Source organism: Photobacterium sp. 53610 (genome assembly GCF_036409375.1).
Lineage (GTDB): Bacteria > Pseudomonadota > Gammaproteobacteria > Enterobacterales > Vibrionaceae > Photobacterium.
Genome location: NZ_JAXOFS010000001.1, coordinates 689144 through 746814 on the forward strand (window position 1 = coordinate 689144; position 57671 = coordinate 746814).

A 57671-nucleotide genomic window follows, 5' to 3' on the forward strand; every position below is an offset into this window, starting at 1 on the left:
AGCTTCATAACCACTCCCGACACGTTCTGAGCATTACTGTGAATGCAATACATTGAAAACAAGACATGAAATGTGCTCGTGAATGCTCAGGCAGGAAGCATGCCAAAAAATGATGGTTTGTCAGGGCAGGGATACAAATGCCTGATGGCTGCTGTGTCCCGCAATCAAACGAGAAGGCAGGATATAATGGGAAAGACGAGGTTTGCATTTTGCGAATCAAGTTGCATTTCGAATCCAGATCAGCAACTTAATATCCGCAGTGGAAAAGAGGGCTGGCTGATTACAGCCTGAATGGCCCGAACGATGACAGAAAACGGTTCATTGGTTCTGTTCGTGCATGATCTGAATCGCTGTGCGGATCAGTGCGGGTGTCAGGTCTGTCACCGTCATTTTCATCTGGCCTGAAAAGCCGTAAAGTGTCGAAATAATTTTGGCTTTGTTTTCAGCGCTGAGCGCTTCACCGGATTCAGCAAGGCACTGTTCAAGCAGTGCCATGAGTACCTTTAACAAAATCGTGTCTGCTTGATCTTTTGCTTCGTGCTTGTCCGGAAAATGCAGGGAGTCAGGTAGGGCAACATGACACTCGGTTTTTAAAGTGACGCCATTTCGCATCAAGCCGTAGGTGCCCAGCTGGCCGTTGGCAATGGATTTTTTCTCGGTCGCACTGAAATGCGGGACAAGGACTTGTCCTTTTTCTGCCGACGGACGAAGTGCTTCGGCCAGTGCCAGACTGCCCGGACCGACATGAATCTCAAGCTGCTGATAATCGACCGTCTTGCCCTTGTATTCAACCTGAGCAGGATGGGTGAGGATCAGCATTGTGTGCTCGGCCAGTGAACACAAATACACCTGCCAGGGTTTGTATTCTAATTTCGCCTGAATCGTACCCGAAAACGCTTCTCCCGAGAGGTGATGGTTGACGAAAAAAGGTTCGCCATCATGCGTCAGTAACCAGTTCAGATTTGCGTTTTCAACCCGTCGAAGCAGTTGAAGGGACGCTGTATCAGGAAACGGGCCGGTAAACAGGGCTGTAAACTCGCGCTCAGACATGCCTAAGCTTTCTGCCCAGTTAGACTGAGCCCGGTCTTGCTGAATAAAACGAAGGCGATGTTCAAAGGTTCTCACTGGATACCATCCCATCTGTGGTTGTCTGAAAGCTATTGCGCTAAGTCTGGTACACATTTCACTCAGAATCATATTTGATTGTGGTGGGGAGTTTATAGTCTGTGATCGTCAAATGGTATGATGCAGCGGAGACGAAAACGTTGTGGGGTAGGCGACAGTAAGAGCTAAGTCAAACAGCTCAATACGCTATACTCGGATGAAGTTAGTGCTGGAGCGGCAGCAGAATCGGCTTAATACGTGTCTCAGCAAGCAGAATACAAACTCGAAATCAGCGGAAGCCCCCTTTAATTCCCGGTCTTCAGGCCGAACGGAACATCTTTCTCAGCGGTCACTTGCGCCCACAATTCAACGGCGAGTGGATGTGCGAAAGTGTCACCGAAACACTGGATCAGGACGGCCATGTGCAGAGTGCAAGCTGTGTGGTGCCGAAGGGGATAGTATATATGTTGCTATCAATGCGGATAGTAACGTAGTTCAGAGGGGAAATATTGCTATTATAGGTGATTAGCAGTAGGGAGTAGATTAGCAGATAGTACTTGTATCTGCTCAAAAATGATTTACCCAGTTCTAGTTGTTAATTTCTCATAACCTATTTGTTGGGAAATTGGAGTGTAATTAATTTTAGCTATTTCGCATATTTTCTTTACATGTTTATCTTTGACTTCAAACATGTACAAGTAATTTAACACCATTGATTTTAAAAGCATGGTTGAAATGCTACTATTTTCAACTTGAGAATATATTTTTTTCAGTTCAGTTATACTTCTATGAGAACCTAGATCAAGTTTTGTTGAATATTCTATAAGTAATAGCGAATTGGTAGGGTTATCTTTGGATATCTTTTCAATAACAGGTATTAAGTTTTTGCTTCCAATTGATGTAGATATTTTTTTTATTACGTTATATGAAATAGCGGTGGTTAAATTGAACAAAAGCTGACGAGCAAGATTGTTAATTTCTCTTTTAGTATAAGATTCCCCAGTTAACTTTTCTTTTAACTTAGCTTCAATCATATCTAAAGATCTATCTGGGTTGTTTAGTAATTTATTGAAGATGTATTCTAATGAACGAAGTGGGGCATTAATTGCTTCTTTCAGTAACAGCTCCTTTTGGCTCATTTTTAGTGATCCATAATAGTTTCTTGTTAATTGACCAAGTAGGTCTAATGATTTAAATACTAAATTAATACTTTTAATGAAGTTTTCAGATTCACCATTATCCATCTCAGTATTTTTACTATTAATTTCATCATCAATTGATTCATCTGAATGATGACTGTCACTATTTATATCTTTTCGTTCTTCTATTTCTTGTCTAAATTGATGAGGGTTAACTTTTTCATATGTATGTTCGGGTAAATTATCAACTATTCTATCAATAAATGATGATTTGACGCCTAGATCGCTTGGGGTGAGTTCATTAAATAGTTTTTCGGTATGAGTTATTATTCTATCGAGGATCGTCTTGTCTTTTGAATGATGAGTAAGAAACATTAATATGTCCATGCTTCTTCTTTTATCTAGAGTGGAAATTAATGTGTCGATTATTTCTTCTGTTTTATCTTCACCAATTGAATTGGATAGATACTTTGCTATGAAAAAATAATATATGTATGGATATTTGAATTTGATGTGATCTTCATTTTTTTGAAGTATTTTCGCCCTTGATAGTAGGTCTAATCTATCCTTGCAATCAATCTGTAAAGCATACTCATGGCAAAAATAATTATTAAAATCCCATAGAGATTCATTGCTTATTTCATTTGTATTATGATTGAAGAAATAAAATGACAACTCTGTAATATAGTTAAATATCTCGTCTAGATTTTCTTTTCTTACTGAGGCTGAACCTAGGCTACTAGTTATTAAATATTGGTAATAATATCCATAAGAGCTAGTGTTCATGTCTGAGGCTTGATTACTGTCCATTGACTGAAGCATTGTTAGCAAGAAAAACGGTGTTGAAGGTATGTAATTTTTCCCAATGATTCTATTTATTTTTTTTGATGCTACATCATTAGTCAGAATTAACTGTTTGTTATTGTCTACACAATGAGGTTTAGCTTGGTTCCACTTATGGATAATCTCATATCTTAACCTATATCCAAGTTTAAGAATTTCATATTTAACAAAATCGTTTGAAAAAACCTTTTCTCCTTTAAGATTCATTTCTTCGATGTCATATGTATCTGAAACCGTAATTAATATTTGATCGAAAAACTTATTAAGAAATTCAATGAGCTTTTTACAAGATAGGTTGTCACCTTTAATTAAATCAAAGTTGTCTATAAATAATGTTTTCTTGTTGTTTAGTTTTGATAATTCTTCCAAGTCTAAGTTGTCATATTGATCTATTATTTCATCGTTCAATTTATTATGATCAAAACGATTTGCTTTTTTTATCTTATTTCCATCTAAAAACAATGCAATATCATTGCTGTTGATTACATCTAAATATAGTTTTTTTAGAAGAGTTGTTTTTCCACAGCACTCATCTCCTATCAAAATCACTCTAGTTAAATCACTTTTAGATATTAACTGCTTTGAACTTTCCCTTTTTATATTAGCGTCGCTGGGAACTCTTCTTAAGTTTGGATAAACAAAAAGGTCATCAATTTTTATACTTTCAATATCTGGGTGTGAATACCCTGCGCCAATATCATTTAAAAACTCAAAGTTTTTTGAAGATAGATAATAACCTTGACTTGAAACAGTAGATGATTTTATTACTTCAGATTTTTTTGTGGTTTGAGATTCTTTAAATTCACCTTGTGACCACAAGTATTGAGTTATTGAGACATCTTCACCGATGAATTGAAAAGTAATAAATCCATTTTCGTCTAAGTTATGGTCATGAAAAGCACATGATTCAATCATCAAGCATGAAGACTGATCTGTTTCAATTTTGAAGCTATCTTTGGAATGTTCATGACCAGTTATTATGATATCATTGTTGGCCCTTAGTAAGTTTCTTAATTCCTTAGAATTGTTAGGCTCAAACCAAGAAAGAGGGTGGTGGAAAAATGTTATCTTAACAGATTTGGTATCTTTTGGCTTAATTAGTTCAGATGGAGGGAAGCTTATTTGACCACCTATTTCTTTTAAATTTGAACACCAGGCGGTATTTAATGACTGTATTAAAAATTTACTATCACCATTAATTTCGTACAGCTTGCTTAATTTTTTCTCTTCTACTTTGTTTACGTTAGTAAATTCATTTTCAAACTTGTAATACTCTGCTTGGCCTTCTGTTACATTATCAATGATAACAGGATCAATTTTATCCATTGGTAACTTCAGAAGTGTTTCTCTCATTGCTGCACTGTAGGTACTAAAATCATGGTCATGGTTACCAGGCGCAAGTATAAGATTGAAATTATTTTTTAGTATTAAAAATTGTTCTCTTAGGCTTTCGTATTCAGAGTCTTTCCCGCTAAATGCAATATCACCTGAGACTAATATATTTATTCTCTCTAACTGGCGTGATTTTTTAATAAAATTAAGCTTGCCATTAAATTTTTTTAGTCGGCTTTCTATAGTACTTATGTTCTTACTATTTGCATGAATGTCACTCAATACAACAAAAAGGTCTTTATCCATAATATCCTCAACCATATGTGAGTAGACTATTTAAAAATAATTCTTTCATGTCTAATGTTATCAAAAGGATTAAACGTTTGGCTAAAGTTTGAGAGGCAGATATCAAAATTGTGATAGAGTAGGCTTTCTTTAAGCTTTGATGAAATTCTTGGTTCCATAAATCTAAGTAACTATCAACTTTCTAGTTTATCGGTTTTATAGAGATTATTGGATTGGTCTGTTCTTAAACCTTCATCACCCTCAACACCGCATCTTGCAGCTCTTTCGTTAGTTCTGAGAACAGGGCTAACAGTTCCTGTTCTTGGGCTTCGGTTTTCACAGGTCGCATCGGGCCTTCGTCCGCTAAATACCACTCAACACGAATATTCGACAACGAACACAGCCTTTTGACTTCTCGTATGGTTCGCGGTTTGCGCTCGGTCGTTTCCCTAGCTTTCACCGTGTAGGGGGATTTGTACATTGCCTTGACGACTTTTGCTCTTGAGAACCCCCAGGCCTTCCCGGCCTGTTTTAAACGATCTTCCACCATTTTGCGGCGCATCATTGGGATATGGATTGAAAACAAAGGTCTGTTTATCAATAGGGTAATAAGATAAAAGAAATCGTCAGAGGGTAGGGAGAGTGCACTTGCGTTTCAGGTACTGGAAGAGATAGCGGAGAAGGAAATTAAAAGTGTTCAGATGACTGAAAAACAAAGAAGCCCGCTCTTTCGAACGGGCTTCTTTGTTTGGTACGACCGAGTGGACTCGAACCACCGACCCCCACCATGTCAAGGTGGTGCTCTAACCAGCTGAGCTACGGTCGTATTGTCTGTTGCAAACTGCCTGAAAGGGGAGGCAATTGCGAAATATGGTGCGTCTGAGTGGACTCGAACCACCGACCCCTACCATGTCAAGGTAGTACTCTAACCAGCTGAGCTACAGACGCAGATTTTCTAAATTTTGGTACGACCGAGTGGACTCGAACCACCGACCCCCACCATGTCAAGGTGGTGCTCTAACCAGCTGAGCTACGGTCGTATTGTCTGTTGCAAACTGCCTGAAAGGGGAGGCAATTGCGAAATATGGTGCGTCTGAGTGGACTCGAACCACCGACCCCTACCATGTCAAGGTAGTACTCTAACCAGCTGAGCTACAGACGCGAAATCTCAATTTTATGGTTGCTTTACAGCAACGTTATTCTAATGCGAAATTTGGTACGACCGAGTGGACTCGAACCACCGACCCCCACCATGTCAAGGTGGTGCTCTAACCAGCTGAGCTACGGTCGTATCATGGAAGTGCTCTACATCAGAACGGGGTGAATATTAGCGATTCACTCCCTCCGGTGCAAGTGTTTGAGTTGGCTTTTTTATTTTTCGTGACTGTTTGGTTGCAACTTGTACTGCCTGGTGCGCTTTCAGTCAGTGAGTGATTGTTTTTCGGGAAGAATTATTGCAGTAACTCATGATCCGGCGGCAACAGCCGGGAAATCCAGATGGCCAGTTTGTGACGCATGTTGGGGCCGTCTTCCTGATCCGGGGCGAGGGGGGTGATTTGTTTGACGTCGACCAGCAGGCGATAGATACATTCGACTTTGTCTTTTTCAGAGATGCCTTTGCCAAAATCTTCGTATCCCTGCTTTCGGGCAAAGGCGATGCCGAGTTCCATGGCTTTTTTCAGCAACTTTTGCTCATTTTTTATTTTTTTCATTGCGTCACTCCATCGCGATTTCTGTTCATCAAGCATAGCGAAGGCTATCCGGTCTGTCCGACCTTTATCCCACAGCGTTTGAAGAGTGTCTGCCAGTAATGCACATGGTTGAGCGTGGCTTCACGAAACTGACTGTGTAATGCACCGTCAATGTAATAACTCTGGTAGTCAGCCAGTGCAGCGGGGCGTGCTGGCGTTGTAAATAAGGCTTGCAGATCGGGCGAAATTTCCTGGTATTGACTGTCGAGTTTTGCCAGATAGGGCTGAATCTCGCCGACATAAAACTTATAAAACACGTTCTGCAGGTAATCGGCTTGTTGCTGGTTACGGTTTGGACCGCACATCACCTGCGAATCCTGGCTGTTCAGCAACCGGGTGGTTGTATTGAGCCAGTCCCGGGCGCGGGCCATGGCGTAAAACAACTGGCCGAGATAACGGAAGGTATGAATGTCTGCCTGATAGGTCAGCAAGTTGTCTGCGGCTTGGGATGTCACCGTCTGTCCTGCGCTGATTTGTCGGGCGATCTCGGCGATTCCGCGGAAAATATGCTGACTTTCAGAAGCGCCGGGCATAGCGTTTAACGGGAAAGCGATATGGGTCGGCTTGAATTGCTTCTGCCATTCTTCACCGGTGAGCAGCATGTTCCAGAAATATTTGGGTAAATCCTGCTGTTTGATGCGCTGGACCTGAATGAGCTGTGCCTGTAGTTTGCTGTTCTGTGGCAGCATGGCAAGGCAGTGACCGATACCGTCCAGTAACAGTAATTCGTAACGCAGTTGCCTTGTTCGGTCCTGAACTTTACCCAGCACGGAATTTCGCTCCGCAATCAGCTGAAACAGGCCGCATGCTCTTAACTCGTAAGCATCCAGCAGGCCCATTCGGACATCTTCTGTCTGTTGCAGTAGTTCACTGACTTCCGGCAGCGGGGGGATTGCAGTCTTGGGTGCTTCGGGTTCACTGCTGTCCAGAACCGAGGCCAGTCGATCGGTATAATTTGCGAAACTGCTTTCGGACGACGGTGTGTCGCAGCCACTCAGCAGCATAAGGCAGAGCGACAGCAGGAAGACTTTCAGATCAGCAATAAAATGACGGAGAACAAAAAGCATGGGCGATACTTCAGACGGTTTTTTCAAAGTATACGCTAACATGCTGACTTTTCAGGTAAAGAAAAGGCAGCTTTCGCTGCCTTCTATGTGCTGTTGCCAGATTTCAGAGCCTGGATTAGCGGACTGACAGGGCCAGCTGGAAGTCGTGATCCTGACGTTGCAGCCACAGTAAGCGTGTTGTCAGCATGATGGCAGCGGCCGTCAAACCAACCACGTTACCAATCCAGAATCCGTGCGGGCCCATCGGCTCGGTGACCAGATGCGTCATTCCCAGGGTGTAACCGGTCGGCAGGCCGAAGATCCAGTAGGCAATGAAAGTCCGGACGAAAATTGCCTGCATGTCTTTATACCCGCGGAGTGCACCGGCAGCGACCACCTGGATGGCATCACTGCATTGGTAAACCGCTGCAAGGAACAATAACTGGGCGGCAAGACTGACCACTTCCGGGTTATCGGTATAGAGCAATCCGATGGGTTCACGGAAAATGACCGTGAGTACCGCGGTGGTCAGAGAGACTGCGACGCCCAGCCAGATACCGCAATGGCTGGAAATTCTGGCGCCGTCGAAGTTTTTCTCACCCAGCTGATGTCCAACCCGGATACTGGTCGCTGCGCTCAGGCTCATTGGGAGCATAAAGACCAGCGAGGAAAAGTTAATCGCAATCTGGTGAGCGGCCACTACAATGGAGCCAAGTGGCGCAATCAACAGGGCAATGGCGGCAAAGAGCGAGACTTCAAAAAACAGTGCGGCCGCAATCGGAAAACCCAGTTTGAACTGGCGGGTGACGGTACTCATTTCAGGCTGATACAGGGTGTTGAACAGCCCAATCCGGTTGAGTTTTTTGTTCACCAGGACGTAAATCAGCATGGCAAAGAACATCAGCCAGTAGACAATGGCGGTTGCGACGCCGCAGCCTACACCGCCCAGAGCCGGTGCGCCAAATTTACCGTAGACAAAGACCCAGTTCAGAGGAATGTTGGCAAGCAGGCCGATGAAACCAATCACCATGCCCGGTACCGTCAGGGATAATCCTTCAGAGAAGCTGCGTAAAGCCTGAAACAGAAACAGGGCCGGAACGGCATAAAGAACCGCGTGCAGATAACCGATGGTTTTTTCAGACAGGACGCTTTCGAGCGCCATATAATCGATCAGGACGCCAGCGTTATACAGCACCAGAATCACAGGGACAGACAGTAGCAGCGCTAAGAGAAAACTGTGCTGAACCTGAAACGGGATTTTTTCTTTCTGTCCGGAACCATTCAGCTGAGCGACGATGGGTACCATGGCGAGCAGTACACCAATTCCAAACAGAATTGCAGGCATCCAGATGCTGGAAGCCACGGAGACCGCAGCCATATCAGTTGCGCTGACACTACCGGCCATCACAGTATCAATAAAACTCATCGCAGTCTGGGCAACAGAAGCGATCAGAACGGGAATAGCGAGTTTAAGCAATCGCTTAGTTTCAAGACGATAAAAATGCACAAATTGCTCCAGCGGGCAGGGATATCTTGTTGGAAGATTATTCAGTAGTGATTATATCGGCTTCCCTCCGGCAGACAACGATTTATTCAATCAGTCTCACTAAGCTAGCCGCGCTCTTGCAGATTCATCATCAGCGCTTTGTTTTTACCCGATTGTTTCGCCTGATAAAGCAATCCGTCTGCAATGCCAAAACAGCCTTTACTGCCGGGTTCACACTGGGTGATCCCCATACTGACGGTGATGGTGATCAACGTGTCTCCCAGTGAAACCGGGATTGAAGCAATGCGCTTCAACAGATTATCTGCAATCCGGCGAATGGTGCTTTCATCCGGAGCGAGAGAGCAGATTGCAAACTCCTCGCCACCGATTCGTCCAATAAAGTCAGGTTCGTCAAAGGTGTCATTACAGATATTGACCAGATGCTGAAGGGCCTGATCGCCAACCTGGTGTCCGTAGGTGTCATTCAGTTTTTTGAAATTATCCACGTCCAGTAACATCAGCCAGCACCCTTGCCGATCCCGCATTTCATTGAACCGCTGCCAGAAATAACGGCGGTTTGGTGCGTTGGTCAGGGGATCATAAAAAGCCAGTTTTTCCAGACGGCTGTTGGCTTCCTTCAGGGCAAGAGTGCGGGCTGCGACTCTGGCCTCCAGTTCCTGATTCTGTTTTTCCAGTAACAGGTTGAGTCTGGCCGTTTCTTCGCGCTCCTGATCCAGGTGGGTAATGGTTTGTTCCAGATGCCGGCTCATATCATCGAATGCATCCGCCAGCTGGCCCACTTCGTCATTCCGTTTCAGGTTCAGGGTCTGCCCCCAATGACCCTTGCTGATATTGTTAATCGCGTGTGTCAGGCGCTGAATGGGCGTCAGAATGTAACGGTTTCCGTAGTACCCGTAGATGGCAGCGATGATCATGAGTACCAGAGTCAGGATGATGGCCGTATCTTTGGCTGTCATGAAGACAGAAGTGAAGTCGCTTAACGGCGACAGCATGACGATGGTGACCCGGTCATCCCCGTCCAGAGTGTAATAGCCGGTATAGCTCAGCCAGTCCTGTCCCTGACAGTGAAAACGGTAGACCGGGCTGACTTCGGTTGTGTGCCCGTATCTGTATTTCCAGACTTTATAGAGAAGCGGCGTCTGCTGAGGATCAATCGTTTTCAGTTCCCCGTAGGCAGCCACATGATCCGGCCGGGTACTGGTCAGTATTGTTCCCTGTCGGCCCAGAATGGTGATGACGCTGTTCGGACTGATTTTGATACTTTCCAGCTCATCAATCAGCGGCGTTAAATCAATATCCATGCCCCAGACACCCAGCAGTTCGCCGGCCTGGTCGTATTCTGCTTTTGATAACGTAACCCCCAGCTCACCTTGCTGTTCCTCACGCTTGATCAGCTCACTCCATACGGCCTGGTCATGAGTCAGCGCCTGAAAAAACCAGGGTTGTTTGCGGGCGTCATAGTATTCCTTGGTATTCAGCAGGATGTTCTGTTTTTCCGGATGAATAATGTAGCGGTGCAGCGCACTTGCTTCCGGGCGCTCAGTTTCGATAAATTCCAGATAATTTGCATAGCTTTCAGGCAGTTTGAACCGGACAATATCCGGGTCGCGGCCAATCAGCCTGAATCCGCCTTCCGGAGTAGCAAAGTAAAAGTGCTCTATGTTAGGGTGCTGAACGAGAGAATCGGTCAGGTACTGCTGCATTTTTGTTCTGTCCTGAACGATCGCATCCAGTTCGTCAGACATCAGTTCCTGTTGTTTGTAGATCAGCCGGACATTGTTAAAAAATTCATCCAGGTGATCTTTCACGACGTCATTGCTCTGGCGGTAAAATCCTTCAATCGCCTGGGTGATGGCGCGTTCAGAACTGTTGTACCAAATCATGCCGACACCAATGGCACTCAGAAGAATGACTGTCGTTAAAGTAAGTTGGATTCGGAAGCCCAGGTGATTGGTGTGCGATTTAAACATGGTCAGGAAATTAAGCGTAATACCGCTGCGAAACATTACGGTGAGTAAGGATAAGTATTTGCCTGACCCAATACAATCGAGTCACAAAATTTTGGGACAGTTGTTCTAACTTTGTGGTCAAATTGTGAGTTAAAGCTTGTTTTTGCTTTTAAATGCGGAGGACAGATGTTTACAGGAATTGTTCAGGGAACTTTTTAAGTTGTTGAAATTAAAAAGAAAAAAGATTTCCAGACACACGTGCTTCGTTTGCCGGATGAGCTCATTCATGGCTTAGAGCTTGGGTCATCCGTCGCACATAACGGTTGCTGTCTGACGGTTACCCGAATCGATGGCAATCTTGTGTCGTTTGATTTGATGCAGGAGACCCTGCGTGTGACCAATCTTGGTTTGCTCCGTGAAGGGGACCGGGTGAACATCGAGCGTGCGGCGAAATTCGGGGATGAAATCGGGGGTCACAATATGTCGGGACATATCATGACAACCGCAACGGTGGATGAGGTGATTGAATCTGAAAACAATTACCAGATTTGGTTCTCGATGCCGTCGTCTTTGATGAAATATGTGTTCACGAAAGGTTATATCGGCATTGATGGTGCCAGTCTGACGATTGGTGATGTGGAAGCACAACGCTTCAATGTCAATCTGATTCCGGAGACGCTCACCAGAACCAATCTGGCAACCCGGCGTCCGGGGGATGCAATCAATATTGAGATTGATCCTCAGACTCAGGCTGTTGTTGATACTGTAGAGCGTGTCATGGCCGCCCGCAGCTGATGCGTGGCCCACAAATTATTCGCCCTGCCATAAGGCAGGGCGGTGTTTCATGCACACTCCGACGGAGGTGTGCTCAGAAAATTTGCTCGTCGTCTGCATCCACAAACAAATGAATTGTTTTGTGCAGGTCATCGACCTGCATGTTCAGGTGGATAGCATGACAACAGGCGGGACAATCATCATAAAACTCCTGGCTGCCGGCACTGGTATCCAGCGTAATGCGGATATTGTGGCCGCAATGCGGACAAATCACACTCTGCTCGCTGTAATTCTTCATTCTAAACTCCTTAACATGTACCTAACACCAAATGGCACACAGACACTACGTCCAACTTCCTTACTGGAGAGTGGTATTTTCCCTGTGCATTCGGGTCCGGCTCAGCGCTGAACCCGGAGGATGAGATAAAGCGCCTCGTCCTGAAATGACACGGAGAATCGATTTGTAAACCGTTATGTTAATCCTAGCGAGCCGGATTAGTTTTTGCCGTGAATTAACCGCAAACTTTGAGTTGCTGAGAAGTTTTGCGGATTGGAAAGCGGGTGCCTGGCAACTTCGGAAATCTGCGGTGGACAAGCGTCTGAAGGTGTGAAGTGAACTCTATTTTTTTGAGTCAAAACAGCCTCAATGCGGCTGGAAAAAGCAGAGGAACTGAGAATTCAATGGATTAGCATCTCTGCTGGTAAAAACAGAAATGCTAATCATCACTGAAGCTGATTAAAGACCGGTGATTAATTCTTTATTTACTTCGAGCAGCGAGTTAAGTTTTCGGTCGGCAATGGACCAGCGCAGGTCCTCGCGATGCTGAGCTTCCGGAACCGCAATGCTTTTCATCCGTGCCGCTTTCACCGCCAGCAGGCCATTCAGCGAATCTTCAAATGCGACGCACAGATGGGGCTCAACACCCAGTGCATCAGCTGCATTCAGATACACTTCCGGGTGAGGTTTACCAAAACGCAGGTGCTCGGCAGAGAACAGTGCACTGAAAGCTTCGGTGAGCGACAGCGCATCCAGCGTGGCGTGGATCAGACTCATTGGTGAAGATGAAGCCAAGGCAATTTTCAGGCCCAGCTCCTGGCAGGTTTGGATGGCTTCCAGAACACCGGGTAACATGGGTTTGTGCTCCTGAACCAGTGCTTCGACGCGTTTGGTGATCAGGTCGTTGACTTCCTGGCAGTTTGGTCCCTGCCATGGCTGACGCTCAAACCAGAGGTCAACAATGTGGTCGATGCGGAGTCCCATGGTTTCCAGCGTATCCTGCTGAGAAATTTTGACTCCCAGAGAAGAAAATACCTCGACCTGAGCACGTTGCCAGAAAGGTTCAGAATCGACCAGAAGGCCGTCCATATCAAAGATTGCGGCTTTTAACATTTGAATCCTGTCTTGGGCTGAAGTGAAACTTAAGGAGTGTGAACCTTATCACTTCAGCCCTGAAGACGGTAGTCAAATTGCAGTGAGCGGCGGGAGATTACCTGCTGTTCAGGTCCAGTTTACGGATACAGTGTTCGGCCTGATCCAGGTATTCACCACCGAAGAGGTTGCAGTGGTTCAGCAGATGGTAGAGGTTGTATAAATCCCGTCTCTGGCTGTAGCCTTCATCCAGCGGAAAGACCGACTGATAGCCATTGTAAAAGCTTTCAGGAAATCCACCGAAAAGCTCTGTCATGGCAATGTCGCATTCCCGGTCTCCCCAGTAACTGGCCGGATCGAAAATGACCGGGCCGTCGACACTGAGGGCAGTATTGCCATGCCATAAATCGCCGTGCAGCAGGGAAGGTTTGGGCTGGCGGGCAGACAGGATTTCAATCACATTTCCGGTGATGACATCAATATTGCCGAACTCCATGCCTTTTTCTTCACAGAGCTGAAGCTGCCAGGCAATGCGTTGTTCGGCAAAGAAACGGCACCATTTTCGCCGCCATTGGTTGGGCTGAGGGGTCAGACCAATAAAATTGTCCATATCGAAGCCATATTCAGGCTGTTCCCCCCATTGATGTAAATGCGCCAGTTGCTGCCCCAGAGTATGTGCAGCTTCGGTATCCATACTTTTCATGGGCATGAAATCCAGCACCAGAAAAGCCTTGTCCCGGCTGACCCCCATATACCGGCTGACAGGGACGGTGACAAAACCGGTTTCATTTAACAGGCGGAGACTTTCTGCTTCGGCCTCAAAGACGGGTAGGTGTTCTTTGTCGTTGAGTTTAATGAAGTACCTCTGGTCCCCGTCGCTGATGCAGTAGCAGTCGTTCACATCCCCGCCGGGGAGGGTATCCCGCTCTCGGATTGTAAAGGGGTGTTCGAGTACGTCTGAAAGCTGATCGGAAATCGCTTGCCACATAGCATCCTCCGGGTACAAACCAGTTTGGGTACAAATCAAATAACGGAACAACACAGTCCAATCGGACTGAATTTAAAAGACAGTGACGCCAAATCTGTAGGGGCACAGGTTAGCCTGCCACGTATTCGCTGACAGTTACCGGCTATTATGGCCTGATGCGATTCATTCTCTTTGATTTATATCAGTTGCCCCGGCTCTACCTCATCACAGCTTAGACTATTTCTTGTGTTTCTACTGATTAAAGAGCAAAAACAGGCAATTGGCTTTGCAAAAATAGGAATGACCTGGATTCTCTCACGTGGCGGGTTATCTTTGTGGGAATGGTGTAGTGATGGTTACGCGCAGGACAAGAAAATGAAGCCAGATGTATGGGCAAGGCAGCGTATGATTTTGGGCTCTGGCAAAAAGAAAGCCGGGATTATCCCGGCTTCGTTTTTAACCTTTGTCTGGCTTATACACTCGGCAGGAGTGCTTCAGGCATCAGATTGTTATAGCTGGCTTCAAGCAGCAGCGCATTGGCTTTCTCGATATCAGGCGCGAAGTAGCGGTCTTTATCATAGAAGCTGACGCGCTCACGCAGACGATCTTTGGCTTCTTCGATTCGTCCGGAGCTCTTTCTCGGTGAACGGAAATCCAGCCCTTGCGCAGCAGCCAGCAGTTCAACCGCCAGGATACCGCGAGTGTTTTCAGCCATGTCCGCCAGACGGCGACCGGCAAAAGTAGCCATTGAGACGTGGTCTTCCTGGTTTGCCGAGGTTGGCAGGCTGTCAACCGAAGCCGGGTGGGCGAGGGTTTTGTTCTCGCTTGCCAGAGCTGCAGAAGTCACCTGAGCAATCATGAACCCTGAGTTCACGCCGCCATTGTCCACCAGGAACGGTGGCAGTTTGCTCAGTGCACTGTCAATCAACAGCGCCATGCGTCGCTCAGACAGGCTGCCGATTTCAGCAATTGCCAGCGCCAGGTTATCAGCTGCCATGGCGACTGGTTCTGCATGGAAGTTACCGCCGGAGATAATGTCATCATCTTCCGCAAAGACCAGCGGGTTGTCAGAAACCGCGTTGGACTCGACCAGAAGCACTTCGGCGGCCTGACGGATTTGCTGCAGGCAGGCACCCATCACCTGTGGCTGACAGCGCAGGGAATACGGATCCTGCACTTTTTCACAGTCGACGTGTGAGTCACCGATTTCACTGCGGTGATCCAGCATATGACGGTAGGCTGCGGCGGCATCCATCTGGCTGCGATGACCACGGACGCTGTGAATACGCGGGTCAAACGGACGACGGCTGCCCAGTGCTGCATCGACAGACATTGCGCCGCATACGGTCGCTGCAGAGAACAGATCCTCTGCGGCAAACAGACCTTCCAGTGCAAAGGCAGTCGAGGCTTGCGTACCGTTCAGCAGGGCCAGACCTTCTTTCGGTGCCAGAACAATCGGCTCCAGACCCGCAGCTTTGAGTGCCTGAGCACCTGAAATGATCTCACCATGGTGACGTGCCTGACCTTCGCCAAGCAGGACAGTACTCATGTGTGCCAGTGGCGCCAAGTCACCGGATGCACCGACAGAGCCTTTTTTCGGAATGCAAGGATACACTTCAGCGTTGACCAGAGTGATCAGGGCATTGACGACTTCAGGGCGGATGCCGGAGAAGCCACGGGACAGACTGTTGATTTTCAGTACCATCATCAGACGGACAGTCGCGTCATCCATGAATTCGCCAATACCGGCTGCATGTGACAGGACGATACTGCGTTGCAGGGTTTCCAGATCTTCCACTGCGATCCGCGTGTTGGCCAGCAGACCAAACCCGGTGTTGATACCGTATACCACACGGTCTTCACGAATGATCTTTTCAACCGCTTCAGTGCTGGCTTTCATGCCTGCCAGCGCTGAGTCATGCAGAGACAATTTCACCGGGTTGCGGCTCACTTCACGCAGCTGCTTCAGATTCAGTTTTCCCGGGATGATTTCTAATTGATACATAGTCATTGTTCCTGCTCGAAATTATTTGTCAGTGATCATTGGCAGATCCAGGCCCTGCTCTTTGGCACAGTTGATCGCAATGTCGTAGCCAGCGTCTGCGTGACGCATCACACCTGTACCCGGGTCGTTGCGCAGAACGCGGCGGATACGCTCTTCAGCTTCGTCGGTACCGTCACAGACGATCACCATACCTGAATGCTGGGAGAAGCCCATACCCACACCACCACCATGGTGCAGAGATACCCAGGTTGCACCGGAAGCGGTGTTCAGCAGGGCATTCAGCAGCGGCCAGTCGGATACGGTGTCTGAACCGTCCATCATCCCTTCAGTTTCGCGGTTCGGGCTTGAAACAGAACCTGAATCCAGGTGGTCACGGCCAATTACGATCGGGGCTTTCAGCTCGCCGTTACGGACCATTTCGTTGAATGCCAGACCCAGACGGGCACGGTCTTTCAGGCCGACCCAGCAGATACGCGCCGGTAGTCCCTGGAACTGGATACGCTCGCGCGCCATGTCCAGCCAGTTGTGCAGGTGTGGGTTATCCGGGATCAGCTCTTTGACTTTCTGATCGGTTTTGTAGATGTCTTCCGGGTCGCCGGACAGGGCAGCCCAACGGAACGGACCAACACCTTCACAGAACAACGGACGGATGTAAGCCGGTACAAATCCAGGGAAATCAAATGCGTTTTCAACGCCTTCTTCCAGCGCCATCTGACGGATGTTGTTACCGTAGTCGACGGTTGCAGAACCGGCTTTTTGTAAGTCCAGCATCGCCTGAACCTGAACCGCCATGGATTGTTTGGCTGCTTTCACAACGGCAGCTTCGTCTTTCTGACGCATTTCTGCCGCGTGTGCCATGGTCCAGCCTTGTGGCAGGTAACCATTCAGCGGATCGTGGGCAGAGGTTTGGTCTGTCGTACAGTCTGGCACGATACCGCGTTTCACCAGCTCAGGGAAAACGTCAGCGGCATTGCCCAGCAGGCCAACAGACACAGGCTTACCAGTTTGTTTTGCTTCTTCAATAATTGCCAGTGCTTCATCCAGCGTCGTTGCTTTACAGTCGACATAACCGGTACGCAGGCGGTAATCGATACGGGATTCGTCACACTCAACGGCAACCATAGAGAAACCTGCCATGGTTGCTGCCAGCGGCTGAGCGCCACCCATACCGCCCAGACCACCGGTCAGGATCCAGCGACCGGAAGCATCGCCGTTAAAGTGCTGGCGTGCCATCGCAACGAAAGTTTCGTAAGTGCCCTGCACGATGCCCTGAGAGCCGATGTAGATCCAGCTGCCCGCAGTCATCTGGCCGTACATCATCAGGCCTTTTTTATCCAGCTCGTTGAAGTGCTCCCAGTTTGCCCAGTGTGGCACAATGTTCGAGTTTGCGATCAGGACTCGTGGTGCGTTGCTGTGTGTTTTGAATACACCCACAGGTTTACCGGACTGAACCAGCAGCGTTTCGTCGTCTTCCAGACGCTTCAGAACTTCAACAATTTTGTCATAACATTCCCAGTTACGGGCTGCACGGCCAATACCACCGTAAACCACCAGTGAATGCGGGTGTTCAGCGACATCCGGATGCAGGTTGTTCATCAGCATGCGCAGCGGAGCTTCTGTCAGCCATGACTTGGCATTCAGCGTCGTGCCGGTTGGCGCCTTGATGGTACGGGTGGTATCCAGTCGTGAATTATGTTGTGTCATTTTGCTCTCCTTGCCGCTCTTCGATTAACGAATCGCGCGGGCGATAGTCCAGGCCAGCCGTGCAGCTAACCGTGCAGTTTGATTATCAATATCAAATCGAGGGTTGTACTCAGCCAGATCCGCGACCAGGATCTTCGATTCACCTTTCGGGGTTCTGGCTTTTAAAATCGGTTCCAGCAGCATTTCTACGATGTCGAACGGCACGCCGCGGGCGGCCGGGGCGCTGACGCCCGGTGCCACTGAGGCCGGGAACACATCCAGATCAATGGTCAGATAGAGGTAGTCACACTGATCAATGAAACGCTGCAGTTCGACCAGTGTCTGTTCAATCTTCTGATAGTTCAGTTCATGGTCATCTTTGTAAAACACGCCCAGCCGGTCTGCTTTTTCATAGAGCGCTTCTGTATTGCTGGTCCGTGCCAGGCCCAGACAAGCGTATTTGAACGGCCAGTTATGCACTTCACAAAAGCGGGCCGCCTGATGAAAAGGTGTGCCAGAGCTGCCTTTTTGGGACTGCTGACCACCCGGCGGGTTGCGCAGGTCAAAGTGGGCATCGAAGTTAATGATGCCAATGCGTGGTGCTTCGTCGTTACCTTCTGTCGCAACATGCTGTTTTTGCAGCAGGTAGTTACCGATGCCCTGAAACGATCCCCAGGCCACTTCATGGCCGCCGCCAAACACAATTACTTTGTGCTTCTGACGCAGGGCACGGCTGACATCTTCGGACAGGCGATGTTGTGCCAGTTCCAGATTGCTGTCGTCGCAACTGATGTTGCCACCGTCATACACCGGCCCTTCGTGATGCCAGGCCAGATTGGCCAGTGCACGGCGAATGGCAACCGGGGCATCATAGGCGCCGGTACGGCCCTTGTTGCGGGATACCCCTTCGTCGCAGGCAAAGCCCAGCAGCATGATGCCGCTGTCATTTGCGTTGTCGGCAGGCTGGACTTTTTCGTGCCAGCGCAGACCTTTGTTGCCGTCTTCAGGATCACTGCGGCCTTGCCAGACACTCATATCAATCGGCATACAGCCTCCTGTTACTGATTTTCAGGTTGATAAAAGAATTCGCCATCAACGACACGGGCAATCAAATCCGGTACGCCCATGCGATAAGACAGTTCTGCAGGAGAACCGACGCGCCACAGTGCCAGATCAGCAGCCATGCCTTCGCGGATTTGCCCGCATGTTTCACTCCGTCCCAGTGCCTGTGCCGCATTGGCGGTTACGCCCCGCAGACATTCTTCAGGGGTCAGACGGAAGAAGGTACAGGCCATGTTCATCATGGTTCTCAGGGAAGCAATCGGAGAGGTCCCCGGATTGAAATCGGTGGAAATTGCCATCGGCACACCTTTTTCCCTTAACAACGCGACAGGCGGCTGCTGGGTTTCACGCAGGAAATAGAAGGCACCCGGCAGAAGCGTCGCGACCGTGTTGTGTTTCGCCAGTGCTTCCACACCCGCTTCATCCAGATATTCAATATGGTCGACTGACTTGGCGCCCATTTCGGCGGCTAATGCACTCCCGCCCAGATTCGACAGCTGCTCGGTGTGGCCTTTGATCATCAGGCCGTGTTTGATTGCAGCATTGAAAACACGTTCGCATTGCGCAGGGGAGAACCCGATGCCTTCGCAGAACACATCGACTGCATCAGCCAGATTCTCCTGCGCTGCAGCGGGAATGATTTCATCGCACACTAAGTCAATGTAAGCATCACTGCGGCCTGCGAATTCTGGTGGCAGTGCATGGGCAGCCAGCAGGGTGGTGGAGACTTTGATATCTGCCTGTTCACCGATACGACGGGCAACACGCAGCATCTTCAGTTCATCTTTTGTGGTCAGGCCATAGCCGGATTTGATTTCCACTGTAGTGACGCCGTCACGTTTCAGGCCAGCCAGACGTTCCATGGCTGAGTCGAACAATTCGTCTTCGGTTGCTTCCCGGGTGGCCCGTACGGTAGACAAAATACCGCCGCCGGCTTTGGCAATGTCTTCATAAGGCACGCCGTTCAGACGCTGTTCGAATTCATTGGCACGATTGCCTGCAAAGACAAGATGCGTGTGGCAGTCGATGAATCCCGGTGTGACCAGTGCTTGCCGGCAATCGATAATCTCAGCCTGACGCTCTGCATGGTTGAGCTGGTCCGCCTGATACGATCCCGCATAGCTGATCTTGCCCTGACGAATGATCACCATCGCGTTATCAATGACCTGATAACCGTGTACCGGTGCCATCGTGACAAGTTTGAGATTGGTCAGAATGCGTTCCATTGAGCTGCATCTCTTGGGGTTGTTTATGTATATACAAATTAAAGTCTGAAATGCGATAAAACTCAAGACGTCATGTAATAAAAATGTGATCAATATTGAATGATTCTATTAACAGCTGTTGAGAATGCAGTGTTTGTTGTCAGTGAAAGAAGACATGCGTGAGGTATACAAAAAAGCCTGAAAATGACATTCAGGCTTTGTAATCAGTCAGATAGCAGAGATAGGAGACTTTGTATGCTGTGTTCCGGGCTGAAGTGGCAGGTTATCCCACTCGGGTTCTGGAACTGAGTTTGTATTTGTCGCCCGGATGGTAGAGCAGGGCAGTGCTGATCAGATTTGTACTGCTCCAGGTACGGCGATTCAGGAGCAGACAAGGAGATGCTTCAGTCATTTCAAGCAGCTCACTGATGTGAGGCGGCGGCAGGATGGCCTCTACCGTATGCTCGATGTCACTGAGCGGGCATGTCTGCATCAGGTATTCATTCGGCGTTTGTGTCGTAAAATCCTGCTGGATGTAGTCCGGTGCAAAATACGGATTGACCCAGCGTTCTTCGAGCTGAATCGGGACGCTGTTTTCGTAATGGACAATTTGGGTAAAGTAGACTGTGGTGTCATGACGCACCCCCAGACGCAATGCGATATCATCGCGGGCTTTCACTTGCTTTTGGGTGATCACTTTACTGGAGTACTGGTGCCCCCGGCTGGTAACTTCTGTTGCAATATTGCGGATTTCCATCAGGGGAGATTCGGCTTTTTTATTACAGACAAAAGTGCCTAACCGTGGCGTGCGTTCCAGAAAACCTTCATTGACCAGTTCTTTGATCGCTTTATTCGCCGTCATCCGGCTGACTTCAAATTGTTCAGACAGCTCAATTTCGGTTGGAATTTTATGACCAGGGGGCCATTCGCGGCTCTGAATCTTCTGATCGAGGTAGTCTTTAATTTGCTGATAACGCGGTGCGTTTGCCATGGTGTTGTCTCTGAGTCATACGCGACTTTAAATTGCCTATACAAATGAAAGCAACTTTTGCCTTTTTTTGCAAGTGACTCACATCCCAAAGGCTTTTCTTCCTTTAGTTTTATGAGTCATTCCATTACAATTCGCCTTCTGTCTGGGGTCAGTAATTTTGATTTGTACCAAAATTCATACCGAAACAGACGCTTTCTCATCACCGTACTGCATCTTGGCAGGCGGTCAAACAAAAAATTGCATGTGCTACTTGGTATGTGGCACCACTGAACAAAGGATTAATGAATGCCTGTAATTACTCTTCCTGACGGCAGTCAACGCCAGTTTGATAACCCGGTTTCTACAATGGATGTCGCAGCATCAATCGGCCCTGGTCTGGCGAAAGCCTGTATCGCTGGTCGTGTTGATGGCGTACGCGTTGATGCGTGCGATCTGATTGAAAACGACGCGAACCTGGAAATCATCACTGCGAAAGACGATGACGGTCTGGAAATCGTTCGCCACTCTTGTGCACACTTACTGGGTCATGCGATCAAGCAGCTTTATCCTGATGTGAAAATGGCGATCGGTCCTACTATTGATTCCGGTTTCTATTATGACGTTGATCTCGAGCAACCGCTGACCACCGAAGATCTGGAAAAGATCGAAAAACGTATGGTGGAGCTGGCGAAAACCAAATATCCGGTGATCAAGAAGAAAGTCAGCTGGCAGGAAGCGCGTGATACATTTGAATCACGTGGCGAACCGTACAAGATGGAAATTCTGGACGAGAATGTTTCTCGCGAAGATCGTCCGGGTTTATACCATCACGAAGAATATATCGACATGTGTCGTGGCCCGCACGTTCCGCACATGGGTTTCTGTCAGCACTTTAAACTGCTGAACGTTGCCGGTGCTTACTGGCGTGGTAACAGTGACAACAAAATGCTGCAGCGTATCTACGGTACAGCATTCCATGACAAGAAAGCGCTGAAAGCACATCTGACTCGTCTGGAAGAAGCAGCCAAGCGTGACCACCGTAAACTGGGCAAGCAACTTGATCTGTACCACATGCAGCAGGAAGCACCGGGCATGGTGTTCTGGCATCACAACGGCTGGACTGTTTTCCGTGAACTGGAAGTGTTCGTTCGCAGCAAACTGACTGAGTACGATTACCAGGAAGTGAAAGGTCCGTTGATGATGGACCGCGTGCTGTGGGAACGTTCTGGTCACTGGGACAAGTACGCTGAAAACATGTTCACCACTGAATCTGAGAAACGTGAATATGCCATCAAGCCAATGAACTGTCCGGGCCATGTTCAGATCTTCAACCAGGGTCTGAAATCTTACCGTGATCTGCCGCTCCGTATGGCGGAGTTCGGCAGCTGTCACCGGAACGAACCATCAGGTGCACTGCACGGTCTGATGCGTGTTCGTGGCTTTACTCAGGATGATGCTCACGTGTTCTGTACTGAAGATCAGGTGCAGGAAGAAGTCACGGCTTGTATCAAGATGGTTTACGACATGTATGAGACCTTTGGTTTCAATAACATCGTGGTGAAACTGTCTACGCGTCCTGAAAAGCGTGTCGGCTCTGACGAAATGTGGGATCGCGCGGAATCAGACCTGAAAGTTGCACTGGAATCCATGAATATTCCATATGACATTCAGGAAGGCGAAGGTGCGTTCTACGGACCTAAGATTGAGTTCACTCTGCATGACTGTCTGGATCGTGCTTGGCAGTGCGGTACTGTTCAGCTAGACTTTGCTCTGCCTGAGCGTTTGGGTGCTACTTATGTGGGTGAAGATAACGAGCGTCACACGCCTGTGATGATTCACCGTGCAATTCTTGGCTCCCTGGAACGTTTCATCGGTATTCTGATTGAAGAGTATGCAGGTTATTTCCCGACCTGGCTGGCGCCACAACAAGCAGTTGTCATGAATATCACTGACAGTCAGTCAGAATATGTTCGCGAAGTTGTAGAAAAACTGCAAAAAAGTGGAATCCGAGTCAATGCGGACTTGAGAAATGAGAAAATTGGCTTTAAAATCCGCGAACATACTTTGAAGCGAGTTCCGTACATGCTGGTTTGCGGCGACAAAGAAGTCGAAGCAGGCGAGATTGCAGTTCGGACTCGCAAGGGTAACGATTTGGGTAAATTTAAGATTGACGATTTTGTTGCTTACATGCAGCAAGAGATTAGCAGTCGTAAGCTCAATGTTTTGGAGGAATAAGGTATTAAAGGCGGAAGAAGAACTCAAGCTCCAGTTAAGCAAAATCCACACCGTGTCAATGGCGAAATCCGTGGCGTACGCGAAGTTCGTTTAACTGGAATCGATGGCGAATCTATCGGTGTTGTTTCTATTGAAGAAGCAATGGAAACAGCGAATGAAGCTGGTGTCGATCTCGTTGAAATCAGCCCTAATGCCGAGCCACCTGTCTGTCGTGTGATGGACTACGGCAAGTACCTGTTCGAAAAGAGCAAGGCTGCTAAAGAGCAAAAGAAAAAGCAAAAACAAATCCAAGTGAAGGAAGTTAAATTCCGTCCTGGTACAGATGAAGGCGATTATCAGGTAAAACTGCGCAACCTGACTCGCTTTTTAGAAGAGGGCAACAAGGGTAAAGTCACACTGCGTTTCCGCGGTCGTGAAATGGCCCACCAAGGTCTGGGTATCGATCTGCTCAACCGCATTAAGGATGAACTGGCCGACATCGCTGTCGTCGAGAGCTTCCCTAATAAAGTTGAAGGTCGTCAGATGACCATGATGCTTGCCCCTAAGAAGAAGTAATTTAGGCCTTCAAGTAGCACAAAGCGCTGCTTTGAGCAGCGCTTTTTGTTCGCCTGATTACTGTGTTATTAACTATCAACAATGCGGAGTCTCATCATGCCTAAGATGAAATCCAACAAAGGTGCTGCTAAGCGTTTTAAGAAAACTGCTGGTGGTTTTAAGTACAAGCGTGCGACTAAGCGTCACATCCTGACCAAACGTACGACTAAGAACAAGCGTCAGCTGCGTCCAAACTGCATTCTTCCAGCATGTGAAGTAGCAGCAGTAGCACGTATGCTGCCATTCGCTTAATCGTTTTTAGTTCTCGTTTAATTTAAGTTAGGAGTTTCCTATGCCTCGCGTAAAACGTGGTGTACAAGCACGTGCACGTCACAAAAAAGTTCTTAAACAAGCTAAAGGTTACTACGGTGCACGTTCACGTGTATACCGCGTAGCTTTCCAAGCAGTTACTAAAGCCGGTCAATACGCTTACCGTGACCGTCGCAACAAGAAACGTACTTTCCGTCAACTGTGGATTGCACGTATCAATGCTGCGGCACGTCAAAACGATATGACTTACAGCGCATTCATCAACGGTCTGAAGAAAGCATCTATCGAAATCGATCGTAAGATCCTGGCTGATATCGCTGTTTTCGACAAAGCGACTTTCACCGTTCTGGTTGAAAAAGCGAAAGCTGCACTGTAATTACAGTTCAGTTTGATGGGAAAGGAGAGCTTCGGCTCTCCTTTTTTCTTTTTGTATTGATTCGATTATTTCTCTTCACAACCCTTCAGTTTTTCCCAGGGGCTGTCAGGTGTCGTGCCCGGTATTTCCTGAACGGTCCACCATTTTGCCTGCCAGTAACTGCCCTGATATTTCACCAGATCACCGGCTCGGTATGTCCGATGAGCAGACCATGCCTCTTGAGCGCAACTCAGATAAGGCGTTGGGGCGTGCATCCATTTCACTAACTGACGGTGAGAGATAAAGCGAACTTCCTGTTTGGTCAGCGCGTACCGGAAAAATGATCTGAGCACTTCCTGGCGTTCAGAGACCGTGGTGTCAGGCATACCGATGTGTTCGCCGCCGTTGACTGTGCCGTAGAAAGCAGAGTGTAAGCCCAGCACTAACGGGGCACGATTTCCTTGTAAATGAAGGTCGAGGTTGTATTTATACAGCGCGAGTACATCGGCAGCATTCAGGCCATATCCACCCCAATCGGTTGTGGTGTATAGGTTCCAGTCAAAATTATCAGCTTTTCTCGCCTGCGGATCATAATAGGGAACCCGGCTGGCTATTTTGTCATTGAGTGAATAGGGCAGTCCGTACGCAGCGGCTTCTTCATCGCTTGGCACAATCAGCGTTTGCATTGGTACTTCCCACAGCCCGGTGACATTTTTCACCACAGGCTTCCAACCACCTTGCTGAGCAATGAATTGTGACGGACTGCCGTTATCCAGTGTGTGGGGCCAGTAATTGTTGGTGCCGTCTTCTTCGGCAGTAATGCCTGCCGGAAAACTCACATCATATTGAATCCCATTGGCTGTCAGCGCATCTAATGTATTGTCGTTATATGTCAGAAATGGGGCCCGGAATCCTGCAATAGCGGGTGCGCCGATACCCCCTTGTTCAACATTCTGCGTTAGAAACTGATTGCAACGGGCGACTTCCTGCTGCCATTGCGCCGCAGTCATCCAGGATTCCAGCGGGTTATAGTTCACTTTGTCATCGGGGTGTGTTTCTGTGTGATTGGCAATCTCGTGGCCAGCTCGGTTGAGCTGTCGCCAGAGTGACACAATTCCTGGCAGAGTTCTTGCCGGCTGGCAATGCATGAAAAAGGTGGAAGTTAAAGGTGAACCGGCAAAAGCGTCCAACCCCCGGGGGTTGGTATGGTTGTTCAGGGTTGCCTCGACCCATCGCAGACCATCGGCTTCTGTATTGTCGTCAAAACCCAGTGCGATAAACATAGGTGTTTTTACCGTTTCTATCGGGCTGTTTTGCTGAGCGGGGTATAAACCTGCATAAACCAGGTCAGATGAAGCCAATATGAGACCAGATAAGATTGTGGCTGTGTGTTTTTTCATCAGTGGTTCCTTATTCGCGAGTAAAAAACAGAATGAAAAAAACATCATCCCAGAAAGGAATGACAACCTTGATGCTAAGGAATGATGAAAAAGTAATTCTTTGAAAGTTCCGGCATTAATTCTGATAAATGAAGAGCGTTGCAAAGGGAAGAGTGACTGATCCGGTATCAGTGATGACTTGTTCTGCTCGAGATGTAATCAATCCACACTCCTTACTTACAAATAATAATTATTTTCATTTAAAGGGCGGCGTCCATGCGATAGAATCCCCGCACTTTTCGTTCTATGCAGTTTATTACCTATTAAGCATGTTGTTATTTAAAGTAAGATTATGTTCTGTCGCTGTTTTTCTGGCGGTTTCATCTCCTTTATCTATTGCTGCACCATCAACGTATGACGAAGCCGGGATGGAGACGATTGATGTCATTGGTACGCGTATGGCCAGGCCGGTTGTGCTGACAAAGCCAGGTGAAGTCACCATGACCCTGAGTGAAATTGAAGAGCTTCAGCCCACAAATTTGGCTGAATTGGCGGATGCAATACCGGGCGTGAATCTGGATGGCGGCGCACGCTCCAGCGGCGAGCGAATCAGCATTTGGGGCTTCTCTGATCCGGATGATATCAATGTCATGGTGGACGGCGCGCCCATTGGTTTTCAGCAATATCGTTACGGTAGTTTCTTCTTTGATCCAGCCTTGATCAGCGAAGTTTATCTGACCAAAGGTGCCCATGAAGTGCGTACCGGTAATGGTGGCTTTGGCGGCACCATGCAGCTGACGACCAAAGACGCGTCCGATTTCTTGCGTGGAAACGATACTTTTGGTGTTCGTCTGCAAGGCGGTTACAACACAAACGATGAATTGGAACGTTACAGTGCGACTGCGTACGGCATGCTCGGTGAAGACTGGCAATTTTTGGTCAATGGTGTTTTTCGCGAGTCCAGCGACGTCACGCTCGGGAATGGGGAGACACTGGATTATTCAGCTTATGAGCAGCACAACATGCTGGCGAAGCTGAGTTATGAAAACCTGGAGCACCGGCTGATGCTCAGCCACAGCCGTTACAAAGATACAGGCCAGAAACCCTGGGCAACCCGACGGGGGGGCATGCCGGAAATTACCGATCGTTTGATTGAGAAATACGGCTCTTATGATGCAGCCTTATATGCATACACAGTCAATAATACCTTCACGGACGAGACAACCACCTTTAATTATCAGTATTCTCCGATCAGTCCTTGGGTTGATGTCGAGCTTGTCCTTGCCCACTCGAAAAATGAGCGCCATTGGGTACGGCCGGATATCGCATGGGACAAGATGTACGTCAGCGTAGGTAACTATGGTCATGAATCCTGGCTGAGTTATCGACGTGACTACGCCAGCCTGACGAATACCGCCACATTGGGTAAGCATGTGGTCGAAAGCGGTCTCCAGTATAAATCGATTGATCGAAACTCTCATGTCTTCAATAAAAGTGCCGCGAAGAACGAGAAAAAGAATTTCGGCTATTACACACCGTATTTTGAACCTTCCGGGACGCAGGATACTTATTCCTTCTACATCAAGGATGACTATCACCTGACCGATCAATGGCTGATCACACCTTCACTTCGTTACGATTACATCGTGAGTGAAGGGAAAGAGAATCTGGCGAGTGATTACAATGATCCCGATGCCGGGCATGATTACAGCAAAGTCTCACATCGTGGCTGGAGCCCTCGACTGGCGGTGAATTATCAGTGGCTGCCGACCACAGCGTTTAATTTTGCTTACGCTTACAGCCTCAAGGCCCCCAGTATTGATGATATTTATTCGGTCCAGTATGCCCGTGCGAGTAAAGCAATCAGCAGCAGCCGGGATCTGGAATTGGAGCGAATTCATGCGTACAAGCTTGGCGTGCTGCATCAGGAGAGAGGTTTTGTGGCGGCAGGGGATCATCTGGCTGCTGAACTGACATTGCACTGGAATCAGGCTGAAAACGATGTTGCACAGCGCCGTGGTGAGAAGTCGACTGAACAGTTGCAGGGCTGGCGCACGAATCTGGATGGTTACCATATTTATGGTGCGGATTTCCGGGCTTTTTATCGCCTGAACGGCTGGTATACCGATCTGTCAGCCAGTGTACTGAGAGGGAAACATGAGGGTCCTCTTGCTGACAGTACCGGCACGAATGAATACCTGCCGGGTATTGCACCGCTCAATGTCAATCTGGGCCTGGGATATCAATGGTATGAAGGGCTGACAACAGGCTGGAAAGTTCGCTGGTACGACGGACAGCACCGGACGCCGCCCGCTGACGATCTGTTTTACCTCTCAGTGAAAAGTGAATCTTATACGTTGCAGGAACTGTATGCAGAATGGCTGCCCATGCCATCAAATCAGGATTTCATCACACGTCTGACGGTGAAAAACCTGACGGATCGTTACTACGAACCTTATCTGGCGGCAGGGGTGCCGGGTGCAGGGCGTGATATCCGGTTCTCTGTTGCCTATAAATGGTAAGCACACTGCGAGATGTCCATTGCTTCCGGCCCCCTCAGTTGCAGGAGGGCCGGGGTGCTGACAGTGCAGACTTTGCAAAAAGGGACAGATTCCAGCTTTTTAGGCTCCAGGCTGGTAATTTTTTTAAGCAAATGCACCGCTAAGTGGCGATTGCGTTTGGATTTAGCATCAGCTTTCATTAATATGTATCGTTACGCGAATTTATCATCTCCCTTGAAGGATGCCACCTTGTGTGGATGAGGAAACGATGCAACATCTAGAAGAGATTATTGCCAACGCAACGGCAGCGATTGAGCAGGCTGAATCTGTCGCCGCTCTGGACGAAGTCCGTGTCCAATATCTGGGTAAGAAGGGTGACCTGACCCTTCAACTGCAAAGTCTGGGTAAATTGCCACCTGAAGAGCGCCGTGAAGCTGGTCAGCTGATCAACCAGGCGAAACAAGCTGTTCAGCAGGCAATTGCCGCTCGTAAAGACGCTTTGCAACGCGCCGAACTGGAAGCCAAACTGGCTGCAGAAACCATTGACGTCAGCCTGCCGGGCCGCCGCATTGAGAATGGTGGTCTGCACCCGGTTACCCGTACAATGGAGCGTATTGAAAGCTTCTTTGGCGAACTTGGCTTTACCGTTGAATCCGGCCCGGAGATCGAAGATGGTTTCCATAACTTTGATGCGCTGAACATTGCCAAAGATCACCCGGCTCGTACCGACCACGATACATTCTTCTTCAATCCGGATCTGATGCTGCGTACGCACACTTCTGGTGTACAGATTCGTACGATGGAAGCGAGTCAGCCGCCACTGCGTTTTATCGCACCGGGCCGTGTATACCGTAACGACTACGACCAGACCCATACGCCAATGTTCCATCAGGTTGAAGGGATGCTGGTTGATGAAAACGTCAACTTCGCACAGCTGAAAGGCATTCTGCACGATTTTCTGAAAAACTTCTTCGAGGAAGATTTGGAAATTCGTTTCCGTCCTTCTTATTTCCCGTTTACAGAGCCTTCAGCAGAAGTCGATGTGCGTCGTAAAGGCGGCAAATGGCTGGAGATTCTGGGTTGCGGTATGGTTCACCCTAATGTACTGCGCGCTGTAAACATCGACCCGGAAAAATACTCAGGCTTTGCCTTCGGTATTGGTGTCGAGCGTCTGACCATGCTGCGTTACGGCGTGAACGACCTGCGTGCATTCTTCGAAAACGATCTTCGTTTCCTGAAACAGTTCAAGTAAGCATTAGGGGCTAGCAAATTATGAAATTCTCTGAATCTTGGCTACGCGAGTGGGTTAATCCTGCTAACAACAGCGAAGAACTAGCTCACCAGATCACGATGGCGGGCCTGGAAGTTGACGGTATTGAAGCTGTCGCAGGCACCTTTAACGGCGTGAAAGTCGGTCAGGTGGTTGAGTGTGGCCAGCATCCTGACGCCGACAAATTGCGTGTCACCAAAGTTGATGTGGGTGAAGAAGAACTGCTGGATATCGTTTGCGGTGCACCAAACTGTCGTCAGGGTCTGAAAGTTGCGGTAGCAACGGTAGGCGCTGTACTGCCGGGTGACTTCAAAATTAAGAAAGCGAAACTGCGTGGTCAGCCTTCTCACGGCATGCTGTGTTCTTTTTCTGAATTAGGTATTGATGTTGACTCCGACGGCATCATGGAACTGCCGGAAAGTGCCTTGATCGGTACTGATTTCCGCGAATTCCTGAGCCTGAACGATGTCATCATTGATGTTGATCTGACGCCAAACCGTGCAGACTGCCTGAGCATTGCTGGCCTGGCTCGTGAAGTCGGTGTCCTGAACCGTGCTGCGGTCACTGAACCAGCATTTGAAGTCGTTGCACCTGCAATTGACGACAAAATTTCCATCGAAGTGAAAGCGCCGGAAGCTTGTCCGCGCTATCAGGGCCGTATCATTCGCAATGTGAATGTGAAAGCTGAATCTCCTCTGTGGATGACGGAAAAACTGCGTCGTTGTGGTGTTCGTTCAATTGATCCAATCGTCGATATCACCAACTATGTCATGCTGGAGCTGGGTCAGCCGATGCATGCGTTTGATCTGAACCAGATCGATGGCGGTATTGTGGTCCGTATGGCAGAGCAGGGCGAGAAGCTGACGCTGCTGGACGGGACCGAAGCTGAACTGAACAGCGACACGCTGGTGATTGCTGACCAGTCGAAAGCACTGGCGATGGCCGGTATCTTTGGTGGTGAACACTCAGGTGTGAGCGCAGAAACCAAAGATGTGCTGCTGGAATGTGCGTTCTTTGCACCAGATGCAATCCGCGGCCGTGCACGTAGCTACGGTCTGCACACCGATTCTTCTCACCGCTTTGAGCGCGGTGTGGATGCGGCATTGCAAACAAAAGCCATGGAGCGTGCGACTGCGCTGATGGTTGAGATTTGCGGTGGTGACGTTGCGCCGATTGTTGAAGCTGAATCTGAACAGTCTCTGCCTCAGCAAAGCAGCATTATCCTGCGTCGCAGCAAACTGGACAGCCTGCTGGGCCATTTTGTTTCCGATGAAGACGTGGTTGAAATCCTGAGCCGTCTGGGCTGTATCGTTGAACCAACAGATACTGGCTGGCGTGCGGTTGCGCCATCATGGCGTTTCGATCTGGCGATTGAAGAAGATCTGGTTGAAGAAGTTGGCCGTATTTATGGTTACAACAATATTCCGGTTCAGTCTCCAGTGGCTGCGCTGAGCATGAATCTGCATCAGGAAGCAAATCTGCCGCTGAAACGCGTACGTGATCTGCTGGTTGATCGTGGTTATCAGGAAGCGATTACGTACAGCTTTGTTGAGCCAGAGCAGCAAAAATTGATCGTTCCTGAAATCGACGCCATTATTCTGCCGCATCCTATCTCTGCTGAAATGTCAGCGATGCGCCTGAGCCTGTGGCCTGGTTTGCTGAATACTGTTGCGTTCAACCAGAATCGTCAGCAGCCGCGTGTTCGTCTGTTCGAATCCGGTATGCGTTTTATTCCGGATGAGAATGCAGAAAACGGCATTCGTCAGGAAACGATGCTGGCAGGTGTGATTGCCGGTGCACGCAGTGAAGAACACTGGGACATCGCGACAAACACGGTTGATTTCTTCGACCTGAAAGGTGATCTGGAAGCGATTCTGGAACTGACAGCGAACGCTGACTTTACGTTTAAAGCAGCCAAACACCCGGCTCTGCATCCGGGTCAGTCTGCAGCGATTATTGTCGATGGCCAGGAAGTCGGCTTTATCGGTACGGTGCACCCTGAGCTGGAGCGTAAGTTCGATCTGAATGGTCGTACAATCGTATTTGAAATTGAGTGGACTGCAATTGCAAGCCGCGCAATCCCTCAGGCTCAGCCTGTTTCCAAGTTCCCGGCAAACCGTCGTGACATTGCTGTTGTGGTTGCAGAAGATGTAGCTGCTGGTGAGGTTCTGGCAGCTTGTCAGGCACATGGTGGTGAATTGCTGACTGATGTTAACCTGTTCGACGTTTACCGTGGTAAAGGCGTTGAAGAAGGTAAGAAGAGTCTGGCGATTGCTCTTTACCTGCAATCCGCTGAGCGTACGCTTGAAGAAGCGGATATTCAGGGGGCAGTTGAAGCGATTGTCGCCGTACTGGGCGAACAATTTGGTGCGAGTCTGCGTGATTAACCCTCTGTAATCACTTGAGATTTGATGAAAAAGCAGCCGCAGAGGCTGCTTTTTTTTGATTTTTTTGCAGACAGAGCTAAGATTCTGATAAATAGTAAGAATTCCTTATAGCTTTCATTTTGTCAGTCATATTGACTGATACTTTTGTTATTTTTGGTATTTATTGTTGTCGATTTGCAAGTTTAAGCACAACAAGGTGCATGTTGTCATGCTTTTCCGGTATATATATATCGAGGGTTTGACAATAAGTTTGCCTAAAAAAGTTGGCGGAAATCAGCGAGTTGGCATAAACTTGTCACTAGTTAAGGTCAGGCACTGAAGAGAAGGCTATAATGCATTTAAATGCATATCGCGGTGTTTGTCTTGTAATGACTAATTCGCAGTAAGCATGTTGATGAATATGTTTACTAATCGTTCAACACAGTCTTGAGGGAGTTATCTATGGCGCTCACAAAAGCCGATTTGGCTGAGAACCTGTTTGAGAATGTGGGATTAAGCAAACGGGACGCCAAGGATACGGTGGAAGTCTTCTTCGAAGAAATCAGAAAGGCACTTGAAAACGGCGAACAGGTGAAATTATCCGGTTTTGGTAATTTTGATCTGCGAGACAAAAATGAGCGGCCTGGACGAAACCCTAAAACCGGTGAAGATATTCCAATTTCGGCACGGCGAGTGGTGACCTTTCGCCCGGGCCAGAAGCTTAAAGCACGCGTTGAGAGTATCAAAATCGAAAAGTAAGCGGTTTAAGTTAGTAAGAACCCAAGTAAGACGATTCGCTTACTTGGGTTTTTCATTTTATGGCCTCAGTCTACCTTCGTCTCATTATTACCTGCCATCATCAAGATATTGTTGAAACTATGTAGCCAAGATGTATAGTGAAATCAGTTTATTTCACTGATTTTATGACAGCATGTGGTTTTATTGGTTATTTATTCTTTATGTCTGCATAAAACAATCTTGATTTAAGTATGCCGATTGCACGGACGAGGAGGTCATGATGGCTTTGGTCAAGGCAGTAAAGGAAGGAGAGTTTCTTTCCGCAACGTTGGATTTAACACGACCTTTTGAAGCCGGAAAATGGCAATTAGACAATGGTGTCAGCTGTGAGCTGACCGCGCGTGGTGTATTAACCGTGACACCGCCTTTACTGTCAGTAGATAGTAAAGATATTATTCTGTCCTCCGGGGTTCACGGGGATGAAACAGGGCCAATTGAGCTGCTTCAGCAACTGGTGAAAAAAATTATGCAAGGGGAGCTGCTCCCTAAGCATCGACTCCTGTTGATTATCGGTCATCCTGAAGCGATTAATGCGCATACCCGTTTCATTGATGAAAATATGAACCGCCTTTTTGCAGGCATCAACGAAGAGAGTAATGTTGATCGCCGGCAGGCGAATCTACTGATGCGAGCCGTAGACGACTTTTACCAGAACTCTCCTCTGGAAAACGCCGAACGATGGCATTTAGACCTGCACAGTGCGATTCGTGAATCCGCTCATTATACGTTTGCCGTCAGCCCTTACAGTGAAAAGAAAACCCGGGGACTGGCGCTGTTCAATTTCCTGCATCACGGTGAAATTGAAGCCATGATGTTATCGGGTTCTGCATCGCCAACATTCAGCTGGTACAGTGCGCATTATTACGGTGCTCAGGCGCTGACAATGGAACTCGGGCGGGTCGCACGGCTGGGAGAGAACGATCTTCACCGGCTGGAAGCCTTTAACCAGGCGATGCTGGCACTGGTGTCAAAGGATTCACTGGCGGCTTATGCAGGTGACAAAGAAGTCTGTGTTTATCGTGTCACCCGCACACTGACCAAACAGACAACTGATTTTTCTTTTACTTTCCCGGCAAATCAGGCCAATTTTACTTACTTTGCTGAAGGCACAGTGCTGGGTCAGGACAACGGGGAAACTTATGTCGCAGCTGAAGGCGGGGAATCGGTTGTCTTTCCGAATCCAAATGTCGCCTTGGGACAGCGCGCCTGTTTGCTGGTACAAAAAGCAGACATTGAGCTGACGGATCAGGTCCGGGCGAAAGTCTGATTCACAGACTCTCAGCAATGGGTGATGATTGCCCATAGCTTTAAAACAAGTGTTGTCCGAGTATAAAAGCAAGCCAATTGTTCTGGCTTGCTTTTCATTTATTAGCAGACACTGTATGTTTCCTTTCTGACTCCATCACACGAAAATAATCGAATTCATGCACTTAGAGCGTTTTTTACAGCGACGGCAATCTCAATGGAAATTCAGCGTCTGGCTGGTGGTTCTGTTGTTGATTGGCTGTAGTTTTTTGTCGCTGTCCGTCGGTGAGATTTGGGTGCTGCCTTGGTTGCCTCAGGGTGATCTGGAAAAACAGTTACTGTGGCAGATCCGATTTCCCCGTCTGGTCGCAGCAATGGCTATTGGTGCCGCGCTGGCTGCATCCGGCGCTGTATTACAGGTTCTTCTTGGCAATCCGTTAGCAGAACCCGGTGTCTTGGGCATATCCGGTGGTGCCAGTCTGGCTTTGGTCTTGATGCTGTTTTTGCTGCCCTGGGTGCCAGGACCCTGGCTGACGATGATTGTCGCGATGTCGGGCGCATTAGTTTTTACGCTGCTCTTGGTCAGTCTCGCCAGAGTCAGGCGGGTCTCAACCACGCGTCTTTTACTGATTGGGGTCGCGCTGGGTATTTTGTCCGGTGCTGTGGTGACCTGGGCATTCTATTTCAGTGATGACCTGAATCAGCGTCAGCTGCTGTACTGGCTGATGGGGAGTGTGGGTGGTGTCAGCTGGGGGCAGCTCAGTGTCCTTGCGATTTTGCTGCCAGCCCTGATCTGGCTCTGCACACGCGGTAAACAACTGGACATTCTGATGCTGGGAGAAATTCATGCGCGTCAGCTGGGTCTGGATGTCTCTGCGCTTCGCTGGCGTTTGATTCTGGTCATTGCTTTGCTGGTCGGCGCTGCCGTTGCTTTGGCCGGTGTGATTGGGTTTATTGGACTGGTTGTTCCGCATCTGCTGCGCTTGGCGCTGGGGACAGAGAACCGTTATCTGCTGCCGCTTTCTGCTGGCTTTGGCGCGTTGCTGCTGGCTTTGTCCGATGTACTGGCAAGAGTGGCGTTACCGGCAGCAGAACTGCCGGTTGGGGTCGTGACAACGACGCTGGGCGCGCCTGTGTTTATCTGGATGCTGCTGCGTTCGCAGGCCGAGTAATTGAAGATGACAGATAAGACAGGACAAGAAGAAATCCTCCGGGTGGACAATATCGCGTTTGATACCAGATTGTTGCCACTCAGTTTTTCGGTCCGGCGGGGCGAAATTGTCCATTTCATCGGTCCGAACGGGAGTGGCAAAAGTACAGCGATTCAATGCCTCTCCGGATTATTTCACGGTTCAGGGCAGGTCATGCTGGCGGGTGAAGCGCTTTCGTCGATGGACTTGCATGACATGGCCAGATATCGCAGCTATCTCCCTCAGCAGGATAAGCCCGGTTTTGCAGTCGGGGTGTATCAGTATCTGCGACTTGCGGTGTCTGCCATTCCTGATGCCGAGGCGGAACGTGTTCATCAGGCGATTCTGGAGATCTGTCGCCGTTTGTCGATTGAAGATAAGCTGTCACGACATATTCAGCAGCTCTCTGGCGGCGAGTGGCAACGGGTCAGGCTTGCAGCGGCCTGTCTGCAAATCTGGCCGGAACTGCATTCAGAGGGGCGTCTGCTGCTGCTCGATGAGCCGGCAACCGCATTGGATATCGGTCAAGAAGCGGCTTTGTACCGTCTTCTGGCCGAGCTGTCGGAGCAGGGGATTGCGGTTGTCATGGCCAATCACGATCTGAACCGGGCACTACGGCATGCCGACAGTGTCATCATCCTCAAGCAGGGATCCTGTGTCGGAAAAGGGACACCTGAGCAAGTGATGACCGTGGAATGTCTTGAGCAAACCTTCGAGACAACCGTTGAGCAGGTTCATCTCCATGACCGGGTCGGACTGTTTTTTGGCTGATTCCTTTCATTTGGCGGAAGATTCGCCAATTGATTCGGGCCGATGAAGAAAAGGCTTGTACTTTTTATCAGGATTTGGATAATGCGCTTCGTCTTCTGAGACAAGCTTCAATAAGGCGCGTTGGCAGAGTGGCTATGCAGCGGATTGCAAATCCGTGGACCTCGGTTCGACTCCGGGACGCGCCTCCATTCGATATCTGTTCTGAAATTCTATCTTTTCCAAAATCGGGTGGGCAAAAGCCCGCGGAACGGGCTTTCCGGAATCATGCAGGTTTGGCTGTCCAGGCTGCGCACCATCCTTCTACATTCACTAATTTACCCGGGAAAACTGAGCAGGGGCGCCATTCATCACCTTCGTTGCCCTGGAGTAACATGCAATTTCCGCAATGTTTGTCTGCATGAGGTGATTTGTGCGTATAAGTCAGCGCCGAAGCCTGCGGATCATCCTCTTCCAAGTGTGGGAGCTCTTCACTGGCCAGAGCTTTTCTCTGCAAGATTTGATCACCCAGTGTGATACCAATGATTCCTGCCATGGTCAGACGCAGGAAACGTCGGCGGTCTGTTGAAGTTTTCATCATAATTATCCTTTGATTGCTTCATTACTCACATATGGCTCGCTTCTTGAGGCGAACGGAATAATTGTGGGAAAGAATCTGAAATATCGCTAAGAAATCACGATGTTAAATTTTTGTTGATAAGCATGCGGTTTGTGGTAATCCCTTGCTGTGTTCTGAACACGCAATGCATCTGATGGCACGATAAGAGTTTGAGTCGACTCAAAAAGTAATGAAGTTTAACAAAATTGTTATTGAAACATTTTGTTTACATCTTCATGCTGTACGGCGCAATCTCCCAAGATATAAACAAAGGTATTTTGATGAATCTGTTGTTAGTTGATGTGGACGGTGCGCTGGTGAATGCGCAGGGAATCGACATGAGCTGTTTTCTTCAGGCAATTGAAGATGTGCTCCACATTACTTTAGATAAATCGCGTTATCAGGAAAAAGGGGTGACTGATTCAGCAATGCTGGATGACATCTTGCGTCAGTTCCCGGTGGAAACAAGCCGGTCCATCATTCATCGTCAGGTGGAGCAAAAGTATCTGGACTATTTAGCGGACAAACTGACTTCGCTTCCGGCAGAGACTGTGCTCAGCAAAGGCGCACGGGAATTCCTCGAGCTGATGGGGACTCGTCAGGACACCCATGTTGCGATTACCAGCGGCGGCTGGGCGGCAGTCAGCCGCATGAAGCTGAAAGCGGTTGGGATTGATGTCAGTAAAATGACGTTCGCCTCATCATCTGATGCACCAAGCCGGACTGAGATTATGGCGCTCGCTGCATTCAGGGCCAAACAGGATTCCGGAATGACATTTAAAAGACGGATTGTATTTGCCGAAGGGGAGTGGAACCAGAGAGCATCTCAGGAGCTGGGGTATGATTTTGTGGCCGTTGGCAAGAAACTCAGCCATCATACCCACATTCCCAGCCTGTCTTATTATCAGGCTGCATTATCCAGACTGAACATGAGTGATCCGCTCTGAATGATATCTGACTTGTATTATTGACGGTAACACACCTCTCAGTTGCTTTGGCTCTGAGAGGCCATCACCAAAGCTGGCACAATCAGCACAATACTGGTGCGGCGGCAGTTGAACTTATCAGTATGATTCTGCACATGACTTCTTGTTTTACCTTTGGCGTACCCCGCCAGGACAAAGCGAAACGTTGCGTGATGAGAAAATTTTACCCGTGCATTGTGATTTACTGCCTGCTGTCAGCGAGTAGCTTCGTCCGGGCAGATGATACGAAGACATACTGTTATGCCACACCCGATTCAGTCAGCCCTGATCTGTCGCAGATTATGTCTGTGAATACACCGGAAACAAGTCTTCTCATTTTTCAGTCGATGCTGCCTCAGGCAAGCCGATCCCATGATAAAAGCGCATTCGTTGATTTGCTGGGCGTGATTGCGCACAACTATTTCTTAATAAAAGATCCAGAAAAAGCAAAGTTTTACCTGAGGCAGGCTGAGCTCTTTCTCTCAGATGCATCTGATCAGGCGAAACAGAATTTGTCTGATGTTCGCCGGATGTGGCATGCACAACGCTAACTTTATTCATTGTCAGTAAATTTGATATTGTGCGAAGAAAATTTGCAATAATAAACCCCGACATAGGATTTGATGCAGGTCTAGTATAAATTGAGGCAGCATTTTAATGTCACAATTTTCGCAGCATTCGAGTCTGTGTAATACGATGTCCCGATGAATTGAAGCGGAGCTGTAACTGAGATGACAACAAGGGAATGGGTCGATGCCTGGTTCCAGGATATCTGGGCAAATGCCGATAGTAACAGTCTGACCAGATACGTCTCCGATCCTTTCATTTTTCATTTGCCGGGCGGCCGCAAGCAGCAGGTCTCCCATGAGAGTTACCTTTCCTACCTTCAGTTATGGCGGCAAAAATTTAAATCAGTTGTATTCTCTATATCTGATACCGTCTGTCAGCCTCCGCTAACTGTGGTGAGATATCGCTGTCAGGCTCAATACCTGGGCGGCTGGCTGAATATTCCGGGCAAAAAGCAGGTCATTCAGATGACTGGTATGATTCAGTTTCGGCTGGAAGCGGGTTTCATCACTGAATGCTGGTTAGAGGACAGCAGTTTTGACCTGTATCAACAGTTGACGGGCTACCTGAAGTAGGAGTCAATGGGATCTCAGATGATACTGAAAAACGCCTTTTAAACAAAAATATAGCCTTCCAAGACCGCATTTCTAAGCTTCGCTGTCAGACTTTTTTGTCTTTTGGTCTTTTTTTGCGACAAGTCAGCACTGTGAAAAAAATAGACTTATTTGTGATAAGTGCTTTAATTATTATAATTATAAGTACTAAAAAATGACATCATTCATATGACGGAACTATGTCAACTGACTGAAGTCTTACTCATAGCAGACTTTCAAATAATTGATGCTTATATTTGAAACATTTCGGAAAGACTGGATTAATTTAGTTTAATGAACCTTAATTATTTTAAGTAAATACATTTTTGCCCTGATATTCATACGTATTCTTATAAATATTTTTTTATTCATCGACAAGGAGTGTCAACCACCATTCATGTACATATCAATTGATGTACATGGGAATATGACACGAGTAGTTTAAGGTGAATGTGTGATTTGGGTTAGTAGTAGTCATCATGACAAGCAGGTAGAAGCGAAAGAAAACCTGAAACTTTCGCATAAGGTCGTCGAGATCTCTCCGTACGAGTTATTGTCATCAATGACAGGGCAGGAACTTGTTTTTCTTGAGGTCATTGACTCGACATCGGAAGGATTTGAATTGCTGCGGGCAGTGAAAACTCGCTTCCCTGCCGCAAAGGTCGTTGTCGTCTATCATAATCTCGACGGAAATCTGGCGTTGAACGTCCTCCGGGCCGGTGGTGAAGATGTATTACCGGCGAATGCGAGCCGACAGGAACTGGAAGAATGTTTCAGCCGCCTTCATACGCATAACATCGAAGCTGATATTGAGCCAGGATTCGAGAATCGAGAGATGTCGATCCGACCGGCACTCAAGATCATTGATGAAAACCTCAGCTCACCGTTGAGGGAAGAGGACTTAGCAAACGCATGCCAGTATTCTCCGACCTATTTTTCGCGTTTGTTCCACAGCATCATGGGCGTGACACTGAAGCAGTACATTATTAAGAAACGTTTGGATCTTGCCTGTGGATTGCTGAGTTCAGATCGTGAAAAAATATCTCAGATTGCGAACTCGGCAGGCTTTAAAGATGTTTCATATTTTTCGCGAGTGTTTAAAAAGCACATGGGCTGCTCTCCGGGTGAATTCCGAATGAGAAAACACAATCTGAACCACAATTAATGTTGGTGCTCACGTTCGGGGAAAATAATCACCTTTGCAATCAAGCGAAAGAATATTCCTTATATTGTGTTTCCTGCATTACAACAGTAATGCAGTTTTTTTGATGTGATTTCTTATTTTTGAGAAAACACCTTACTTCAGTGACTTTCATTTCATCATTCCCTCTGATGTTGTACTTCTGAGACAGAATTAACTTGTCTGCCACAACAAATTTTTACACAGACAATGCTATCTTTAATTCAAAACATAGTGAAGATTGCGCTGTTGTTTCCGGAGGTGTCCTGATGAGGCTTACCTTGTCCTTCAAACTGCTGTTTCTGGCTTTTCTGTTGTGTATCGTGATGATAAGCCAGGCTCATGCTGCTTCAAGTCGTTTACAGAAAGTGATGGACAGGGGGGTACTCCGCGTCGGAACCACTGGGGACTGGGGACCCATGACTATGCGGGATCCCGCAACAAATTTCTACAAAGGGTATGACATTGATATCACGACAGAGCTGGCGAAAGATCTGGGCGTGACGGTGGAATATGTTGCAACAGACTGGAAAACACTGGTCAGCGGGATTGTTACGGAGAAATATGATCTGACCGGCAGCGCAGCGCTGAATATCAGCCGGGCGAAAATCGTAGGCTACAGCCGTCCTTATTACTATCTGGGATTTGTGCCGGTGACGCATCAATCAATTCAGAGTCGTTTCAGGTACTGGAGCGACTTTAACGCATCTTCAGTCACTGTGGCATCGCGTCGGGGCTCTGTGGAAGAAATGATGGTGAAAGAGTTTTTCCCGAAAGCCAGACAAGAAGTGGTTGAGAGCGGCAAAGCGTATCAGGCGCTGTTGTCCAATCGCGCTCACGTGATTGTGACTTCTAATATTGAGGCTGCCACACTGACCAGCCGCTTTGCACAGCTGGCTGTGCCCAATGTCCGGGGCATGCGGCGAGCGACACCTCTGGCGATGCTGTTACCTCGTGATGATCAAGTCTGGATTAACTTTATTAACCATTGGATTGAACTGAAGAAAACGCAGGGTTTTTTCGATCGGATCGCCGAGAAATGGGGATTGGTGGTGATGGATATCGAGTGACTTTTCGCCGGTAAGCGTTGAAAACAGATCTGGATCTGAAAAGGCACTTTAAGCCAATATGGAAGATGTGTTGATTTGGAGGTTAAGGATGGATCTGTCTCAATATCACGGTCTGATTTTCGACATGGATGGCACTTTGATTGATTCAATGCCTGCGCATCTTAAGGCCTGGCGTGCTGCGTGTGAACAGTTTTGTATTCCGTTTGATCCGAAATGGCTGATGAGTCTGGGAGGCTCTCCGACAGTCAAAACCGCGCAAATGATGAATGAAAAGTATCAGCTGCAGCACAGTGTTCAGGTAGTCGCAGATACAAAGTGGCAATTCTTTGAAGCCCTTGAGCATAAAGGGGAGGTGATTCCGGCCACCTTTTCGCTGCTGATGCGCTACCGGGGGGAAAAGAAAATTGCCGTCGGCACAGGCTGCCGAAAGTCCAATGCGCTGGAATTACTCTCAATGACGGATATTCTTCCCTCACTGGATGCACTGGTCACCGCGGACGACGTCCGAAATCACAAACCTCACCCGGATACTTTCCTCGAAGCTGCTCAACGAATCGGCCTTGTGCCTTCTCAGTGTGTGGTGTTTGAGGACACTTCTCTTGGACGTCAGGCTGCACTTGCAGCAGGCATGGATTGTTTTCTGGTGGTTGACGGAAAAATTAAAGAGTTTACATCGGCTTCTTCCCTGGAGTGATACATTAGATTTGTCTAAATTTATGATTCCATGCGAAATATTTTTGATTCAGTAGCAGGAAATTGATGCGATTTATTTACGACCGCACTACAATCTAACTGAGGTATATAAAAAAGGAGATGATCGTGAAAGCCTTAATTAGTCTCGCTGCAGTTTCAGCGGTAATGCTTGCGGGTTGTAGTGCATCGGTAGATGAAAGAGCAAATGACTTTGTCGATGTGAGCTACTCATTGTGTGCTGCCAAAGTGCGGGCATTCTCTCAGGGGGATGATGGCAAGATCCGGGTCGTCTGTGAAAATGACAGCTATTTCTCTGTGAAGAGTCAGCAAACACTGACTGTGATGAATGAAATCAACGGTGCATACTGTCAGGGCAAGGGCTTCAGCCATTTCAATGAACGTTCGGAATACTACACTTTTACCTGTCTGAATGACAAAAGTTTTAACATTCCCAAGTAATTGATTGAAAAGAAAAAAGCTTTGCTTTTGGCCAGACCTGAATCATTTTGAGGGTCTGGCATCATTTTATCTAGTCCCCGCACTTTCTATGGATCGCTGAAACAGGCGTACATCAGACACAAGGATTTCAGGTGTTGATGGGATAAAGACCGAAGGGAACTCGTCTTGAATCAAAAAATTCTGATTGCTGGTTTTGCGCTCACCGCAGTTTTTTGTTCTGTTTCGGTGACGGCTGCCGTTGTCCCTGACGGCGTCAAACTGGCAAAAACACAGCATCTCGTCCGTGCCAATGGCGCTGAACCCAGTACGCTTGATCCGGGATTTGTCGGTTCAGGCAGTCCGGGCGATGTGATCGTTAATGATCTGTTCGAGGGACTGGTGATCGAGAACCTTGACGGTGAGATCATCCCGGGACAGGCAGAATCCTGGTCAGTTTCCGATGATGGTAAAACGTATCGCTTCCAGTTGCGTCCCGGCTTGCAATGGTCAGATGGCACAGCTTTAACTGCAGCAGATTTTGTGTTTGCCTGGCGTCGTGCAGTCAATCAATCAACCGGGAACAATACCGGTTTTAATCTGGCTACAGCTAATATCCTCAACACGAAAGCTATTCTGAATGGGGAGCACCCCCCTGAAGCGCTCGGTGTGAAAGCGCTCAATTCTCATCAGCTTGAAGTCACTCTGTCCCGGCCGACACCTTACTTCCTCAGTTTAATGAGCATTAAAACTTTCTTTCCGGTACCGGCACATGTTGTCAGCCAATTTCCGGATAGCTGGACCCGTCCGGAGTATTTTGTTTCGAATGGTGCGTATGTTCTGAAATCCTGGGTACCGAATGAACGAGTAGAGGTGGCCCGGAATGAGCGCTACCGGGAAAACGCCTCTACTGTGATTAACGGTGTGACTTATCTGGCGTTATCGTCGCAACATGCTGAGTTATTGCGATATCAGGCTGGCGAAATTCATATGACGAACCGGGTTCAGCTTGAGTATTACCAGAAGCTGATGAAAGAAAACCCGGAACAGTTAAAGTCATTGCGACTGCTGGGGGCGTATGTATACGCGTTCAATACCCAGCAACCACCATTTGATAACCCGGATGTGCGCCGCGCCCTGACGATGGCGATTGACCGGGATGTGCTGGTGCAAAAAGTCACAGGGCAGGGTGAACCGGCCGCATTTTCTGTGGTGCCGGACATTATCCCGAATTACAGGAATTATACTCCGGCGTATCAGCTGATGCGGCATGACGCACGAATGGCAGAAGCCCGTGACCTGCTGACGAAAGCGGGTTACAGCCAGACGAAGCCTTTAAACGTGACGCTCACGTACAACACCAGTGAAAACCACAAGAAACTGGCATTAGCCATTGCTGCGATGTGGAAAACACTCGGTGTAAACGTCGCACTGGAAAACATGGAGTGGAACGCTTATCTGGCCGCGAAAGCTGCTGGAGATTTTACTGTTGCACGTTCTTATGCTTTTGGTGACTATGCTGAGCCTTCATCTATTTTGAACAGTTTTACCTGTGGTCATCCCGGGAACGAAACCGGGTTCTGTAACCCGGATTTTGATGCACTGCTGAAGCAAGCGGCCGATGTCTCTGATGAACCCACACGGTACGGATTGTATCGTCAGGCGGAGCAGATTCTGGATAAAGCATCACCGGTCATGCCTGTTTATTATTACAACCACACCAGACTGGTCAAAAGTAACCTGAAAGGTTTCCCGCGTAATAACCCGAAAGGAAATATCTACGCGAAGGACATGTACTTCGTTGCCAAATGACTTAAAGAGCTTGTTTTTACAGGCTTTTTTATTGCTTGATAATTCCCTCCAAAACGACAGTAAGTTCTCACGACCATTACCAAGTGGAAAGCATTGTGAACCTTAGTTCGCTGTAACTTTTTGTGTTTCAGATATTTTTGAAGTGGGTGTTGCTTTGAGTAATCACGTAAAACGAAATTGGACAAAACTTCTTAGAGTTACAACTTAATTTAGTCAACCACGAATTAGCACAGATATGGAAAACTGTGTTGTTTGTAAACTCTCCTCTCCTGAACAGTAATCATACGACAACCATATTTCGGTCATCAACGAAGTATCTCTTTTCCAAGTCGCTATAGTACCAGCAACAATTAAGTGACATAGATAGGGAAAGTCATGATAGCCGTATTATTTGAGGCAATGGCGGTTGCCGAAAAGAGAGACCGATATTTCCAGTTGGCAGAACAGTTAAAACCACTTCTCAGTGATATCGATGGCTTTATATCAATCGAACGTTTTCAAAGCACAACTAACCCAGACAAGTTTATATCCCTATCCTGGTGGAAAGATGAAGAAGCAATCAAGCATTGGAAGAAAAATGTACAGCACAGGCTTGCTCAAGACGAAGGGAAATCTTCTATTTTCTCTGCTTACAAAATTAACGTTTTAACCTCAACTCGAGAATATTGTTCTCAATAATATAGAGATAGAAATATGCATGATATACATGTGATTTTAAAAAATAGTCCCGGAGAATTATCTCGTTTTGGAGAAATCCTTGGAAGGAATGGAATTGGATTAGAAGGCGGGGGCGTATTTGTTCATGAAAATCATAGCCATGCTCATTTTCTAGTTGAAGATGGAGAAAGGGCTAGGGATGTTCTTACTGATAATGGGTTTGAAGTAAAGGGAGTCGTTTCTCCACTTATACGAAAACTCAAACAAGAACAACCAGGTGAGCTTGGTGCGATAGCTAAAGCGTTAGCGGATAAAGGTGTTAACATTATTGTTCAGTATAGTGATCATGATAATCGGTTGATACTTGTAACTGATAACTATACATTGGCCGAAAATGCAACGGTTGATTGGGCAGTCTAAACTTGAGCAAACAAAGTATCTCTTCAATAGAATTATTAGACTATAGTCAGGAAACCGACATGGCAGCCTTAGCGGCTGCCATGTCGGATGCTTCTAGGATGAAAATCCTATGTGCGTTAATGGATGGAAAAGCTTGGACAGCTACTGAACTAAGCGTGATAGCAGATATTGCACCATCGACTACTAGCGCTCACCTATCTCGTCTACTGAAAGCTAATCTTGTAGTATGTTTAGCTCAGGGGCGACATAGATATTTTCGCCTCTATAGTAGCAACGTCGCTGCATTACTAGAAAATATGATGGGAATTACTTTTCAAGTAAGTAGTCCATCTCGTACCAAAGTGCCTAAAGAACTGCTAAGAGCAAGAACATGTTATGACCATTTGGCCGGTGAAATAGCGGTTAAATTGTATGATTCTCTAGTGAGAAATAACTGGATGGATAGTGAGGGCAAAGAGCTTACTGTGCAAGGGCAAGAAAAGCTCTTACAGTTAGGTATTAATATAGATGCAAAAACTAGAAGGAAAAAATGTTGTCCATGCTTAGATTGGAGCGAAAGAAAGTTCCACGTTGGTGGTCACTTAGGGGCATCACTACTTAGTTTTTTGAAAGTAATGACTGGATTGAAAGAGTCCCTGGATATCGCGAAGTTGCTATAACAAGTAAAGGTAAAAAAGAACTTCATAGGCATTTCCTCATTGATGAATAACTGTCAGCCAATAATATCCCTTGTAGATGGCTACACATTAGCGTATGAATTGAAGGTTTTTAAATTCGAGTCAACTGAAGCCTACACTATTAGCATGTTTTGGGGCAAAAATTTCTCGGTTCGTAAAACACGGACCGTACGCTACGAACCACCCTGGAACTCACTTCGGGACAATTATGATTAAGTCGACCATCAGAAAAAGCCTATCCGCCCACAACCATACACTCAGCACTGCTGATGTCGGCTATTTATCTGTCATGCGGCGATCGCGGTGACCAAGCAGGAGCTGAATATCAATCCCAATTTTGTTATCAGTCCTTTCTGCTAAAGATCGCAGTTCGTGGAAGGATGGGGTGCCTTCCACGGTGAGAGCTTTACTGTCTCTTACATCAGCAAGGTGACGTGAGAGCCGGTTGACCTTGATTGGCACCTGACTGCGTTTGCTGTAACCGTTTTTTCTGATGAAGAATGAAATGCATCACAACATTACTCCTGCACATGGCAATGATCTCTCCGAGGCTAACACTGAGCAGTGGATTGGTTAGGTCTAAAGGAAAGGCCAGATTTGTTTTCCTCTTGACTTGCCAGTAGCGACGTATATAGCAAGCAAGAAGGATCTTCGTTGTTTGATGGCATCACGACAACGAAACGCGTCGTTCTCAAAGCATAGTGTGTGAAAAACTGGCAAATCCAGATGTGCTGCTGTGCGTATGGAGCGCTGAAACTGGCTAACGTTGGCAGAGTTTGAGCTACATCAATCAACCTTGATTTACGCTGGTGGAGGGGGCGGGTAATACTATAATTTAAATATGAATTCTCCCACCCACATCCAGGAGATATCTCATGTTTGCCAAACGATGTTCCTATATTCTCGCTGGAAAAACCCATCCAAAAGCTCAGGTTACAGTCAATCCTACTGGGACCCTTCATATCGATGTCAGAGATGAGAAGCGTGAGCTTGACGGCGATTTTGAGGATTTATTATTTAAAGAAAAAGGGAAAGTCACTGTCCTTGTTTGCCAGAAACACGACAGGCCAAAGCAGCTCTGTTGGCATGTCGAGCTCTCTGGTCAGGATGCCAAAGAGCTCACGCGGCTGATTGATGAGGCCGAGGAAGAATATGAGACTCTTATGAGTGATCTTTGCTGAAAGAGCCGGCATTCCCTTTCTGGCCTACCGGTTCAGGTAGGTCAGATTTAGCGTTAGGGGAAAAACAGATTGATTCGGAGTGAGTCGAGATGACTTAAAATAGGAAATCCACCAACATGCATACTTCAGCAGGCTTGTGTGAATAATCAGCCTGCAACACAGGGTAAAACCGTTATCCGTCTTTTCTCATAGAAAACCCATCCCACACAGTCAAAGCAGTAACCCGTGAACAAATTGATGCTGAATTTTATGATTAAAATTCAATTAGATATGGAAAGCGTAATATCAGAAAAATAATCGGTTTGGGTTTGGGTTTGGGTTTGGTTCTGTCGTGTCATGCTCTATCTTCTACGCTGACGGATTGAGAATCTTTACGAGTATCGTGCTGCTGAAAGTACTGGGTCAGTATGCTTTCCAGCTTCTCTAACCGTAAAGGTTTACTGATCGCTCTGTCAGCTCCTGCAGCCAGGAATTCTGAAGATGTATCCGTTGTCGCATCTGCGGTGCAGGCCAGTATCAGCCCCTGGTAATTCAAACTTTGTCTGATGAAGCGTGTTGCTTCTATCCCGTTCATTTCGGGCATTCGGTTATCCATCAGAATAGCGTCATAGTATTCCTCTTGCAGCATATCTATAGCCATGCGGCCATTCTCAGCAACAGAAACATGGCATCCTAACTTTTCACACAAATGTTTCCCTACCAGCTGATTGACCCGGTTATCTTCAACCAGAAGGACAGAAAGTTCAGACAAGTTGAATTTTTCAAGCTGTTGCGCGTTAGGATTGGCAGAGTCAGTGATTCCCTTTGGTGTCTTGATAATGGCTTGAAAAGTACTGCCAACGCCAACCTCACTACTGACCGATACATCGCCACCCATCGCAATACAGAGATGCTTCACGATGGACAAACCCAGTCCGGTCCCACCAAAATTTTGGTTGATTGTCGCGTCCGCTTGTTCAAAGGAATTAAATATACTGTCCAGCCTGGCTGGATGTATCCCAATCCCTGTGTCTGTAACAGTAATCGTCAGTGTTTCATCGCTTTCTTTAAATTCGAGTGAAATATCAATATGCCCCTGTGGGGTGAACTTCACGGCATTGCCGATTAAGTTATATACAATTTGCCGAATTCTGGCTTTGTCGCCCACTAAGATAGTGCCATCAGGAAGATTTTTGGTATGAAGCTGCAACACGATGCCTTTTTCTGCCGCTAGCGGGTAGAAGCTGCTTGCGACAGGTGACAGCAGTTGTATGACAGGAAATGGCTCTCTGACCAACTCCAGTTTGTTTTGCTCTAATTTAGAGAAGTCCAGAATCTCATTGAGAACGGACATCAGGTGTTCACTCGATTCCAGCAAGATATTCAGGTTGGATTTCTGCGATTCATCCTGCATTTCAGAGGCGATGATCTGCGCCATTCCGATGACACCGTTCATTGGTGTTCTTAACTCATGGCTCATGGTGGCGAGAAACATGGACTTCGCCGCGGTTGCTTCCTGAGCGGTTTTTACTGCCTCTTTGAGCGCAATCTGTGCCTCTCTCAGAGCATCAATATAACGATAGAGATAAAGCACAACGACCAAAAACATAACGCAAGTAGCAAGCAAGAGCGAAGTGACCATCGCATTGTTTGCCTTGAAGATTTCATTCATTAACTCTTCGTGGATGTGCTCGATTGCTTCATCCATGTCTTCAGTCAGAATTGCTCTCTGAAGCGGTTCAATCGACACCTGGGCTAAAGGCTGCTTTTTGGCTTTTAAAAGCTCATCGAGCAGGCCCATGTGCTCTTGTGCCGTATTTTCATATTTAGCGACGAGTGGTTGAATCTGGCCTTTGGGCCAAACAATATCAGGGAAAAGCGCTTCGATGTTCAGGGTCGTCGACACAAGGTTTTGTAAATCGGAATCAAGTGCCTGTATTTGCGCTAATAAATCTTCAATGTGTTTGTTTTCACTGCCAGGCTCGGCGAGTTGGGCGTAACTCCTCATGTGGATGAGGCTCTGAGCGTGCGCGATAAACGAGCGTTCAAGCTTGCCTAAGATGTCATGTTCGACTTTGAACGAGATAAAAAACGAAACTGCTGCAGCAAAAGCAACAGCCAGGAAGCACTCAAGAGATAGAAATTTCATCACTTTATTCCTATTCATGAGCTTGCTCTTGTTGTTCTTCTACATGGAACTCCTCAACAACCGGAACCACATACGTTTCTTCAAAGTAATAGAAGTATGCAGCAACAAAAATCAGCCACACCAACACTAAACTCCATATATATCTGGCTATATTTGTCATTTTACACTTTTGAATTCAAATTGAGTTTTGATTGCCTTGAGAACAACCGTCCAAAAATTTCTTACCTGTAAGTCTAGTCAACATTTTCACGGGGTCATAAGTATGTCACAGGGGAATGAGCAAGTTCATCACAGAGCGGATCTTACGATCAAAGCTGCTTTAACAGCGCTGTGCCTGACACGGCTCAATGTGAACATCTGGAGCTCTGAAACTCATCCGATCTTGGTTCTGTTCATCATTTCATTGGTCACACTTCAGGTAGGACGTTCCATTTTTCATGATTATTCTGCTCCGCGAGCATCGGATTCTTCTCCATCACCCAAAGTCTGGGAGCTGAACCATGGTTCACGATCAGAGAATGTGAAAGCGACGATCAAGAAAACATTGGATGCGGGTGCGGTTGGATAAATTTGTTGCTGACGGACACATTTTTGCCAGCGGAATGTCACCTTGTTGGTCAATCGTGGATATGGTTACGTTGTAGTCAGAGACAGTTGGGGCCTGGGATTGGTTTCGCGAGGGGGTGATTTGATAGTTTTAATTCCAAATCAAAATATATCAACTAAAGGTGTAAAGTTACTCAGAAGCTTGACCTCTAAGAGTATTGCTCAAATACGTGAGTCAGCTTTAAATATGCAGCCATTAGAAACTTATGAAGTGTTTGATGGTGATTGGGATAATGTCAAAAAGAAACTGATTACACTAGCTCAGAAGTATGACGAGTCGATTTTTGTCATACTTGAAGTTCAAGGTGATGAATATTCCCCATTTACCTTAGATGGGTTCTTAGAGTATTTGAAAGAAATTCGTTCTATCGAGATAAATCAACAAAAAATTTCAGATCTGGAATGTGGATATATCGCAGTTGAGTCAGAATTTATCGAGCACAATGAAAATTGGTATAGCAAAGTTTAGGAGTGATTCTGGACTTGCACCGTTTTAGTGGACACGCATAAGCAACCGAGGGTGTTGATATGTCAGCTTAGAAAATGGGGAATAGATGCCGCAATATTCACTAGGATATATGTTGAAAGCGGTGCAATGGTTTGTTTTGTTGATAGCTTTGCTTGTACCTAACGTGGTTCTATACCACAAGGAGTAACATGTGATTGTCGTAGCAAGGTTTTCTTTTCCTCATGAAGCCCACATTGCAAAAGCGAGTCTGGATAGTGCGGGAAGAGAAAGTTACATCGTTGATGAACATACGGTGAATACTCAATGGCTTTACTCAAACGCTATCGGTGGTGTTCGTCTCATGGTGGCGGAGGGTCATGCAGAAGAAGCGGTACAAATACTCAACAGTGACTTCTCACAATCATTGGACAATGGCGTTGTTACGGATGAAGCAAAGGATGTTTGCCCCAATTGTGGAAGCCCTGACTTATCTGCACATACAAAAGGCAAGCGTCCGGCTTTTTTAGTGTTTATTTTACTCGGCTTTCCATTGTTCTTTTACAGACATGGCTACAAGTGTAATCAGTGTGGAGAGTTCAGTGAAAAGCTTTGATTCTGGGGGTGTTACAAGGTATTTAAGCTGAATTGGAGGGGGTAAGCACACGGGGTATTTTTATTTTGCTTTGTGTTTGGTGTTTAAAGTGCAATGCGGAAAACGCATTATTGCCTGCACCTTTTAATGCGGTGTGATTTGGCGATTGGAGAATGCATGGAAGATATATTTTTTATCGATGAGTCAGTGGCTGGTCGATGTGGTCCCGACAAAATTATGTGGAATCTCGACGAACTGAAGCGGAATAATATCAGAGCAATTCTATCCGTGAACGACGGTGAAATGGTCCACACTTCAAGGTTGAGCGAACTGGGTATCTGTTATGGACATATACCACTTTCAAGTCATGCGCCAGTTCAGGCCGGTGATCTGGAGCTTTGTCTGGGTGCTTTGCCTCGAATTATTGATTTTATAAATCAAAATCAAGGAGATGGAGTGGTGCTGGTTCATTGTAAGTCTGGCAAAGATCGTACGGGATTGGCCCTTGCTGCTTATTTGATGCAATCAAAAGGTTTCGAGGTTCAAGAAGCTATTTTCGCTATTAAAAGCGTCCGGAATATCGCTTTTACTGCACCTGGTTGGGATGAGTTTTCAGTCACAGTCCTTACAGAATTGTTCATCAGGGAAGCATGATGATACTTCCCTGATAAACAGCATGTTTTGGTTATTTCATTGAAACTGACAACTCATATACATGCTGCAGCATGTCATTGAATTATTGGTTGATAACTATATTTAAATGCATGAGTTCCGACTTTGAATGATCACTCGTATCCAACCAGGAATCACATTCCGTGATATCGATAATCACCGGCATTCTGTGGTGATAAGGTTTACACATTTTGTCTGCAGCTGTCGTGAGTGTGACCAGCTGAGGCGTCTCTGATTCAAACCAGATACCAGCCATATACAGTGGCATGTTTTCGGGGTGGCTGAACAGGTATTTCTGTTTCTTTTTGCCACTTTCATCCCGCCATTCATACCAGCCGGAACAGGGCACGATGCACCTGTGGGTTTGCATTGCATGACGCCAGGTGGGCTTTTGCATTGCAGATTCTTCCTGAGCGTTAATGAGTAATTTTTTCGACCAGCCGGGCTGAATCCCCCAAACCATGTCCAGTTGCTGCAGACCATCTGGTTGTTTGATGACCGTGGACACTTTTTGTGCGGGGCACAGGTCGGTATTTTCTTCGGCTTCGAACCGGATGCGAAGCTCATCAGAAACCTGATTGTTCAGCAGGTTAGCGAGAATGTTCAGCCTGCCACACATAGTAAAACTTCCATTCATCTTTCCTAATATAAAACCCGATCCGTATTGACCAGACGGAAATCCGTGACCAAAATGATACTGTATATTTAACCAGTATTTCCGATATGAATGTCATCCCATTATTAGCAAGTGCTGGTATTACCGGCTTTGAAAGTCCGGCAGCGGAATACCGACAGCTTCCTTTGAGCTTAGATGAATTGCTGGTGGAACATCCCAGCGCCACTTTTATCGGCAGAGCCTATGGCAGGAGCATGGAAAATGTCGGTATCTACGATGGCGACATTCTCATTGTTGATCGCCATGTACAGGTGCAGAACATGGATGTGGTGGTCGCAAACCTGAACGGTGAGTTTGTCTGCAAGCTTCTGGACATGAAAGCACGTCGGCTGTTGTCTGCTGCGCCGGGGTTTCATCCGGTTTGGATTTCTTCTGTCGATCAGTTTTCTGTTGAAGGGGTGGTGGTGCGTTCGATTCGCTGTCACCGGCCCAGCCGTTTGCTGATGGAGGACTAAGATGTTTGCGCTGGTGGATGCCAACTCATTTTATTGTTCTGCGGAACAGGTCTTTCGCCCGGAATGGCGCGGCAAACCAATAGTGGTGCTGAGCAATAATGACGGCTGTGTTGTAGCGGCGAACCGGCAGGCAAAGAAAGCCGGTGTAGAGAAGTATCGCGCCTACTTCGAGATGCGGGCTATGTGTGAGGCGCGGGGCGTGATTGCCTGTTCCTCCAACTATGAGTTATACGGAGACTTGTCGGCAAAGATGATGGAAGTCATCGGGCGTTTTGCACCTGATCAGCATGTCTACTCCATTGATGAGTCCTTTTTGTCGTTTGAACGCTGTCATCACGCCATTCCGGATCTGTTTGAGCATGCCATGCGGATACGAAGAACGGTCTGGAAAGAATGCCGGCTGCCAGTCTGTGTTGGTATCGGCCCCACGTTGACGCTCTCGAAAGTTGCGAACCATGCCGCGAAGAAGTTATCGGGTTATCAGGGCGTGTGTGTCATTCACGAAGCAAAGCAGCGCGAGCTTATCCTGTCACAAATGAAAACGTCTGATGTCTGGGGGATTGGTTCCCGCATTGCGAAACGCCTTCAGTTCATGGGAGTTGAGACAGCGTTGCAGCTTTCAAGGATGAAGCCGGGGATTGCCCGGAAAGAATTCAACGTTGAAATTGAAAGGACTATAAGAGAGCTGAACGGGGAGCGATGTAAATTCTGGGATGAAGCGAGGGCCGATAAGAAGCAGATCTTCTCCACCCGAAGTGTCGGTGAACGCATTACAGATCCAACGTCATTGGGGCAGGCGCTGTGTAAGCATGCAGATATCGCAGCGGCCAAACTCAGGCTGCAGGGTTCGCTGGTGCAGGTGATGATGGTGTTCGCATCGAATTCTCCTTATGACGAGAGGCCTGTGGGGTTTAAGCAGGTTCACCGTTTTGCTTATCCGACTGACGATACAACGGTGATTACCAAAGCGGTCTCTGGTCTGGTTGATGCGTTATTTGTCGAAGGTGTCCGTTATTACAAGGTGGGAGTCGGATTTATTGCGATGACCAGCGCAAAGTATGCCCAAGGCGACTTGTTTTATGAATCACCGCCAAATTCTGCATTGATGAAGGTGTTTGACTGTATCAACCAGAAGTACGGGAGCCATTCTATGTTTCTGGCTGCACAGGGTATCGAACAAAAGTGGGCGATGCGGCGGGCACTGTTGTCTCCTCAGTACACCACGCGTTGGATGGATGTACCGAAGGTGAGGTGTGGGTGAATTCAATGTTTAATATCGCTTTTGTTTCGGGAAAATAGTGTGCTGCAAAATGAAACTTAGCTGAGATTAGATCGGAAATTTCTGATTCAATCTGTTCTCCGTGTGTCAGTGATACCGTTTGTTTTATTTTTCATAAGGCAAAGTCTGTCCGAGAGAGATTAAACAAAAAAGCCAGCATTGAATGAATGCTGGCTTGAGATTTGAATCGCTTCAGAAGCTTGATGCTTTATTTAGACTCGTCAGCTGTCTCTGGCTGTGGATGCCATGCACCGTCCAGCTTGTTCAGCTCCGGGAACTTCGTGCGGTCAAATGTTGGTACCTGACCTTTTTTCACCTGAGCTTCGTAGTCTTTAATCACCTTAATGGCCAGATTCGACAACAGAACCAGTGCAATGATGTTGATCAGTGCCATCATCCCCATTGAGGCATCTGCCATATTCCAGACGACCGGCAGAGAGGCAACAGAGCCAAACATCACCATCGCCAGAACAATCAGGCGGAAAACCAGCAGGCCTTTCTTGCTGTTTCCATTCAGGAACATGATGTTGGTTTCAGCATAGCTGTAGTTTGCAATGATTGAACTGAAGCAGAACAGTACAATTGCAGCAGCCATGAAGTAAGTGGTCCAGCCGCCCAGCTCGTTGGTCAGAGCCTGTTGCAGCAGGCCGATACCGGTCGCTGCATCGGGTTGATCCATCACACCGGAAAGCATGATCATTGCCGCAGATGCGGTACAGATAATAATGGTATCTGCAAACACTCCCAGCATCTGAACAAAGCCTTGTGACGCAGGGTGGTTTGGATTTGGTGTTGCGCTTGCCGCTACGTTCGCAGCAGAACCCATACCGGCTTCATTGGAGAACAGACCACGGGCAATACCACTTTGCATTGCCTGTGCAATGGTGTAAGCCACACCACCTGCCGCAGCTTCCTGCCATCCGAATGCGCTTTTCACAATCAGCATGACGACTGCTGGTAGTTCAGAAATATTCATCGCAACAATCAGCAATGCGATAGCCAGATAACCGACAGCCATGACAGGTACAATGCGTGATGAAGCCTGCGCGACTGATTTTAAACCACCCATAATGAACAGGGCAGAGCAAAGCACAATCGCGATACCCATCCAGCTGCGATCAATTTCGAACGAATGATACAGCGCATCGGTAATGGTGTTGGCCTGTACAGCGTTAAAGACCAGACCAAAAGCGATAATCAGACAGACGGAGAACAGGCTGCCCATCCAGCGCTGTCCAAGGCCTTGTTCCATGTAATATGCCGGACCGCCACGATACTGGCCGTCAACGTCTTTGACTTTATAAACCTGAGCAAGTGTGGATTCAACAAAGGCTGTTGCCATACCAAACAGTGCCATTGCCCACATCCAGAAAATAGCACCAGGGCCACCAATGGTCAGTGCGACAGCCACACCAGCCATGTTACCTGTACCAACACGTGCTGCCATTGAAGTGCAGAACACCTGATAAGAGCTGATGCCAGCGTCTGAGTCTTTGCCTTTTTTCAATACGCCAATGGCATGACGGAACTGGCGGATTTGGATAAAGCCGAGGCGAAAAGTAAAGTAGATACCTACTGCAACTAGGAGGTATACAAGAAGGTGGCCCCAAAGCAGTCCATTGATGTCGCCAATAATGGACATTAATGTCTCATTGAGAGAGGCGATCCAATTGTTAATCGTTGCATTCATAGAATGATCCTGTGATGTCGTACTGACTAAGATGCAGGACAACAAGTTGTGTCCCAAGTGATGGGCGCAATCCATTGCCTGGTTGCAGTAAGCAACATGGCGAAAGGAATCCCCATATATTGATTTAGTGACTTAGTTTGCGCCGCAGAAGTTAGCATAAAATTCTGAAAATGGCTCGGGATCTGGATCACGTTTTCACTGAGTTGTCGTTTGTTAATATCATAATATTTACAACGAAAACGTACTAAATTCTATTTATTTCAATATCTTAACATTTAATTGTCATGAATTGCCGGTACACTTTGAAAACTTGTAATTCATTTCTTGTTAACAGAATTTCAAACTGACATTAACCTGTTTTGGTGGTTTTTTAATCGGTTTTTGAGGTGGGAAAAGGATTCGAATGCGTCAAAGTTCATTTGATGGCTGTAAAGTATGCCAGGTGAAAAGCGGTCTTTTTATTATGTGTTTTAGTGAATATGGAATTCAAAAGATGGCAGCGGGGAGGGGACATCACATGCAATTGTTTTTGAAGGTAAGAGATAGAAGCAACTGAACTGGTATCCGCAAATACAGATATATCTGTGTTCATCAATAATGATGAACTCTTCATCCTGTCCGCATGCTGTGCAATATGGTACTGATTCCATATTATGCTCCTTCGTTAAAGGCATATCATAGTCTTTAGTAGCATTTGCTAAAATACGTTCTGGAAAAAATACGAGGAATGGCAAATTTAGTAAGAGAATATCTGAAAATAAAAAAAGCCCTTTGGTCGGACATACTGGATTCGAACCAGCGACCCCTACTCCCCCAGAGTAGTGCGCTACCAAACTGCGCTAATGTCCGCCAAAAGGCTTTGTTGTTAAGTTAACTCAACGGGGGCTATATTAGCAACCCTTAAAGGGAAGAGTAAAGCTAAATTGCTGAGAAATAGGTGATATTTTCATCAAACGGTACGGGCTAAGCTCTTGCTCGCATGTTTGATGAGAACATTTCCGTCATTATTTCAGAAATGAAGGAATCCGGGTAAAGATGCATTATGACCGAAAAATATGATGGTCGCTCACATGGTTTGGTCATAGAAATGTCAAGCTGACAAAAATTATGTTCACAAGAACAAAGTCTGGGGTTATTATTTATTAACTCGCTGGCTACTCTTTCATCCTCGACAGAGTTTTCTATAATTATTAGGTGTGTAGACCAAACTTATCACACTGGCGTCAGCGGAGTCAGAACGTTAGTTAAGTGGCTGAATACTGTTCTCATGATCCCTCATGGGATCGTGGTTAAATCTTTATTAATGTTTATTCTATTTCAAATAGCACAAAGGTTGTCATGAAGGTGTGAAGCAATGACAAGAAAGTGCTGTTTGCAGAAAATCGTGTTTAGAGGTAATTCATGACAAACTTTTCGGATGCAGAAAAAGCACTGAGTGCGATGCTAAAGAATGTAGAGAGCGGTAAAAAGCTGCAAGAGTCGAGAGCTGACTATCGCCAGGCTCTGATTGATTTTGCGGATGAAGTCCCGGGCAGACAGCGTGCTGTCATTAAGCGCATTCCGTTACAAAAAATAAATGATTTAATTGCTGTTCTGAATGAATTTAAAGAAGAAGCTCGTCAGGTAAGAATGACTGAGATTCTGGCAATGATGGAAAAAGATGGTGTTCATCCGGAAGAATTGATGGATTCTTCTGTTGTTGAGGAATAATCTGACTGAATTTTCAGACAGGTTGCACAGAAAATTGAAATAAAAAAAGGAGAGTGAAAACTCTCCTTTTTTTATTATGCTTGGTTGACTGTGATGATGTAGTCGACTTCGTTTTTATATTTACGAACATTGCGTGATAGGGTTCCCTTGGGCACACCAAAACGCTTCTCTGCTTCGTAACTTGATAAGCCTTCGAAGACGACAGCTTCAACAGCAGTGCGTTGGTTTTGGGACTTGAAAATGCGATCAGCAATTACTTTATATTGTTCTCGTGTGATAGCCATAACTACTCGCTTGTTATTCCTTTTTAGGCCTGCTGGGTATGACTGTCCAGGCAGATTTGATGCCCGGTATAATAACAGCCATACCCTAACGTAAGCTTAATAAGCGAATTTTTACTCTAATAGCATAAGGCCACGAGGCAGTGAATCACCATATACGCGTTGATTTTCTTCCTGAGACAGGACTTTGACTTCGGAAACCATATTGATCCAGCTTTCCGGTACTTTACTGGTCTGAAGTTTATCGATCACCTGCTGTCGAAGTTCTTCATCAATATCCAAAGTCCGGTCGCCAGTTTTACGTGTCATCATCACTGCCGCAAG

General features: G+C 47.1%; 53 protein-coding genes and 7 tRNA genes (2 of these 60 running past the window's edge). 31 read left to right on the top strand and 29 right to left on the bottom strand.

The features are described from left to right. The 13 genes from SPK40_RS03265 to SPK40_RS03325 form a co-directional block, all read right to left on the bottom strand. Positions 1-8, bottom strand: partial view of an STAS domain-containing protein gene (locus SPK40_RS03265; protein WP_330959422.1) — the start only. Its footprint begins 325 nt before the window's first position; 8 of the gene's 333 nt are visible here — the first part of the coding sequence; the start codon lies at positions 6-8; the stop codon falls past the left edge of the window. A gap of 310 nt (positions 9-318) precedes the next feature. Then, positions 319-1125 (bottom strand): hypothetical protein, encoded by an 807-nt coding sequence (locus SPK40_RS03270; protein ID WP_330959423.1) that lies wholly within the window; start codon positions 1123-1125, stop codon positions 319-321. Between the two features lie 557 nt (positions 1126-1682). Further along, the gene (locus SPK40_RS03275; protein ID WP_330959424.1) at positions 1683-4724 is read right to left on the bottom strand and encodes a metallophosphoesterase; all 3042 of its coding nucleotides are present in this window, start codon (positions 4722-4724) and stop codon (positions 1683-1685) included. Between the two features lie 223 nt (positions 4725-4947). Then, on the bottom strand, positions 4948-5253 hold the full coding sequence (locus SPK40_RS03280) for a hypothetical protein (protein WP_330959425.1): 306 nt from the start codon (positions 5251-5253) through the stop codon (positions 4948-4950). 199 nt (positions 5254-5452) lie between these two features. Further along, a tRNA-Val gene (locus tag SPK40_RS03285) sits at positions 5453-5529 on the bottom strand. A 45-nt stretch (positions 5530-5574) separates the two neighbouring features. Next, a tRNA-Val gene (locus tag SPK40_RS03290) sits at positions 5575-5651 on the bottom strand. Between the two features lie 15 nt (positions 5652-5666). Next, positions 5667-5743, bottom strand: a tRNA-Val gene (locus SPK40_RS03295). Between the two features lie 45 nt (positions 5744-5788). Then, a tRNA-Val gene (locus tag SPK40_RS03300) sits at positions 5789-5865 on the bottom strand. 52 nt (positions 5866-5917) lie between these two features. Then, positions 5918-5994, bottom strand: a tRNA-Val gene (locus SPK40_RS03305). 160 nt (positions 5995-6154) lie between these two features. After that, positions 6155-6415 (bottom strand): DUF5062 family protein, encoded by a 261-nt coding sequence (locus SPK40_RS03310; protein WP_036753032.1) that lies wholly within the window; start codon positions 6413-6415, stop codon positions 6155-6157. A 44-nt stretch (positions 6416-6459) separates the two neighbouring features. Beyond that, positions 6460-7521, bottom strand: coding sequence for a DUF3080 domain-containing protein (locus tag SPK40_RS03315; RefSeq protein ID WP_330959426.1), 1062 nt, complete (start codon positions 7519-7521; stop codon positions 6460-6462). A 115-nt stretch (positions 7522-7636) separates the two neighbouring features. Next, positions 7637-9007, bottom strand: a complete 1371-nt coding sequence (locus tag SPK40_RS03320; RefSeq protein WP_248140409.1) for an MATE family efflux transporter — start codon at positions 9005-9007, stop codon at positions 7637-7639. Positions 9008-9111: 104 nt separating this feature from the next. Then, a complete protein-coding gene (locus tag SPK40_RS03325) occupies positions 9112-10977 on the bottom strand; it encodes a sensor domain-containing diguanylate cyclase (protein WP_330959427.1) in 1866 nt (621 codons plus the stop codon). Between the two features lie 207 nt (positions 10978-11184). Here SPK40_RS03325 and SPK40_RS03330 point away from each other — a divergent pair, with 207 nt between their 5' ends. Further along, entirely contained in the window at positions 11185-11751 is a 567-nt protein-coding gene (locus SPK40_RS03330) for a riboflavin synthase subunit alpha (protein ID WP_330959850.1), read from the top strand. Positions 11752-11824: 73 nt separating this feature from the next. On the opposite strand, the gene SPK40_RS03335 is transcribed toward SPK40_RS03330, so the two are convergent. The 8 genes from SPK40_RS03335 to hutC form a co-directional block, all read right to left on the bottom strand. Continuing rightward, positions 11825-12028, bottom strand: coding sequence for a CPXCG motif-containing cysteine-rich protein (locus SPK40_RS03335; protein WP_248140406.1), 204 nt, complete (start codon positions 12026-12028; stop codon positions 11825-11827). Between the two features lie 438 nt (positions 12029-12466). Then, positions 12467-13120 carry a hexitol phosphatase HxpB gene (hxpB, locus tag SPK40_RS03340; protein WP_330959428.1) on the bottom strand — a complete coding sequence of 218 codons (654 nt, stop codon included), beginning with the start codon at positions 13118-13120 and terminating at the stop codon, positions 12467-12469. Positions 13121-13217: 97 nt separating this feature from the next. Continuing rightward, positions 13218-14087, bottom strand: a complete 870-nt coding sequence (locus SPK40_RS03345) for a fructosamine kinase family protein (RefSeq protein WP_248140404.1) — start codon at positions 14085-14087, stop codon at positions 13218-13220. 451 nt (positions 14088-14538) lie between these two features. After that, positions 14539-16071, bottom strand: coding sequence for a histidine ammonia-lyase (gene hutH / locus SPK40_RS03350; protein WP_442957542.1), 1533 nt, complete (start codon positions 16069-16071; stop codon positions 14539-14541). 21 nt (positions 16072-16092) lie between these two features. Continuing rightward, positions 16093-17775 (bottom strand): urocanate hydratase, encoded by a 1683-nt coding sequence (gene hutU, locus SPK40_RS03355; RefSeq protein WP_248140402.1) that lies wholly within the window; start codon positions 17773-17775, stop codon positions 16093-16095. Between the two features lie 24 nt (positions 17776-17799). Then, complete coding sequence (gene hutG, locus SPK40_RS03360; RefSeq protein WP_248140401.1) at positions 17800-18801, bottom strand: formimidoylglutamase; 1002 nt, start codon at positions 18799-18801, stop codon at positions 17800-17802. Positions 18802-18812: 11 nt separating this feature from the next. Further along, entirely contained in the window at positions 18813-20042 is a 1230-nt protein-coding gene (gene hutI / locus SPK40_RS03365) for an imidazolonepropionase (protein WP_330959430.1), read from the bottom strand. A 262-nt stretch (positions 20043-20304) separates the two neighbouring features. After that, positions 20305-21012 carry a histidine utilization repressor gene (gene hutC, locus SPK40_RS03370; protein ID WP_248140399.1) on the bottom strand — a complete coding sequence of 236 codons (708 nt, stop codon included), beginning with the start codon at positions 21010-21012 and terminating at the stop codon, positions 20305-20307. 285 nt (positions 21013-21297) lie between these two features. Between hutC and thrS the strand changes: the two genes are divergently transcribed. The 4 genes from thrS (at position 21298) to rplT (ending at position 24466) form a co-directional block, all read left to right on the top strand. Beyond that, the gene (thrS, locus tag SPK40_RS03375) at positions 21298-23226 is read left to right on the top strand and encodes a threonine--tRNA ligase (RefSeq protein ID WP_330959431.1); all 1929 of its coding nucleotides are present in this window, start codon (positions 21298-21300) and stop codon (positions 23224-23226) included. A 3-nt stretch (positions 23227-23229) separates the two neighbouring features. Further along, positions 23230-23781: a translation initiation factor IF-3 gene (infC, locus tag SPK40_RS03380; RefSeq protein WP_248141651.1), complete on the top strand. Its 552-nt coding sequence runs from the start codon at positions 23230-23232 to the stop codon at positions 23779-23781. Between the two features lie 96 nt (positions 23782-23877). Further along, positions 23878-24072: a 50S ribosomal protein L35 gene (gene rpmI / locus SPK40_RS03385; protein WP_036752866.1), complete on the top strand. Its 195-nt coding sequence runs from the start codon at positions 23878-23880 to the stop codon at positions 24070-24072. A 40-nt stretch (positions 24073-24112) separates the two neighbouring features. Then, a complete protein-coding gene (gene rplT, locus SPK40_RS03390) occupies positions 24113-24466 on the top strand; it encodes a 50S ribosomal protein L20 (RefSeq protein ID WP_248140397.1) in 354 nt (117 codons plus the stop codon). A 65-nt stretch (positions 24467-24531) separates the two neighbouring features. Here the strand turns inward: rplT and SPK40_RS03395 are convergent, their stop codons facing one another. Beyond that, positions 24532-25845, bottom strand: coding sequence for a polysaccharide deacetylase family protein (locus SPK40_RS03395; RefSeq protein WP_330959432.1), 1314 nt, complete (start codon positions 25843-25845; stop codon positions 24532-24534). Between the two features lie 407 nt (positions 25846-26252). Between SPK40_RS03395 and SPK40_RS03400 the strand changes: the two genes are divergently transcribed. The 8 genes from SPK40_RS03400 to SPK40_RS03435 all read left to right on the top strand — a co-directional run bounded on the left by SPK40_RS03400 (position 26253) and on the right by SPK40_RS03435 (position 36153). Beyond that, the gene (locus SPK40_RS03400) at positions 26253-28346 is read left to right on the top strand and encodes a TonB-dependent receptor domain-containing protein (protein WP_330959433.1); all 2094 of its coding nucleotides are present in this window, start codon (positions 26253-26255) and stop codon (positions 28344-28346) included. 247 nt (positions 28347-28593) lie between these two features. Then, positions 28594-29577, top strand: a complete 984-nt coding sequence (gene pheS / locus SPK40_RS03405; RefSeq protein ID WP_248140393.1) for a phenylalanine--tRNA ligase subunit alpha — start codon at positions 28594-28596, stop codon at positions 29575-29577. A gap of 20 nt (positions 29578-29597) precedes the next feature. Next, on the top strand, positions 29598-31982 hold the full coding sequence (gene pheT / locus SPK40_RS03410; RefSeq protein ID WP_330959434.1) for a phenylalanine--tRNA ligase subunit beta: 2385 nt from the start codon (positions 29598-29600) through the stop codon (positions 31980-31982). Positions 31983-32423: 441 nt separating this feature from the next. Continuing rightward, positions 32424-32720 (top strand): integration host factor subunit alpha, encoded by a 297-nt coding sequence (gene ihfA, locus SPK40_RS03415; protein ID WP_248140391.1) that lies wholly within the window; start codon positions 32424-32426, stop codon positions 32718-32720. A 259-nt stretch (positions 32721-32979) separates the two neighbouring features. Further along, a complete protein-coding gene (locus tag SPK40_RS03420) occupies positions 32980-34026 on the top strand; it encodes a succinylglutamate desuccinylase (RefSeq protein ID WP_330959435.1) in 1047 nt (348 codons plus the stop codon). A gap of 157 nt (positions 34027-34183) precedes the next feature. Then, positions 34184-35176: a vitamin B12 ABC transporter permease BtuC gene (btuC, locus tag SPK40_RS03425; protein WP_330959436.1), complete on the top strand. Its 993-nt coding sequence runs from the start codon at positions 34184-34186 to the stop codon at positions 35174-35176. Positions 35177-35182: 6 nt separating this feature from the next. Continuing rightward, complete coding sequence (btuD, locus tag SPK40_RS03430; RefSeq protein WP_330959437.1) at positions 35183-35965, top strand: vitamin B12 ABC transporter ATP-binding protein BtuD; 783 nt, start codon at positions 35183-35185, stop codon at positions 35963-35965. A gap of 114 nt (positions 35966-36079) precedes the next feature. Then, positions 36080-36153 (top strand) — tRNA-Cys (locus SPK40_RS03435). A gap of 74 nt (positions 36154-36227) precedes the next feature. Here the strand turns inward: SPK40_RS03435 and SPK40_RS03440 are convergent. Further along, positions 36228-36542 carry a high-potential iron-sulfur protein gene (locus SPK40_RS03440; RefSeq protein WP_330959438.1) on the bottom strand — a complete coding sequence of 105 codons (315 nt, stop codon included), beginning with the start codon at positions 36540-36542 and terminating at the stop codon, positions 36228-36230. 299 nt (positions 36543-36841) lie between these two features. On the opposite strand from SPK40_RS03440, the gene SPK40_RS03445 reads away from it, so the two are divergent. The 12 genes from SPK40_RS03445 (at position 36842) to SPK40_RS03500 (ending at position 46810) form a co-directional block, all read left to right on the top strand. Then, a complete protein-coding gene (locus SPK40_RS03445; RefSeq protein WP_330959439.1) occupies positions 36842-37507 on the top strand; it encodes a haloacid dehalogenase-like hydrolase in 666 nt (221 codons plus the stop codon). Between the two features lie 134 nt (positions 37508-37641). Continuing rightward, positions 37642-38076 (top strand): hypothetical protein, encoded by a 435-nt coding sequence (locus SPK40_RS03450; protein WP_330959440.1) that lies wholly within the window; start codon positions 37642-37644, stop codon positions 38074-38076. A gap of 180 nt (positions 38077-38256) precedes the next feature. Beyond that, positions 38257-38667, top strand: a complete 411-nt coding sequence (locus SPK40_RS03455) for an ester cyclase (RefSeq protein ID WP_330959441.1) — start codon at positions 38257-38259, stop codon at positions 38665-38667. A gap of 580 nt (positions 38668-39247) precedes the next feature. After that, positions 39248-39850: a helix-turn-helix domain-containing protein gene (locus SPK40_RS03460; protein WP_330959442.1), complete on the top strand. Its 603-nt coding sequence runs from the start codon at positions 39248-39250 to the stop codon at positions 39848-39850. Between the two features lie 284 nt (positions 39851-40134). Then, positions 40135-40935 carry a transporter substrate-binding domain-containing protein gene (locus SPK40_RS03465; protein ID WP_330959443.1) on the top strand — a complete coding sequence of 267 codons (801 nt, stop codon included), beginning with the start codon at positions 40135-40137 and terminating at the stop codon, positions 40933-40935. Between the two features lie 88 nt (positions 40936-41023). Continuing rightward, positions 41024-41629 carry a beta-phosphoglucomutase family hydrolase gene (locus SPK40_RS03470; protein ID WP_330959444.1) on the top strand — a complete coding sequence of 202 codons (606 nt, stop codon included), beginning with the start codon at positions 41024-41026 and terminating at the stop codon, positions 41627-41629. 125 nt (positions 41630-41754) lie between these two features. After that, positions 41755-42087 carry a hypothetical protein gene (locus SPK40_RS03475; RefSeq protein WP_248140382.1) on the top strand — a complete coding sequence of 111 codons (333 nt, stop codon included), beginning with the start codon at positions 41755-41757 and terminating at the stop codon, positions 42085-42087. Positions 42088-42252: 165 nt separating this feature from the next. Beyond that, the gene (locus tag SPK40_RS03480; RefSeq protein ID WP_330959446.1) at positions 42253-43875 is read left to right on the top strand and encodes a peptide ABC transporter substrate-binding protein; all 1623 of its coding nucleotides are present in this window, start codon (positions 42253-42255) and stop codon (positions 43873-43875) included. Positions 43876-44250: 375 nt separating this feature from the next. Then, positions 44251-44553: an antibiotic biosynthesis monooxygenase family protein gene (locus SPK40_RS03485; protein ID WP_248140380.1), complete on the top strand. Its 303-nt coding sequence runs from the start codon at positions 44251-44253 to the stop codon at positions 44551-44553. Between the two features lie 15 nt (positions 44554-44568). Further along, positions 44569-44952 carry an amino acid-binding protein gene (locus SPK40_RS03490; protein ID WP_330959448.1) on the top strand — a complete coding sequence of 128 codons (384 nt, stop codon included), beginning with the start codon at positions 44569-44571 and terminating at the stop codon, positions 44950-44952. A 59-nt stretch (positions 44953-45011) separates the two neighbouring features. Next, positions 45012-45611 (top strand): ArsR/SmtB family transcription factor, encoded by a 600-nt coding sequence (locus SPK40_RS03495; protein WP_330959449.1) that lies wholly within the window; start codon positions 45012-45014, stop codon positions 45609-45611. Positions 45612-46504: 893 nt separating this feature from the next. Next, complete coding sequence (locus SPK40_RS03500; protein ID WP_330959450.1) at positions 46505-46810, top strand: hypothetical protein; 306 nt, start codon at positions 46505-46507, stop codon at positions 46808-46810. Positions 46811-47144: 334 nt separating this feature from the next. Here the strand turns inward: SPK40_RS03500 and SPK40_RS03505 are convergent, their stop codons facing one another. After that, positions 47145-48956: an ATP-binding protein gene (locus SPK40_RS03505; protein WP_330959451.1), complete on the bottom strand. Its 1812-nt coding sequence runs from the start codon at positions 48954-48956 to the stop codon at positions 47145-47147. 592 nt (positions 48957-49548) lie between these two features. Here SPK40_RS03505 and SPK40_RS03510 point away from each other — a divergent pair. From SPK40_RS03510 to SPK40_RS03520, 3 genes are all read left to right on the top strand, one after another. Further along, a complete protein-coding gene (locus SPK40_RS03510) occupies positions 49549-50013 on the top strand; it encodes a hypothetical protein (RefSeq protein WP_330959452.1) in 465 nt (154 codons plus the stop codon). Positions 50014-50203: 190 nt separating this feature from the next. After that, the gene (locus SPK40_RS03515; protein ID WP_330959453.1) at positions 50204-50605 is read left to right on the top strand and encodes a DUF2007 domain-containing protein; all 402 of its coding nucleotides are present in this window, start codon (positions 50204-50206) and stop codon (positions 50603-50605) included. 156 nt (positions 50606-50761) lie between these two features. Next, positions 50762-51238, top strand: a complete 477-nt coding sequence (locus tag SPK40_RS03520; protein WP_330959454.1) for a protein-tyrosine phosphatase family protein — start codon at positions 50762-50764, stop codon at positions 51236-51238. Positions 51239-51320: 82 nt separating this feature from the next. On the opposite strand, the gene SPK40_RS03525 is transcribed toward SPK40_RS03520, so the two are convergent. Beyond that, the gene (locus SPK40_RS03525; protein WP_330959455.1) at positions 51321-51893 is read right to left on the bottom strand and encodes an SOS response-associated peptidase; all 573 of its coding nucleotides are present in this window, start codon (positions 51891-51893) and stop codon (positions 51321-51323) included. A gap of 86 nt (positions 51894-51979) precedes the next feature. Between SPK40_RS03525 and SPK40_RS03530 the strand changes: the two genes are divergently transcribed. Both SPK40_RS03530 and SPK40_RS03535 read left to right on the top strand, forming a co-directional pair. Next, positions 51980-52387 (top strand): S24 family peptidase, encoded by a 408-nt coding sequence (locus SPK40_RS03530; RefSeq protein ID WP_330959456.1) that lies wholly within the window; start codon positions 51980-51982, stop codon positions 52385-52387. Between the two features lies 1 nt (position 52388). Beyond that, complete coding sequence (locus SPK40_RS03535; RefSeq protein ID WP_330959457.1) at positions 52389-53648, top strand: Y-family DNA polymerase; 1260 nt, start codon at positions 52389-52391, stop codon at positions 53646-53648. A 226-nt stretch (positions 53649-53874) separates the two neighbouring features. On the opposite strand, the gene SPK40_RS03540 is transcribed toward SPK40_RS03535, so the two are convergent. Continuing rightward, entirely contained in the window at positions 53875-55356 is a 1482-nt protein-coding gene (locus SPK40_RS03540; RefSeq protein ID WP_330959458.1) for an alanine/glycine:cation symporter family protein, read from the bottom strand. Positions 55357-56128: 772 nt separating this feature from the next. Next, a tRNA-Pro gene (locus tag SPK40_RS03545) sits at positions 56129-56205 on the bottom strand. Positions 56206-56757: 552 nt separating this feature from the next. Here SPK40_RS03545 and SPK40_RS03550 point away from each other — a divergent pair. Continuing rightward, positions 56758-57066, top strand: coding sequence for a hypothetical protein (locus SPK40_RS03550; RefSeq protein WP_036752808.1), 309 nt, complete (start codon positions 56758-56760; stop codon positions 57064-57066). 74 nt (positions 57067-57140) lie between these two features. On the opposite strand, the gene SPK40_RS03555 is transcribed toward SPK40_RS03550, so the two are convergent. Both SPK40_RS03555 and SPK40_RS03560 read right to left on the bottom strand, forming a co-directional pair. Then, positions 57141-57350, bottom strand: a complete 210-nt coding sequence (locus SPK40_RS03555) for a helix-turn-helix domain-containing protein (protein WP_248140138.1) — start codon at positions 57348-57350, stop codon at positions 57141-57143. A gap of 111 nt (positions 57351-57461) precedes the next feature. Next, positions 57462-57671, bottom strand: the final stretch of a protein-coding gene (locus SPK40_RS03560) for an Hsp70 family protein (protein ID WP_330959459.1). 2616 nt of this gene lie beyond the right edge of the window; only the last 210 of its 2826 coding nucleotides appear in the window; its start codon lies off the right edge, out of view; the stop codon is at positions 57462-57464.

Bases quoted from the DNA above. Each gene is read 5' to 3' on its own strand.
- SPK40_RS03275 (WP_330959424.1), bottom strand. From the start codon at position 4,724: ATGGATAAAGACCTTTTTGTTGTATTGAGTGACATTCATGCAAATAGT.
- SPK40_RS03280 (WP_330959425.1), bottom strand. From the start codon at position 5,253: ATGGTGGAAGATCGTTTAAAACAGGCCGGGAAGGCCTGGGGGTTCTCA.
- SPK40_RS03310 (WP_036753032.1), bottom strand. From the start codon at position 6,415: ATGAAAAAAATAAAAAATGAGCAAAAGTTGCTGAAAAAAGCCATGGAA.
- SPK40_RS03315 (WP_330959426.1), bottom strand. From the start codon at position 7,521: ATGCTTTTTGTTCTCCGTCATTTTATTGCTGATCTGAAAGTCTTCCTG.
- SPK40_RS03325 (WP_330959427.1), bottom strand. From the start codon at position 10,977: ATGTTTAAATCGCACACCAATCACCTGGGCTTCCGAATCCAACTTACT.
- SPK40_RS03335 (WP_248140406.1), bottom strand. From the start codon at position 12,028: ATGAAGAATTACAGCGAGCAGAGTGTGATTTGTCCGCATTGCGGCCAC.
- hxpB (WP_330959428.1), bottom strand. From the start codon at position 13,120: ATGTTAAAAGCCGCAATCTTTGATATGGACGGCCTTCTGGTCGATTCT.
- SPK40_RS03345 (WP_248140404.1), bottom strand. From the start codon at position 14,087: ATGTGGCAAGCGATTTCCGATCAGCTTTCAGACGTACTCGAACACCCC.
- hutH (WP_442957542.1), bottom strand. From the start codon at position 16,071: ATGTATCAATTAGAAATCATCCCGGGAAAACTGAATCTGAAGCAGCTG.
- hutU (WP_248140402.1), bottom strand. From the start codon at position 17,775: ATGACACAACATAATTCACGACTGGATACCACCCGTACCATCAAGGCG.
- hutG (WP_248140401.1), bottom strand. From the start codon at position 18,801: ATGCCGATTGATATGAGTGTCTGGCAAGGCCGCAGTGATCCTGAAGAC.
- hutI (WP_330959430.1), bottom strand. From the start codon at position 20,042: ATGGAACGCATTCTGACCAATCTCAAACTTGTCACGATGGCACCGGTA.
- hutC (WP_248140399.1), bottom strand. From the start codon at position 21,012: ATGGCAAACGCACCGCGTTATCAGCAAATTAAAGACTACCTCGATCAG.
- thrS (WP_330959431.1), top strand. From the start codon at position 21,298: ATGCCTGTAATTACTCTTCCTGACGGCAGTCAACGCCAGTTTGATAAC.
- rpmI (WP_036752866.1), top strand. From the start codon at position 23,878: ATGCCTAAGATGAAATCCAACAAAGGTGCTGCTAAGCGTTTTAAGAAA.
- rplT (WP_248140397.1), top strand. From the start codon at position 24,113: ATGCCTCGCGTAAAACGTGGTGTACAAGCACGTGCACGTCACAAAAAA.
- SPK40_RS03395 (WP_330959432.1), bottom strand. From the start codon at position 25,845: ATGAAAAAACACACAGCCACAATCTTATCTGGTCTCATATTGGCTTCA.
- SPK40_RS03400 (WP_330959433.1), top strand. From the start codon at position 26,253: ATGGAGACGATTGATGTCATTGGTACGCGTATGGCCAGGCCGGTTGTG.
- pheS (WP_248140393.1), top strand. From the start codon at position 28,594: ATGCAACATCTAGAAGAGATTATTGCCAACGCAACGGCAGCGATTGAG.
- pheT (WP_330959434.1), top strand. From the start codon at position 29,598: ATGAAATTCTCTGAATCTTGGCTACGCGAGTGGGTTAATCCTGCTAAC.
- ihfA (WP_248140391.1), top strand. From the start codon at position 32,424: ATGGCGCTCACAAAAGCCGATTTGGCTGAGAACCTGTTTGAGAATGTG.
- SPK40_RS03420 (WP_330959435.1), top strand. From the start codon at position 32,980: ATGGCTTTGGTCAAGGCAGTAAAGGAAGGAGAGTTTCTTTCCGCAACG.
- btuC (WP_330959436.1), top strand. From the start codon at position 34,184: ATGCACTTAGAGCGTTTTTTACAGCGACGGCAATCTCAATGGAAATTC.
- btuD (WP_330959437.1), top strand. From the start codon at position 35,183: ATGACAGATAAGACAGGACAAGAAGAAATCCTCCGGGTGGACAATATC.
- SPK40_RS03440 (WP_330959438.1), bottom strand. From the start codon at position 36,542: ATGATGAAAACTTCAACAGACCGCCGACGTTTCCTGCGTCTGACCATG.
- SPK40_RS03445 (WP_330959439.1), top strand. From the start codon at position 36,842: ATGAATCTGTTGTTAGTTGATGTGGACGGTGCGCTGGTGAATGCGCAG.
- SPK40_RS03450 (WP_330959440.1), top strand. From the start codon at position 37,642: ATGACTTCTTGTTTTACCTTTGGCGTACCCCGCCAGGACAAAGCGAAA.
- SPK40_RS03455 (WP_330959441.1), top strand. From the start codon at position 38,257: ATGACAACAAGGGAATGGGTCGATGCCTGGTTCCAGGATATCTGGGCA.
- SPK40_RS03460 (WP_330959442.1), top strand. From the start codon at position 39,248: ATGACAGGGCAGGAACTTGTTTTTCTTGAGGTCATTGACTCGACATCG.
- SPK40_RS03465 (WP_330959443.1), top strand. From the start codon at position 40,135: ATGAGGCTTACCTTGTCCTTCAAACTGCTGTTTCTGGCTTTTCTGTTG.
- SPK40_RS03470 (WP_330959444.1), top strand. From the start codon at position 41,024: ATGGATCTGTCTCAATATCACGGTCTGATTTTCGACATGGATGGCACT.
- SPK40_RS03485 (WP_248140380.1), top strand. From the start codon at position 44,251: ATGATAGCCGTATTATTTGAGGCAATGGCGGTTGCCGAAAAGAGAGAC.
- SPK40_RS03490 (WP_330959448.1), top strand. From the start codon at position 44,569: ATGCATGATATACATGTGATTTTAAAAAATAGTCCCGGAGAATTATCT.
- SPK40_RS03495 (WP_330959449.1), top strand. From the start codon at position 45,012: ATGGCAGCCTTAGCGGCTGCCATGTCGGATGCTTCTAGGATGAAAATC.
- SPK40_RS03500 (WP_330959450.1), top strand. From the start codon at position 46,505: ATGTTTGCCAAACGATGTTCCTATATTCTCGCTGGAAAAACCCATCCA.
- SPK40_RS03505 (WP_330959451.1), bottom strand. From the start codon at position 48,956: ATGAATAGGAATAAAGTGATGAAATTTCTATCTCTTGAGTGCTTCCTG.
- SPK40_RS03520 (WP_330959454.1), top strand. From the start codon at position 50,762: ATGGAAGATATATTTTTTATCGATGAGTCAGTGGCTGGTCGATGTGGT.
- SPK40_RS03525 (WP_330959455.1), bottom strand. From the start codon at position 51,893: ATGAATGGAAGTTTTACTATGTGTGGCAGGCTGAACATTCTCGCTAAC.
- SPK40_RS03530 (WP_330959456.1), top strand. From the start codon at position 51,980: ATGAATGTCATCCCATTATTAGCAAGTGCTGGTATTACCGGCTTTGAA.
- SPK40_RS03535 (WP_330959457.1), top strand. From the start codon at position 52,389: ATGTTTGCGCTGGTGGATGCCAACTCATTTTATTGTTCTGCGGAACAG.
- SPK40_RS03540 (WP_330959458.1), bottom strand. From the start codon at position 55,356: ATGAATGCAACGATTAACAATTGGATCGCCTCTCTCAATGAGACATTA.
- SPK40_RS03550 (WP_036752808.1), top strand. From the start codon at position 56,758: ATGACAAACTTTTCGGATGCAGAAAAAGCACTGAGTGCGATGCTAAAG.
- SPK40_RS03555 (WP_248140138.1), bottom strand. From the start codon at position 57,350: ATGGCTATCACACGAGAACAATATAAAGTAATTGCTGATCGCATTTTC.